52 protein-coding genes (1 of these 52 running past the window's edge) are annotated in these 56334 nt (G+C 74.3%); 27 read left to right on the top strand and 25 right to left on the bottom strand.

Annotated elements, in window-relative coordinates:
* Positions 1 to 2881 carry the 3' portion of a M12 family metallo-peptidase gene (locus Q0858_RS08895; RefSeq protein WP_299052891.1) on the top strand. It extends 302 nt beyond the left edge of the window, so the window shows 2881 of its 3183 coding nt (coding positions 303–3183); its start codon lies beyond the left edge, outside the window; the stop codon is at positions 2879 to 2881.
* Positions 2882 to 2896: 15 nt separating this feature from the next.
* Here Q0858_RS08895 and Q0858_RS08890 read toward each other — a convergent pair whose 3' ends face one another.
* The 4 genes from Q0858_RS08890 to typA all read right to left on the bottom strand — a co-directional run bounded on the left by Q0858_RS08890 (position 2897) and on the right by typA (position 8259).
* Complete coding sequence (locus Q0858_RS08890) at positions 2897 to 3283, bottom strand: hypothetical protein (protein WP_299052889.1); 387 nt, start codon at positions 3281 to 3283, stop codon at positions 2897 to 2899.
* Positions 3284 to 3952: 669 nt separating this feature from the next.
* Positions 3953 to 5548 (bottom strand): acyl-CoA synthetase, encoded by a 1596-nt coding sequence (locus tag Q0858_RS08885; protein WP_299052886.1) that lies wholly within the window; start codon positions 5546 to 5548, stop codon positions 3953 to 3955.
* 57 nt (positions 5549 to 5605) lie between these two features.
* Entirely contained in the window at positions 5606 to 6250 is a 645-nt protein-coding gene (locus Q0858_RS08880; protein WP_299052883.1) for a hypothetical protein, read from the bottom strand.
* 110 nt (positions 6251 to 6360) lie between these two features.
* Positions 6361 to 8259, bottom strand: coding sequence for a translational GTPase TypA (typA, locus tag Q0858_RS08875; RefSeq protein WP_299052880.1), 1899 nt, complete (start codon positions 8257 to 8259; stop codon positions 6361 to 6363).
* Positions 8260 to 8393: 134 nt separating this feature from the next.
* Here typA and Q0858_RS08870 point away from each other — a divergent pair, with 134 nt between their 5' ends.
* Complete coding sequence (locus Q0858_RS08870) at positions 8394 to 8687, top strand: Dabb family protein (RefSeq protein WP_299052877.1); 294 nt, start codon at positions 8394 to 8396, stop codon at positions 8685 to 8687.
* Between the two features lie 44 nt (positions 8688 to 8731).
* Positions 8732 to 10114, top strand: a complete 1383-nt coding sequence (locus tag Q0858_RS08865; protein ID WP_299052874.1) for a protealysin inhibitor emfourin — start codon at positions 8732 to 8734, stop codon at positions 10112 to 10114.
* Between the two features lie 25 nt (positions 10115 to 10139).
* On the opposite strand, the gene Q0858_RS08860 is transcribed toward Q0858_RS08865, so the two are convergent.
* The 3 genes from Q0858_RS08860 to Q0858_RS08850 all read right to left on the bottom strand — a co-directional run bounded on the left by Q0858_RS08860 (position 10140) and on the right by Q0858_RS08850 (position 12454).
* Positions 10140 to 10826 (bottom strand): hypothetical protein, encoded by a 687-nt coding sequence (locus tag Q0858_RS08860; protein WP_299052873.1) that lies wholly within the window; start codon positions 10824 to 10826, stop codon positions 10140 to 10142.
* A gap of 59 nt (positions 10827 to 10885) precedes the next feature.
* Positions 10886 to 11590 carry a hypothetical protein gene (locus Q0858_RS08855; protein WP_299052871.1) on the bottom strand — a complete coding sequence of 235 codons (705 nt, stop codon included), beginning with the start codon at positions 11588 to 11590 and terminating at the stop codon, positions 10886 to 10888.
* Positions 11591 to 11692: 102 nt separating this feature from the next.
* Positions 11693 to 12454 (bottom strand): SDR family oxidoreductase, encoded by a 762-nt coding sequence (locus Q0858_RS08850; protein WP_299052869.1) that lies wholly within the window; start codon positions 12452 to 12454, stop codon positions 11693 to 11695.
* A gap of 110 nt (positions 12455 to 12564) precedes the next feature.
* On the opposite strand from Q0858_RS08850, the gene mshA reads away from it, so the two are divergent.
* The 3 genes from mshA to Q0858_RS08835 are packed head-to-tail and all read left to right on the top strand — an operon-like array spanning position 12565 to position 15077.
* The gene (gene mshA, locus Q0858_RS08845) at positions 12565 to 13854 is read left to right on the top strand and encodes a D-inositol-3-phosphate glycosyltransferase (protein WP_299052867.1); all 1290 of its coding nucleotides are present in this window, start codon (positions 12565 to 12567) and stop codon (positions 13852 to 13854) included.
* Positions 13851 to 14390 (top strand): YbjN domain-containing protein, encoded by a 540-nt coding sequence (locus Q0858_RS08840; RefSeq protein WP_299052865.1) that lies wholly within the window; start codon positions 13851 to 13853, stop codon positions 14388 to 14390. Before mshA ends, Q0858_RS08840 begins: the two co-directional genes overlap by 4 nt.
* A gap of 27 nt (positions 14391 to 14417) precedes the next feature.
* Complete coding sequence (locus Q0858_RS08835) at positions 14418 to 15077, top strand: maleylpyruvate isomerase N-terminal domain-containing protein (protein WP_299052863.1); 660 nt, start codon at positions 14418 to 14420, stop codon at positions 15075 to 15077.
* Here the strand turns inward: Q0858_RS08835 and Q0858_RS08830 are convergent.
* From Q0858_RS08830 to Q0858_RS08820, 3 genes are all read right to left on the bottom strand, one after another.
* Positions 15060 to 16022 (bottom strand): DMT family transporter, encoded by a 963-nt coding sequence (locus Q0858_RS08830; RefSeq protein ID WP_299052861.1) that lies wholly within the window; start codon positions 16020 to 16022, stop codon positions 15060 to 15062. The two genes, Q0858_RS08835 and Q0858_RS08830, sit on opposite strands and share 18 nt — an antisense overlap.
* A 146-nt stretch (positions 16023 to 16168) precedes the next feature.
* Complete coding sequence (locus tag Q0858_RS08825; RefSeq protein ID WP_299052859.1) at positions 16169 to 16852, bottom strand: response regulator transcription factor; 684 nt, start codon at positions 16850 to 16852, stop codon at positions 16169 to 16171.
* Positions 16853 to 16901: 49 nt separating this feature from the next.
* The gene (locus Q0858_RS08820; RefSeq protein WP_299052858.1) at positions 16902 to 18020 is read right to left on the bottom strand and encodes an ATP-binding protein; all 1119 of its coding nucleotides are present in this window, start codon (positions 18018 to 18020) and stop codon (positions 16902 to 16904) included.
* Positions 18021 to 18163: 143 nt separating this feature from the next.
* Here Q0858_RS08820 and phoU point away from each other — a divergent pair, with 143 nt between their 5' ends.
* Positions 18164 to 18811 carry a phosphate signaling complex protein PhoU gene (phoU, locus tag Q0858_RS08815; RefSeq protein ID WP_299052856.1) on the top strand — a complete coding sequence of 216 codons (648 nt, stop codon included), beginning with the start codon at positions 18164 to 18166 and terminating at the stop codon, positions 18809 to 18811.
* 201 nt (positions 18812 to 19012) lie between these two features.
* Here phoU and Q0858_RS08810 read toward each other — a convergent pair whose 3' ends face one another.
* Genes Q0858_RS08810 through Q0858_RS08800 form a run of 3 tightly spaced genes read right to left on the bottom strand, consistent with a single transcriptional unit; the run spans position 19013 to position 21563 of the window.
* Positions 19013 to 19762 carry a phosphoglyceromutase gene (locus tag Q0858_RS08810; protein WP_299052854.1) on the bottom strand — a complete coding sequence of 250 codons (750 nt, stop codon included), beginning with the start codon at positions 19760 to 19762 and terminating at the stop codon, positions 19013 to 19015.
* Complete coding sequence (locus Q0858_RS08805; RefSeq protein WP_299052852.1) at positions 19759 to 20316, bottom strand: hypothetical protein; 558 nt, start codon at positions 20314 to 20316, stop codon at positions 19759 to 19761. Before Q0858_RS08805 ends, Q0858_RS08810 begins: the two co-directional genes overlap by 4 nt.
* Positions 20317 to 20360: 44 nt before the next feature.
* On the bottom strand, positions 20361 to 21563 hold the full coding sequence (locus Q0858_RS08800) for a UbiA family prenyltransferase (protein WP_299052850.1): 1203 nt from the start codon (positions 21561 to 21563) through the stop codon (positions 20361 to 20363).
* Between the two features lie 248 nt (positions 21564 to 21811).
* Between Q0858_RS08800 and Q0858_RS08795 the strand changes: the two genes are divergently transcribed.
* Positions 21812 to 22297 carry a CarD family transcriptional regulator gene (locus Q0858_RS08795; RefSeq protein ID WP_299052848.1) on the top strand — a complete coding sequence of 162 codons (486 nt, stop codon included), beginning with the start codon at positions 21812 to 21814 and terminating at the stop codon, positions 22295 to 22297.
* Between the two features lie 53 nt (positions 22298 to 22350).
* On the top strand, positions 22351 to 22953 hold the full coding sequence (locus Q0858_RS08790; RefSeq protein ID WP_299052846.1) for a 2-C-methyl-D-erythritol 4-phosphate cytidylyltransferase: 603 nt from the start codon (positions 22351 to 22353) through the stop codon (positions 22951 to 22953).
* Here the strand turns inward: Q0858_RS08790 and Q0858_RS08785 are convergent.
* From Q0858_RS08785 to Q0858_RS08760, 6 genes are read right to left on the bottom strand one after another with little or no spacing between them, the layout of a single operon-like run.
* Positions 22939 to 23655 (bottom strand): 2-C-methyl-D-erythritol 4-phosphate cytidylyltransferase, encoded by a 717-nt coding sequence (locus Q0858_RS08785; RefSeq protein ID WP_299052844.1) that lies wholly within the window; start codon positions 23653 to 23655, stop codon positions 22939 to 22941. The two genes, Q0858_RS08790 and Q0858_RS08785, sit on opposite strands and share 15 nt — an antisense overlap.
* A 20-nt stretch (positions 23656 to 23675) precedes the next feature.
* The gene (locus tag Q0858_RS08780; protein WP_299052842.1) at positions 23676 to 24539 is read right to left on the bottom strand and encodes a hypothetical protein; all 864 of its coding nucleotides are present in this window, start codon (positions 24537 to 24539) and stop codon (positions 23676 to 23678) included.
* Positions 24536 to 25096, bottom strand: a complete 561-nt coding sequence (locus Q0858_RS08775) for a sigma-70 family RNA polymerase sigma factor (RefSeq protein WP_299052840.1) — start codon at positions 25094 to 25096, stop codon at positions 24536 to 24538. The genes Q0858_RS08780 and Q0858_RS08775 overlap by 4 nt, the downstream gene beginning before the upstream one ends.
* Positions 25097 to 25147: 51 nt before the next feature.
* Positions 25148 to 26542 carry a DUF1116 domain-containing protein gene (locus tag Q0858_RS08770; protein ID WP_299052837.1) on the bottom strand — a complete coding sequence of 465 codons (1395 nt, stop codon included), beginning with the start codon at positions 26540 to 26542 and terminating at the stop codon, positions 25148 to 25150.
* On the bottom strand, positions 26539 to 28002 hold the full coding sequence (locus tag Q0858_RS08765; protein ID WP_299052835.1) for an FdrA family protein: 1464 nt from the start codon (positions 28000 to 28002) through the stop codon (positions 26539 to 26541). The genes Q0858_RS08770 and Q0858_RS08765 overlap by 4 nt, the downstream gene beginning before the upstream one ends.
* On the bottom strand, positions 27999 to 28685 hold the full coding sequence (locus tag Q0858_RS08760) for a DUF2877 domain-containing protein (RefSeq protein WP_299052834.1): 687 nt from the start codon (positions 28683 to 28685) through the stop codon (positions 27999 to 28001). Before Q0858_RS08760 ends, Q0858_RS08765 begins: the two co-directional genes overlap by 4 nt.
* Positions 28686 to 28791: 106 nt before the next feature.
* Here Q0858_RS08760 and Q0858_RS08755 point away from each other — a divergent pair, with 106 nt between their 5' ends.
* The 7 genes from Q0858_RS08755 (at position 28792) to Q0858_RS08725 (ending at position 37460) form a co-directional block, all read left to right on the top strand.
* Positions 28792 to 30084: a PucR family transcriptional regulator gene (locus Q0858_RS08755; RefSeq protein WP_299052832.1), complete on the top strand. Its 1293-nt coding sequence runs from the start codon at positions 28792 to 28794 to the stop codon at positions 30082 to 30084.
* A 254-nt stretch (positions 30085 to 30338) separates the two neighbouring features.
* Complete coding sequence (locus tag Q0858_RS08750; RefSeq protein ID WP_299052827.1) at positions 30339 to 31697, top strand: solute carrier family 23 protein; 1359 nt, start codon at positions 30339 to 30341, stop codon at positions 31695 to 31697.
* Positions 31694 to 32527 carry an FAD binding domain-containing protein gene (locus tag Q0858_RS08745; RefSeq protein WP_299052825.1) on the top strand — a complete coding sequence of 278 codons (834 nt, stop codon included), beginning with the start codon at positions 31694 to 31696 and terminating at the stop codon, positions 32525 to 32527. Before Q0858_RS08750 ends, Q0858_RS08745 begins: the two co-directional genes overlap by 4 nt.
* Positions 32524 to 33045, top strand: coding sequence for a (2Fe-2S)-binding protein (locus tag Q0858_RS08740; RefSeq protein WP_299052822.1), 522 nt, complete (start codon positions 32524 to 32526; stop codon positions 33043 to 33045). Before Q0858_RS08745 ends, Q0858_RS08740 begins: the two co-directional genes overlap by 4 nt.
* Complete coding sequence (gene cutA, locus Q0858_RS08735) at positions 33042 to 35420, top strand: aerobic carbon-monoxide dehydrogenase large subunit (protein WP_299052821.1); 2379 nt, start codon at positions 33042 to 33044, stop codon at positions 35418 to 35420. The genes Q0858_RS08740 and cutA overlap by 4 nt, the downstream gene beginning before the upstream one ends.
* Positions 35421 to 35433: 13 nt before the next feature.
* Positions 35434 to 36060 (top strand): carbon monoxide dehydrogenase subunit G, encoded by a 627-nt coding sequence (locus tag Q0858_RS08730; RefSeq protein ID WP_299052818.1) that lies wholly within the window; start codon positions 35434 to 35436, stop codon positions 36058 to 36060.
* Positions 36057 to 37460 (top strand): amidase family protein, encoded by a 1404-nt coding sequence (locus tag Q0858_RS08725; RefSeq protein ID WP_299052816.1) that lies wholly within the window; start codon positions 36057 to 36059, stop codon positions 37458 to 37460. Before Q0858_RS08730 ends, Q0858_RS08725 begins: the two co-directional genes overlap by 4 nt.
* Here Q0858_RS08725 and Q0858_RS08720 read toward each other — a convergent pair.
* Together Q0858_RS08720 and Q0858_RS08715 are read right to left on the bottom strand one after the other, a co-directional pair.
* Positions 37451 to 38029 carry a 2'-5' RNA ligase family protein gene (locus tag Q0858_RS08720; protein ID WP_299052813.1) on the bottom strand — a complete coding sequence of 193 codons (579 nt, stop codon included), beginning with the start codon at positions 38027 to 38029 and terminating at the stop codon, positions 37451 to 37453. The two genes, Q0858_RS08725 and Q0858_RS08720, sit on opposite strands and share 10 nt — an antisense overlap.
* Positions 38030 to 38043: 14 nt before the next feature.
* The gene (locus Q0858_RS08715) at positions 38044 to 38277 is read right to left on the bottom strand and encodes a superinfection immunity protein (protein WP_299052810.1); all 234 of its coding nucleotides are present in this window, start codon (positions 38275 to 38277) and stop codon (positions 38044 to 38046) included.
* Between the two features lie 195 nt (positions 38278 to 38472).
* Here Q0858_RS08715 and Q0858_RS08710 point away from each other — a divergent pair, with 195 nt between their 5' ends.
* The 3 genes from Q0858_RS08710 to Q0858_RS08700 are packed head-to-tail and all read left to right on the top strand — an operon-like array spanning position 38473 to position 43174.
* Positions 38473 to 40578, top strand: coding sequence for a hydantoinase/oxoprolinase family protein (locus Q0858_RS08710; protein WP_299052807.1), 2106 nt, complete (start codon positions 38473 to 38475; stop codon positions 40576 to 40578).
* Complete coding sequence (locus Q0858_RS08705) at positions 40575 to 42497, top strand: hydantoinase B/oxoprolinase family protein (RefSeq protein WP_299052804.1); 1923 nt, start codon at positions 40575 to 40577, stop codon at positions 42495 to 42497. The genes Q0858_RS08710 and Q0858_RS08705 overlap by 4 nt, the downstream gene beginning before the upstream one ends.
* Positions 42494 to 43174, top strand: a complete 681-nt coding sequence (locus Q0858_RS08700) for an NAD(P)H-binding protein (protein WP_299052801.1) — start codon at positions 42494 to 42496, stop codon at positions 43172 to 43174. The genes Q0858_RS08705 and Q0858_RS08700 overlap by 4 nt, the downstream gene beginning before the upstream one ends.
* 170 nt (positions 43175 to 43344) lie before the next feature.
* Here the strand turns inward: Q0858_RS08700 and Q0858_RS08695 are convergent, their stop codons facing one another.
* Positions 43345 to 44271 (bottom strand): SMP-30/gluconolactonase/LRE family protein, encoded by a 927-nt coding sequence (locus tag Q0858_RS08695; RefSeq protein WP_299052800.1) that lies wholly within the window; start codon positions 44269 to 44271, stop codon positions 43345 to 43347.
* A 62-nt stretch (positions 44272 to 44333) separates the two neighbouring features.
* Between Q0858_RS08695 and Q0858_RS08690 the strand changes: the two genes are divergently transcribed.
* The 4 genes from Q0858_RS08690 (at position 44334) to nirD (ending at position 47270) form a co-directional block, all read left to right on the top strand.
* Positions 44334 to 44669 carry a hypothetical protein gene (locus Q0858_RS08690; RefSeq protein WP_299052797.1) on the top strand — a complete coding sequence of 112 codons (336 nt, stop codon included), beginning with the start codon at positions 44334 to 44336 and terminating at the stop codon, positions 44667 to 44669.
* Between the two features lie 102 nt (positions 44670 to 44771).
* Entirely contained in the window at positions 44772 to 45707 is a 936-nt protein-coding gene (arcC, locus tag Q0858_RS08685) for a carbamate kinase (RefSeq protein ID WP_299052794.1), read from the top strand.
* A gap of 34 nt (positions 45708 to 45741) precedes the next feature.
* Positions 45742 to 46845, top strand: a complete 1104-nt coding sequence (locus tag Q0858_RS08680) for a ring-opening amidohydrolase (protein WP_299052792.1) — start codon at positions 45742 to 45744, stop codon at positions 46843 to 46845.
* A gap of 83 nt (positions 46846 to 46928) precedes the next feature.
* Positions 46929 to 47270, top strand: a complete 342-nt coding sequence (gene nirD, locus Q0858_RS08675) for a nitrite reductase small subunit NirD (RefSeq protein ID WP_299052789.1) — start codon at positions 46929 to 46931, stop codon at positions 47268 to 47270.
* Between the two features lie 58 nt (positions 47271 to 47328).
* Here nirD and Q0858_RS08670 read toward each other — a convergent pair whose 3' ends face one another.
* The gene (locus Q0858_RS08670; protein WP_299052788.1) at positions 47329 to 48243 is read right to left on the bottom strand and encodes an alpha/beta hydrolase; all 915 of its coding nucleotides are present in this window, start codon (positions 48241 to 48243) and stop codon (positions 47329 to 47331) included.
* 61 nt (positions 48244 to 48304) lie between these two features.
* A complete protein-coding gene (gene ispF / locus Q0858_RS08665; RefSeq protein WP_299052786.1) occupies positions 48305 to 48802 on the bottom strand; it encodes a 2-C-methyl-D-erythritol 2,4-cyclodiphosphate synthase in 498 nt (165 codons plus the stop codon).
* Between the two features lie 44 nt (positions 48803 to 48846).
* On the opposite strand from ispF, the gene Q0858_RS08660 reads away from it, so the two are divergent.
* Positions 48847 to 50421, top strand: a complete 1575-nt coding sequence (locus tag Q0858_RS08660; protein ID WP_299052783.1) for a molybdopterin-dependent oxidoreductase — start codon at positions 48847 to 48849, stop codon at positions 50419 to 50421.
* A gap of 169 nt (positions 50422 to 50590) precedes the next feature.
* Here Q0858_RS08660 and Q0858_RS08655 read toward each other — a convergent pair whose 3' ends face one another.
* Complete coding sequence (locus Q0858_RS08655) at positions 50591 to 51913, bottom strand: C39 family peptidase (protein ID WP_299052781.1); 1323 nt, start codon at positions 51911 to 51913, stop codon at positions 50591 to 50593.
* Positions 51914 to 52016: 103 nt separating this feature from the next.
* On the opposite strand from Q0858_RS08655, the gene cysS reads away from it, so the two are divergent.
* Genes cysS through Q0858_RS08640 form a run of 3 tightly spaced genes read left to right on the top strand, consistent with a single transcriptional unit; the run spans position 52017 to position 56010 of the window.
* Positions 52017 to 53408: a cysteine--tRNA ligase gene (gene cysS / locus Q0858_RS08650; protein ID WP_299052778.1), complete on the top strand. Its 1392-nt coding sequence runs from the start codon at positions 52017 to 52019 to the stop codon at positions 53406 to 53408.
* A complete protein-coding gene (gene rlmB / locus Q0858_RS08645; protein ID WP_299052776.1) occupies positions 53408 to 54391 on the top strand; it encodes a 23S rRNA (guanosine(2251)-2'-O)-methyltransferase RlmB in 984 nt (327 codons plus the stop codon). The genes cysS and rlmB overlap by 1 nt, the downstream gene beginning before the upstream one ends.
* Positions 54392 to 54423: 32 nt before the next feature.
* Positions 54424 to 56010 (top strand): metallophosphoesterase, encoded by a 1587-nt coding sequence (locus Q0858_RS08640; RefSeq protein WP_299052774.1) that lies wholly within the window; start codon positions 54424 to 54426, stop codon positions 56008 to 56010.
* The last annotated feature ends 324 nt before the right edge of the window (positions 56011 to 56334 follow it).

The raw sequence follows: 56334 nt of genomic DNA, 5'->3' as shown, positions 1-56334 counted from the left end.
GACGTTCTCGCTGCAGCGGACCCAGGTGATGGAGCCGGCGCTCGCGGCGGACCACCCCGAGATCGCGACGTACGCCGGCCGCGGCGTCGACGACCCGCGCCTCACCGTCGTCCTCGACGTGACCCCGATGGGCTTCCACGCCGCCGTCCGCTCACCGTCCGCCGGGCGCGCCTGGTTCGTCGACCCCGCCGTCAACGAGCGCGGCACCACCGAGCACCTCGCCTACTACGGCGCCGCCGTCGAGGAGCCCGCCCAGGGCCTCGTCGAGCCCGAGCCGATCCCCGAGGACTTCTCGCCCGACACCCGGCAGGTGGCGGCCGCTGCGGGCGGGGGCCCGGTCGACCAGCGCGTCTACCGCGTGGCCCTGATGAACGACCCGTCGTACGCGAAGTACTTCGGCACCGAGAACGTGCTCGCCGAGAAGGTCACGCTGATGAACCGCGTGAACCAGGTCTACAACGACGACCTCGCGATCACGATGGTCCTGGTCGAGGACTCCGAGAAGACCAACCTCGACACGCGGGCGAAGGCCATCGGCGCCGACGGCCCGTGCGGCAGCTCGCCCTGCTACCAGCCGCCCTCCGACGGCGTCTCCGGCGACCTCGCGGGCTGCGGGGTCGACCTGCTCACCAAGAACCGGGTCGTCCTCGGCCAGCTGATCGGCGCCGAGAACTACGACATCGGCCACGTCGTCCTCGGCAAGAACGGCGGCGGTGTCGCGTTCCTCGGCGTCGTCGGCGCCGAGCTCAAGGGCGGCGGCTGCACCGGCCTGCCCTTCCCCGAGGGCGACTTCTTCGCCATCGACTACGTCGCCCACGAGATGGGCCACCAGTTCGACGGCCCGCACACGTTCAACGGCACGCAGGGCGCCTGCGCGGGGGGCAACCGCACGGCGCGCACCTCGGTGGAGCCGGGCTCCGGCTCCTCGGTGATGGCCTACGCCGGCATCTGCGACACCGACGACCTCCAGCAGCACACCGACCCGTACTTCTCGCAGCGCACCATCACCAACGTCACCAACTACGTCGGCGGCGACCTGGACGACTCCATCGAGGTCCAGACGGTGTCCCTGCGCGGCTTCGACGAGCCGGGCGACCAGGTCACCCTCGCCTACGAGGGCCGTCGTACGACGATCACGCGGGGCGCCACCACGTACAACCGGGTGGCCGTCGACGCGGCGATCGAGGAGCTGACCGGCCGCACCGTCACCATCGCCCCCTGGGACTACGCCCCGCTGGGCGAGGCGCCCGGGCGGATCGACGACCGCGGCTTCCAGGTGATCTTCGCGGCCACCACCGCGACGGACGACCCGACGGCCGAGCGCGTCGACGTGCCGCAGCTGCGCATCCCCTCCGCCGGCCAGGGCTTCGTCGGCACGACGACCCAGGGCGGGCCCACCACCAACGGCGGCGAGGTCAACGCCGACGTCAACACGGCCCCCGAGGTCGTCGCGCCGGCCGACCGCACCCTGCCGGTGCGCACCCCGTTCGCGCTGACCGCCTCCGGTCGTGACGCCGACGGCGACACCGTCAGCTTCCTGTGGGAGCAGAACGACGTCGGCGCCCGCGCCGGCACGGCGCTGATCGACAACGCGAAGACGAACGGCCCGCTCTTCCGGGTGTTCGGGCAGGCGGCGGACGTGTCGCTGGAGGACTCCCTGGAGTCACCGTCGCCGGGCCAGAACATCGCCGACGGCACCCCGACCCGGGTGTTCCCGGACATGCGGCAGGTGCTCGCCGGCAACACGAACGCCGCCACCGGTGCGTGCCCGACCCCGGCCTCCGGCGTCGTCACCCCGCGGATCCGCGAGTGCTTCGCCGAGTTCCTGCCCACCGCGGCCTACCTCGGCGCGGGCAACCTCGAGGAGCCGAGCCGGGCGATGAACTTCCGCGTCACGGCCCGCGACGGGTTCGCCGGCGGCGGTGGCACCGCCCACGACGACGTGCGCCTCACCCTCGACCGGACCGCCGGCCCGTTCCAGGTCACCTCGCAGAAGGCGGGCTCGACGCTGCGCAGCGGCGACGACCGCCGGGTCACCTGGGCCGTCAACGGCACGGACGCCCTGGCCGCGCGGGTGCGTATCTCGCTGTCGACCGACGGCGGGAGGACGTTCCCGACGGTGCTGGCGCAGTCCACCGCGAACGACGGCGCCGCGCGGGTCGACGTGCCGGCGGACGCGACCGACGAGGCACGGATCAAGATCGAGGCGGTCCGGAACTACTTCTTCGCGGTCAACAGCGGCGACTTCACCATCGACGCCGGCCCCGAGGCACCGGAGACCACCATCACGAAGGGGCCGGCCGCCGGCGGGTTCCGCCTGCAGACCCGGGCGCGGATCCGCTTCGAGTCCTCGGACGTCGGCTCGTCGTACCAGTGCACCCTGGACGGCGAGGAGGTCTCCTGCGACGGCACCGACGGTGCGCTGCTGGAGGGCCTCGCGCCCGGCACCCACCGGTTCACCGTCGCCGCGGTCGACTCGGAGGGCAACGTCGACGCCACCCCGGCCGTGCGCCGCTGGGCGACGCCGTACCCGGTCGGTCAGCTGCAGCGCGCCGGTGGCTGGACGCGGTACAGCAACGACGACGCGTACCGCGGGGCCTTCCTGCGCACGCAGCGGTCCGGTGCGACGCTGACGCGCCGCGCCTCCGGGGTGCAGCGGGTCGGGCTCGTGATCGGGAAGTCGCCGAACGCCGGTCGCGTCGCCGTCCTCGTGGGCGGCCAGCGCGTCGCAGTCCGGAACCTGCAGGACGACCGCACCCGCGGCACGGTCCTCCTCACGCTGCCCCGCCTCGCGAGCGCCCGCTCGGGCGCCGTGACGGTGCGGACGCTGGACGGCGGCAAGCCGGTGCGCGTCGAGGGGCTGGGGATCCTCCAGCGCTGACGCGGGACCCCCGGGCTACTTCCAGTCGATGTTGCCCGGGAGCTGACGGAAGGTGGTGCCGGTCGGACCCTCGACCGGCGCCGCCTCCTTCCGCGGCCCGCGGCCGACGACGACCGCGGCCACCAGCAGGCCGAGCCCGACGACGGTGAGGAACTGCATGAGCAGCTGTGCGGCCGGGGCGTAGAAGAACTCGACCGCCCCCAGGCCGCCCTCGCCGAGCTGCACCACGGCGTTCGCGACCGCGAACCAGAGGGTCGGGACGAGCGAGACCAGGGCCGCGAGCAGGGCCACCACGGCCCACCGCTGGCCCAGTCGCGTCATCGCCAGCACGGCGAGGGCGACGAGGGCGAGGATCTGCAGCGCGGAGCCGGCGAGGAAGGCGTACTGGCCGAGGGTGTCCATGCGGTGCATCCTGCCCCCGGCAGGCCCCACCCAACCCCGGTCCGACGTCAGGCGGGCTGAGTCGGCAGAAGTGTGCGCCTCAGACGTGCCGGGTCGGGCTCTTCCGCTGGACGTGTGGGTCGCGTGGTCCGATCACGGTCGGGAGCCGTGGTCGCGGTACTCCGTGACGATATGCACCATCTGCGGGTCTGACGTCGTACGAGACGTCACGGAGTACCGCTGGTCCACAGCCGGCCGGGGTTCGGCTCGGTACTCCCCTGAGGAACTGTCGCTCCGAACCGTGCCGGACAGCAGGACCTCAGGGGACTAACCCTGCGGCTCACCTGGTCACGGTGGACAACGCCTCGCGACCCCGTCGACCACCGGCGCGCCACGCGCGTGGCGCCGCCGCCATCGGCGCGAGGACCCTCGCGGTCCCGTGCACGAACGCACACAGTTCGGCACCCGGCGGGCTCCCTCGCCGCCTCACGCCGCACCTGGCCGCGCCGGCGCACCCACCGCCGAGGCGAACTGTGTCCCTTCGTGCAGCCTCCAGCCGATCCGATCCGGCACAGCCCGCTCCAGCACGTGAACGCGCCACCCACACATCACGCAGAGGAGCCCGGGTCGGCAGAAGTGTGCGTCAGTCGGCGCCCGCCGGACGAACCTTTCTGCCACTCGGCGTCCGGTTCAGCCCTCCCCGGCGATGCCGGCGTGCTCGTCGCGCAGCTGGCGCTTGAGGATCTTCCCGGACGGGTTCTTCGGCAGGGAGTCGGCGACGACGACGTACTTCGGCGTCTTGTAGCCCGCCAGCACCGAGCGGGCGTGGGTGCTGACGGTCTCGGCGGTGACGTCCGCGCCGGCCTTGGGGACGACGACGGCGGTGACCGCCTCCACCCACCGGGGGTGGGAGACCCCGAAGACGGCGACCTCGGCGACGCCCTCGAGGGCGTAGATCGCCTCCTCGACCTCGCGGGAGGCGACGTTCTCACCGCCGGTCTTGATCATGTCCTTCTTGCGGTCCACGACGTAGAGCCGGCCGCCGTCGTCGAGGTAGCCGAGGTCGCCGGAGTGGAACCAGCCGCCGGCGAACGCCTCCGCGGTCTTCGCCTCGTCGCGGTAGTAGCCGAGCGTCGCGTGGGGGGAGCGGTGGACGATCTCGCCGATCTCGCCCTGAGGGACGTCCTCGCCGGCGTCGTCCACGATCCGCGTCTCCACGTTGAGCGCCGGCCGGCCCGCGGACCCGGCGTGCGACAGCTGCTCGTCGGGGCCGAGGAAGGTCGCCAACGGCGACATCTCGGTCTGGCCGTAGAGGTTGTAGAGCCGGACGTCGGGCAGCCGGGACGACATTTCCTTGAGGATCTCGACCGGCATCGGCGAGGCGCCGTAGTAGCCCTTCTCCAGCGACGACAGGTCGGTGGACTCGAAGGCGGGGCAGCGCAGCAGCGAGATCCACACCGTGGGCGGGGCGAAGAACTTGGTGACGCGGTGCTCGGCGATCGCGGCGAGGACCTGCTCGGGCTCCGGGGCGGGCAGCACGATGCTCGTCGCGCCCATCCAGACGTCCGGTCCGAGGAACACGTCGAGCTGCGCGCAGTGGTAGAGCGGCAGGGTGTGCAGCTCGACGTCGTCGGCGGAGTAGTCGGCCTCGAGCGCGCAGGAGACGTACTGCCACATCAGCGCCCGGCTGGTCATCACCGCGCCCTTGGGGCGCGACTCGGTGCCGGAGGTGTACATCAGCCGGACGGGGTCGTCGTCGGCCATGGCGACCGGCTCGGGGAGGCCGTCGTGGTCGAACCACGACTGCGCGTCGACCCAGGTGCCACCGGCCGACGACGGCGCGCCGCCGATCGCGGCGAGGAGCGTGGGGGAGGCGGTCTCCTGACGGGCCGTCGCGGCCTCGGCGACCTCGACGTGCTCGGTGTCGACGACGAGCGCGCGGGCCTCGGAGTGGTCGAGGATGAACGCCACCTCGCCGGCGCCCAGCATGAAGTTCAGCGGCACCAGCACCACACCGGCGCGGGCGCACGCGAAGTTCAGGACGACGTACGCCCACGAGTTGCGGGCCAGCAGGGCCAGCCGGTCGCCCTTGACGAGCCCCGCGGACTGGAGGGCCGCGGCGGTGCGGTCGATGCAGGCGTCGAGCTCGGCGTACGTCAGGGAGACGCCGTGGGTGGGGTCGACGACGGCCGGCTTGTCCGGCGTACGACGGGCCGAGCGGCGGGGCAGGTCGCCGAGGGCGTGCTGGCGGGCCAGGGCGACGGTGGGCGGTGCGACGTGGTCCATGTCACGGGAACCTAACCGTCGGACGGCCCGGATCCCAGGGGTCTGCCCACCGCGTGGTCAGGCGGTGCGCCGCACCCGCTCGGCGAGGCGCAGGGCGGCGTGCCGCACGATGAGCGCCTCCTCGGGGTCGCGCGCCGCGACCTCGGGCACCGTCCCGCTGAGCAGCGCGACCGGCCGCGCGAGCCACGCCCACGCGGCCCAGGGGTCCATGCGGGCCGTCAGCAGCGGCTCGAGCACCGGCCCCAGCTCGGGCCGCAGCTCCCCGTCGTCGGTGAGCTGGAAGGCGGGCACGATCGAGGTCGACCGGTGCGGGACGACGAGCAGCGCCCCCCGGTTGGCGGCCTTGTGGACGGCGAACCGGGTCGCGTCCTCCGACGTGCCGCGCAGCTCCCCGAGCGAGGCGTAGGAGTGCCACCCGTCGGCGAGGAGCCCGTCCCGCAGCCCGGCGCGGCGCCGCAGCTGCACCAACGTCACCGGGACGGCGTGCCCGGGGTCGTCGCCCTCCTGGTGGAGCAGCCCGTCGAGGTCGGCCAGCTGGTCGCCGCTCAGCGGCTCGCCGGTGACCGGGTCCGTCCACCGCGCGACGCCGCCGGCGTCCCGCTCGAACGTCGGCAACCCGGCGTCGGCGAGCTGCTCGTCCAGCCCCAGCCCCTCCAGCCACGCGGCCAGCCGCTCGGCGCGGTCGTCGTACGGCGGGGGCATGTCTCGCAACCTAGCGCGAGGTCCGGCGGCCCAGGACGACGACGGAGGCGATCACTGTCCCTCACGGACAGTGATCGCCTCCGTTGGTCGGAGCCAGGGCGAGCCGTCGCCTACTTGTTGGCCTTGCGGGCCCGCGAGGCGGTCTTGGCGCGGGTGTTGGCGTCGAGGTCCAGCTTGCGGATGCGGTTGGCGTCGGGGGTGACCTCGACGCACTCGTCCTCGCGGCAGAACTCGAGGCACTGCTCGAGCGACAGCTTCTTCGGCGGGATCAGCTTCTCGAAGTTGTCGGAGGTGGCGGACCGGATGTTGGTCTGCTGCTTCTCCTTGGTGATGTTGACGTCCATGTCGTCGGCGCGGGAGTTCTCGCCGACGATCATGCCCTCGTACACCTCGGTCGCGGGCTCGACGAACATCGTGCCGCGCTCCTGCAGCGACGTCATCGCGTACGCCGTCGCGGCGCCCTTGCGGTCGGCCACCAGGGAGCCGTTGTTGCGGCCGCGGATCTCGCCAGCCCAGGGCTCGTAGCCCTCGGAGATGTGGTGGGCGATGCCGGTGCCGCGGGTCTCGGTGAGGAACTCGGTCCGGAAGCCGATGAGGCCACGGGCGGGGACGATGAACTCCATCCGCACCCAGCCGGTGCCGTGGTTGGTCATCTGCTCCATGCGGCCCTTCCGGGCGGCGAGGAGCTCGGTGACGGTGCCGAGGTGCTCCTCGGGGGCGTCGATGGTGAGGCGCTCGAACGGCTCGTGGACCTTGCCGTTCACCTCCCTGGTGACGACCTGCGGCTTGCCGACGGTCATCTCGAAGCCCTCGCGGCGCATCTGCTCCACGAGGATCGCCAGCGCGAGCTCGCCGCGGCCCTGCACCTCCCACGCGTCGGGGCGGTCGGTCGGGAGGACCCGCAGGCTGACGTTGCCGACCAGCTCGGAGTCGAGGCGGTCCTTGACGAGGCGGGCGGTGACCTTGCTGCCCTTCACCCGGCCGACCAGCGGCGAGGTGTTGGTGCCGATGGTCATCGAGATCGCGGGCTCGTCGACGTGGATCAGCGGCAGCGCGACCGGGTTCTCCGGGTCGGCCAGCGTCTCGCCGATGGTGATGTCGGGGATGCCCGCGACGGCGCAGATGTCGCCGGGGCCGGCCTTCTCGCCGGGCTTGCGCTCGAGGCCCTCGGTGACGAGGAGCTCGGTGATGCGGAGGTTCTTGACGGTGCCGTCGCGGCGCATCCACGCCACCTGCTGGCCCTTGCGGAGCTCGCCCTGCTTGATGCGCAGCAGCGCGAGGCGGCCGAGGAACGGCGAGGCGTCGAGGTTGGTGACGTGCGCCTGCAGCGGCGCGCCCTCGTCGTACGTCGGGGCGGGGATGGTCTCGAGGATGGTGCGGAACAGCGGCTCGAGGTCGGGGCTGTCGGGCAGGCCGCCGTCCTCGGGCTGCTCGGTCGAGGCGCGACCGGCGCGGGCGGAGGCGTAGACGACCGGGAAGTCCAGCGCGGTCTGCGAGTGCGAGTCGTCCAGCAGGTCCATGAACAGCTCGTAGGTCTCGTCGACGACCTCCGCGATGCGGGAGTCGGAGCGGTCGACCTTGTTGACCACCAGCACGACCGGCATGTCGGCGTTGAGCGCCTTGCGCAGCACGAACCGGGTCTGGGGGAGCGGGCCCTCGCTGGCGTCGACCAGCAGCACGATGCCGTCGACCATCGACAGGCCGCGCTCGACCTCGCCACCGAAGTCGGCGTGGCCGGGGGTGTCGATGATGTTGATGGTCATGTCACCGTCAGCCATCTCCTGGGCCGACGGGCCCCGGTAGTGGACCGCGGTGTTCTTCGCGAGGATCGTGATCCCCTTCTCGCGCTCCAGGTCGCCGGAGTCCATGACCCGCTCGGCCACGCTCTCGGCCTGGTGCGCGGTGAAGGCGCCGGCCTGCTTGAGCATGGCGTCGACCAACGTCGTCTTGCCGTGGTCGACGTGGGCCACGATCGCGACGTTGCGCAGGTCGGGGCGGGTGATGCTCATCCGGGACGCTCTCCTTCGAGGGGGTACGAGGACCCGTCTGGGCCCCGTCCACCCTAGGTGGCAGACCCTGCCGGACCCCATTCCGCGACGCTCCGGCGACCTGGGCGTGAGCGGGGTCACGGCAGGATGGTGCCGTGATCCGCAACGTGGTGGTGGGTGTCGTGAGGGACGGCGTGGACGCCGAGCAGGTCGAGGCGGCGCTGCAGGCGCTGCGCGACCTGGAGCTGGACGGCGAGCCGCTGGGCATCGTCGCCGGGCAGGACCTGGGCCTGCGGGAGGGCAACGCGTCGTACTCGCTGACGGTCGACTTCGCCGACGAGGACGCCTACCGGCGCTACGACCTCGACGAGGAGCACAACCGCATCCGCCGCGAGCTTTTCGCGCCGATCTCGAGCGAGATCCGGCGCATCCAGTTCCGCCTGCCCTGAGCCGAGCCCTCGACACTGTCGGTCCTCGGGGCGAGGGTGGGTCCATGGTCACCCACGTCGCCCCGCACCGCCGCGGAGCCTGCTCGTTCGTCCCGCCGCAGCTGCTCCGGCAGCTCGCCGCGAACCGCCCCGAGGTCTCGGCGCGGCTCGAGGCGTCGCTCGTGGTCGACGACCGCATCCGCCTGCGTCGGCGCGAGACGCCGGTCGGGGAGGCGGTCCACGCCGCGATGCGCGTCGCCCCCGGGGCGGCGTGGACCGTGCACGACGCCGCCGGTGGCACCGAGCTGCCCGGTCGGCGGGCGCGTCGCGCCGGCGAGCCCGCGACGGGGGACGACGCCGTCGACGAGGCCGCCCGGGGCCTCGAGCAGAGCCTCGACCTGTTCCGGACGGCGTACGGCCGCGACTCCTTCGACGACCGCGGCGCCCCGGTGGTCGCGACCGTCCACTACGGCCAGGACTACGTCAACGCCTTCTGGGACGGCACCCAGCTCGTGTTCGGCGACGGCGACGGGGAGGTCTTCGGCCGCTTCACCCGCTCGCTCGACGTGGTCGCCCACGAGTTCTCCCACGCGGTCGTGCAGTACACCGCCGACCTCGTGTACGCCGACCAGTCGGGCGCGCTCAACGAGTCGGTCTGCGACGTCTTCGCCGCCTGCCTGGTGCAGCGTGAGCGCGGGGAGACCGCGGAGCAGGCGGACTGGCTGATCGGACGCGAGCTGTTCCTGCCCGGGGTCCAGGCGCGGGCGCTGCGCGACATGGCGAACCCGGGCACGGCGTACGACGACCCGGCGCTGGGCAAGGACCCGCAGGTCGGCCACATGGACGACTTCGTGGTGACCCAGGACGACAACGGCGGCGTCCACCTCAACTCCGGGATCCCCAACCGCGCGTTCCACCTCGCGGCGACGGCGATCGGCGGGAACAGCTGGGAGGGCGCGGGTGCGATCTGGTACGCCGCGCTCACCGGCGAGGTGGGGGCGCGCACGGACTTCGCCGGGTTCGCCGCCGCCACGATCGGCGCCGCCGGGGCGCAGGCGGACGCCGTCCGCGAGGCCTGGCGCCAGGTGGGCGTCAGCCCGGCCGGCGGCGCGGGCGGCGGCGGTGACGGCCGGGGTGACCGGCAGCGCGGGCCGCTCCGGGTCACCCGGTCCGGCGGGTTCGCCGGCATGGTCGAGCAGGGCGAGATCGACCTCGACGCCGCGGACGACCCCCGGGCCGGCGACGTGCTGGCGCTGTGGGACCGCATCGACCTGCCGGCCGCCCGGGCCCAGGCCCCGGCGCCGTCCTCGGTTGCCGACGGCTTCGTCTACGCCTTCACCGACCCGGCCGGCGAGCGCGTCGAGCTGCCGGAGCACGCGCTCACCGACGACCTCCGCAGCCTCGCCGGGCTGCTGCTGCCCGGTCGTCACCGCGACGGCGGCGTCTGAGCCACCGCCGCCGCGGCGCGATCCGTCAGAGGGAGCCGTAGGAGCAGCTCAGCGCGCCGTCGGCGGTGGTGCAGGCGGGGTCGGCGTACGTGCCGCCACCGCGGCGCTCGTCGGCGCCCGGGGAGTAACGCCCGGCGTACTTCGTGTTCAGGCGCGGCGCCGTCCGGGTGCGGTCCTCCGCGCGCCGGGAGATGCCGGTGGCGGTGAAGTCCGCACGGTCTCCGGTGCGGAGCCACTCGGTGGTGATCGTCAGGTCCAGCGAGCCGTCGCGGCCCGGCCCGACTCCCCAGGCCGCGCCGGCGACGGAGATGCGGCGCGGTCGGTCCCCCGCCAGGGAGACGACCCGCGGGGAGCGGGGACCGTTGTAGAAGGTGACGGCGAAGTCCCGGTCCCCGGGTCCGTCGACGATCGTCTTGACCTGCTGCATCGGGTCGTCGGCCGGGCTGTCGTCGAGGCCCACGCGACGGATCGTCGCCGCGATGCTGAGCAGCCGCTCGTTGCGCGGCAGTGGCATCTGGTAGCCGACCTTCCGCACGTCGGCGCGCGAGCGACGGTTCGGGTCCGTCCCCGTCGTGTCGTACGCCGGGTCGCTCACCGACGCGCTCGTGCGGGGCGGCGGGTTGTCGGCCGGAGCCGCGACGGCGGTGGTGGAGGCCGCGAGCAGCGAGCCCGCGACGAGGGTGGCGACGGCGACGAGCGGTGAGGTCCTCATACAGGTCCTGACGTCGTGAGCGGGTGAGAGGTTGCCCGGGCGGACGGGACGGCGTCGTGTCACCCGAGGCCACCGTTCGTCCAGGTGCAGCGGGTCCGGCCGTCGTCCAGCCTGGTGCAGCCGTCGGCGCCGCGAGTCATGGCCTGGCGACCGGTCGGGCCGGAGTACCGCGAGTTGAGCCGCTCCACGGTGCGGGCGGCGTCGGTGGCCTCACCGGAGATGCCCGTCGACGTCAGGTCGAGCCGGTCGGGGCCGCGCAGCCACTCGGTGGTGATCCCGAGGACCATCCCGCCCGGTCCGCCCCTGGCCCCGCCCGAGATGATGAAGGCGCCCTCCCAGTTCACCCTGCGCGGCTTGCCGGAGGGCGTGCCGAGGTAGACGACGCGGGGTGCGCGTTCGGTGTTGTAGACGGTGATCGCCCAGTCCCGCGCGCCCGGACCGTCGAGGATCGTCTTGACCTGCTGCGACGGCGCTCCGCCGATCGGCACCTCCGGTCGGGGCTCGTTGCCGAAGCCGAACCGCACGAAGTCTGCGCGGATCTGCAGGAGGCGGCCCTGGCGGGCCAGGGGCATCTTGTACGCGACCCCGGTGAGGTCCGCCCGGGGGTGGCGCCAGCGCGGGCCACCGGAGGCGTCACCCCTCGGGTCCTCAGCGCTGCCCTGCGTACGCGGCGGCCGGTCGGGCGCGTCGGCTGTCGCGGTCGGCCCGACGGCGAGCGCTCCGAGCAGCAGGGCGGTGGTGGCGAGCAGCGCGCGGTGTCGCATGGGATCCCCCGATCGTGGTGTGGGAGGAACCTCGCCGATCGCGGCCGCCGTGTCCAGGGGTCTGCAGGTCGGTGCAGACCCCTGGCGCGGGGTGGCGTGGGGTCAGGACTCCTCGCGGAACACCTTGTGCTGCGCGGCCTGGGCGCGGGGGCGGATGACCAGCTCGTCGACGTTGACGTGGGACGGCCGCGTGACCATCCAGGTGATCGCCTCGGCGACGTCGTCCGCGACGAGGGGCTCCTTGACGCCGGCGTACACCTTGTCGGCCTTCTCCTGGTCGCCGCCGAAGCGGACGAGGGAGAACTCGTCGGTCTGGACCATGCCGGGGGCGATCTCGGTGACGCGGACGGGCTGGTCCCACAGCTCGAGGCGCAGCGTCTCGGTGACGACCTGGGTGCCGTGCTTGGCCGCGGTGTAGCCGGCGCCGCCCTCGTAGGCGATGCGGCCGGCGGTGGACCCGACGTTGCAGATGATCCCAGCGCCGGTCGCCTTCAGCGCCGGCAGGAGGGCCTTGGTGACCTGCATGAGGCCGACGACGTTGACCTCGTACATCGCGCGCCACTGCTCGGCGTCCGCCTCGGCGACGGGGCTGGAGCCGAACGCGCCGCCCGCGTTGTTGACCAGCACGTCGAGGGAGTCGCCGACGGTCTCGGCGAGCGCGGCGACCTGCGTGGCGTCGGTGACGTCGCAGGTCACGGCCGTCCCGTCGATCTCGGCGGCGAGGTCAGCGATGCGGTCGGCCCGACGGGCGGCGCAGACGACGTGGAACCCGGCGGCGGCGAGGTGGCGGGCGGTGGCGGCGCCGATGCCGCTGCTGGCGCCCGTCACGACGGCCAGGGGACGGGAGGAGGAGGAGGTGGTCATGGGGCCGATTCTGCCTCGGGCGTGCGGGCAGGGAATCCTGGGCACGGGTCATCAGTTGTGCCAGGTCGGGCCGAGATCCCCTGCAGACGAGCCCGAAGGACGGAGGTCGGATGCGCTCGCACCCCCGGCGGGTCGCCATGATCAGCCTGCACACCTCGCCGCTGGACCAGCCCGGCACCGGCGACGCCGGCGGGATGAACGTCTACGTCATCGAGCTCGCCCGCCGCCTCGCGGCCCGCGGCACCGAGGTGGACGTCTTCACGCGCGCCACGTCCTCCCGACTGCCGGCGGTCGTCGACTGCGGGGACGGCGTCCGCGTGCGTCACGTCGTCGCCGGTCCGTTCGCCGGGCTCACGAAGACCGAGCTGCCCGCCCAGCTGTGCACCTTCGCCCGCGAGGTGCTCCGGGCGGAGGCCGCCGAGGAGGTCGGGCACTACGACGTCGTCCACAGCCACTACTGGCTGTCGGGCCAGGTCGGCGCCCTGGCGCGCGACCGCTGGCGGGTCCCCCTGGTCCACTCGATGCACACGATGGCGAAGGTGAAGAACGCCGCGCTGGCGGCGGGTGACGTCCCCGAGCCGGGCGTCCGCGTGCTGGGCGAGGAGCAGGTCGTCGCCGCCGCCGACATGCTCGTCGCGAACACCGACCAGGAGGCCAAGCAGCTCATCGAGTGCTACGACGCCGACCCGGGTCGCGTCGAGGTCGTCCACCCCGGCGTCGACCTCGGGGTGTTCCGCCCCGTGGGGCAGACGGCTGCCCGCGCGGCCCTCGGGCTCCCGCCGGACGCGCACGTCGTGCTGTTCGCCGGCCGCATCCAGGCGCTCAAGGGCCCCGAGGTGCTGCTGCGGGCCGTCGCGCGCCTGCTCGCCGACCGCCCCGACCTGGCCGGGCGGCTCGTCGTCCCGGTCGTCGGCGGACCGTCCGGCTCCGGCCTGGAGAAGCCCGAGGCCCTGGGCCGGCTGGCCGACGAGCTGGGCCTGTCCGACGTCGTCCGCTTCGTGCCGCCGATGGCGCAGACCGACCTGGCGCAGTGGTACGCCGCCGCCACCCTGGTCGCCGTGCCGTCGTACAACGAGTCGTTCGGGCTGGTCGCCGTCGAGGCGCAGGCCAGCGGGACCCCCGTCGTGGCGGCCGCCGTCGGCGGGCTGACCACCGCGGTCGCCCACGAGCGCAGCGGACTCCTCGTCGAGGGCCACGACGTCGGCGACTGGGCGCGTGCCATCGGACGGGTGCTCACCGAGGACGGGCTGCGCGAGCGGCTCGCCGCGGGCGCCGTCCGCTGGACCGCGGGGTTCGGCTGGGAGCAGACCGCCGAGCGGACACTCGAGGTCTACGCCCGCGCGGCCGAGGTCCGGCGTCGCGAGCTCGACGGCGGTCCCGCCACCCTGGTGGGCCGATGACCGTCCCCGAGGTAGAGGGCGACCTCCCCGACGAGGCCGCCGTGGCGGCCGTGCGCACCTGGCTCGCCGACAACGAGGTCGAGCACACCGAGATCCGACCCGGCGTCTTCTCGATCACCCTGCCCGGGGAGAAGAAGCTGCAGACCCCCGTGCGCCTCGACGTCGGCCGGCACGCGCTCGGCGTTCACGCCTTCGTCTGCCGCAACCCCGACGAGAACCACGCCCGCGTCCACCGCTGGCTGCTGGAGCGGAACCTCAAGACGTACGGCGTCGGCTTCGCGGTCGACCGCACCGGCGACATCTACCTCGACGGCCGGCTCCCGCTGCTCGCGACCGCGCCCGAGGAGCTCGACCGGCTGCTCGGCTCGGTGCTGGCGTGGGCCGACGAGTCGTTCAACTCGATCCTCGAGCTCGGGTTCGCCTCGTCGATCCGCAAGGAGTGGGAGTGGCGCCGCCTGCGCGGCGAGCCCACCCACAACCTCGAGGCGTTCCGCGGCTGGCTCGAGGCGGGCGAGGACCCGGACCCTCCCTCGTGAGGCAGCCGTGACCTCGCGGGCACGACGGTGAGCCCCGGCGTCCTCGCGGCGGCGTACGACGCGGTGACCGGGGTGCTCGACGGCCTCGCGCCCGTCGACTGGGACCGGCCCACCCGCGCGGAGGGCTGGACCGTCCGGGACCTCACGTTCCACCTCCTCCTCGACGCCCAGCGGGCCCTGGTCACCCTGGCGAGCCCGGGGGAACGGGCACCCGACCGGGACCGGTACGACTACTGGAGCGCGTTCCACCCCGCCAGCGGCGATGGCGGGGCGGCGCACGCCGACTTCGTCCGCCGGGCCGCCGCGGCGTACGGCGAGCGGGCACTGCTGGCGGTGTGGCGCGACACCGCCCCGGCCGCGGGCCACGCCGTGGCGGTCGCCGACCCGGCGGACCTCGTCGCCACGCAGGGCCACGTCCTGACGGTCGCCGACCTCGCCTCGACGCTGGTCCTGGAGGCCTCCGTGCACCACCTCGACCTCGTCCTCGACCTGCCGGACGCCGCCGGCCCGCCCGCCGCGGCGCTGGCCGAGACCCGCCACGTGCTCGACGTGCTGGCGCCAGCACCGTTCCCGGCCCCGTGGCCCGACGAGCGGGTGGCCCTGCTGGGCACGGGCCGCGTCCTGCCGGACGACGCCGAGCGCGCGGCGCTGGGCGACGCAGCGGACCGGCTACCCCTGCTCGGCTGAGGCCCGCGGTCGGTAGCGGGTGAGCAGCACCCCGGCGATGCAGAGCGCCCCGCCGACGAACGCGAGGGGCGGCGGGACCTCCCCGAGGGTCAGCCACGCCATCAGTGCCGTGATGAACGGGACGAGGAAGGTCAGCATCGCGAACGTGCCCGCCTCCGACGTGGACAGCGCGTACGCCCAGGTCGTGAAGGCCAGCGCCGACGGCACCAGCCCGAGGTAGAACCACCAGCCCAGGTCGACCGCGGAGGTGCTGCCGACGGCGCCGACCATCTCGGCCGTCCAGGGCAGGCAGGCCACCGTGCCGGCGACGTAGAACCAGAAGGTGACCTCGAGCGCGCCGAGGTCGCCCAGCAGCTTCTTCTGGGTCAGGACGCCGACGGCGAACCCGACCGCGGCCACCAGGACGAGGAGCACCCCGACCAGGTCACCGCTCGGACCGGCCGAGGAGGCCTGCGCGATGAGGACGACGCCGCCGAAGCCGACCGCCAGCCCGACGACCAGCCAGCGGGTGAGGCGCTCGCCGAGCAGGACGGTGGCCAGCAGGGCGACGATCAGCGGCCCGACCTGGACGATCAGCGCGGCCGTGCCGGCGTCCACCCGGAGCTCCCCGGCGTTCAGGGCGACGTTGTAGACCCCGATCCACGACACCCCGCCGAGGGCGATCAGCCCCCACGTCCGGCGCGGGGGGACCCGGATCCGTCGCTGCGAGACGAGCAGCAGCACCCCGAGGGCCACCGTCGCCACCACCAGCCGCCCCAGGGCCAGCGACCCGGGCGGGACCGACTCGCCCAGGTGCCGGATCCCCACGAACGCCGAGGCCCAGGCCAGCAGCGTGAACGCGACGGCCGCGAGCGGCAGCCAGCCCGGGGCGGATCGGCGTACGGCGGGGGCGGTGAGGGTCTCCTCGGGCGGGCAGCCGGGCTCGACCGGGGGAACGGTGGTCACGGCTCGACGCTAGGGCCCGCCCGCCGGGCCCGTCGCGCGGGTATCGGACGTCGTACGTCGAGATCCGGTCACCGCCACCGGTGGTCGAGGTGCGAGGAGCGCTGGCGACGAGCCTCGAGACCCGGTGGGGTCAGTGTGGCCTCGCGTCAGACGTCCAGCTTGTAGCCCAGTCCCCGGACGGTGACGAGGAACGAGGGGTCGCCGGGGTCCTTCTCCAGCTTGGCGCGCAGGCGCTTCACGTGGACGTCGAGGGTCTTGGTGTCGCCGACGTAGTCGGAGCCCCAGACGCGGTCGATCAGCTGGCCGCGGGTGAGCACCCGGCCGGGGTTGCGCAGGAACATCTCGAGCAGCTCGAACTCCTTGAGCGGGAGGCGCTGCTCGGAGCCGTCGACGGTGACGACGTGGCGCTCGACGTCCATCCGCACGGACCCGGCCTCCAGGGTCGCGCTGGCGGCCTCCGCGCCGACGTCTGCGCCGCGGCGCAGGACGGCCCGGATCCGGGCGACGAGCTCGCGGGGCGAGTACGGCTTGGTGACGTAGTCGTCGGCGCCGAGCTCGAGGCCGACCACCTTGTCGACCTCGTCGTCCTTCGCGCTGACCATGATCACCGGCACGCTGGAGGTCTGGCGGATGCGGCGGCAGACCTCGGTCCCGGGGATGCCGGGGAGCATGAGGTCCAGCAGCACGATGTCCGCACCGTTGCGGTCGAACTCGGTGAGCGCGTCGTCGCCGGTCGCGGCGATGGCGACCTCGTAGCCCTCCTTGCGGAGCATGTAGCCCAGCGCGTCGCTGTAGCTCTCCTCGTCCTCGACGACGAGCACCTTGGTCACGAGCGTCCCTCTCTGCTGCTTCTCATCGTGGTCACACCGTAGGCCCTGATCAGGACGCCCGCGGCAGGGTCAGCGTGAAGGTCGAGCCCTGGCCCTCGACGGACCAGACCCTCACGTCGCCGCCGTGGGTGGCGGCGACGTGCTTGACGATCGAGAGCCCGAGGCCGGTGCCGCCGGTGGAGCGGTGCCGGGCGGGGTCGACGCGGTAGAAGCGCTCGAAGATGCGGTCGATCTCGCCGGCCGGGATGCCGATGCCCTGGTCGGTGATCGACACGTCGACGGTGTCGTCGTCGGCGCGCGCGCTGACCAGCACCGAGGACCCCTCGCGGGAGTAGGCGACCGCGTTGGCGACCAGGTTGCCGACGGCGACGCTGATCTGCTCGGCGTTGCCGAGCACCTCCAGGCCCCCGTCGCCGCCGGCCACGAGGGAGATCCGCCGGGCGGCGGCGTCGATGGCGGACGTGTCGATCGCGGTGGCCACGACGTCGTCGACCGGGACCCGCGAGGGCATCTCCAGCGGCTCGTCGCCCTGCAGGCGGGAGAGCTCGATGATCTGCTGCACCAGGGTGCCGAGGCGCTCGGACTCGTGGCCCATGCGGCCGGCGAACCGCTTCACCGCCTCGGGGTCGTCGGCGGCGTCGGCGACGGCCTCGGCGAGCAGCCGGATGGCGCCGACCGGGGTCTTGAGCTCGTGGCTGACGTTGGCGACGAAGTCGCGTCGTACGGCCTCGACGCGGCGCTCGCGGGTGCGGTCCTCGACCAGCGCCAGGACCAGCCGCGACCCGAGCGGGGCGACGCGGGCGGTGACGTGGCGGTCCGGCGTACCGCCCGGGCGGGCCATCTGCATCTCGATCTCGCGGATCTGCCCGTCGCGGCGCACGGCGCGGACCAGGTCGGCGAGCTCCTCGGCGACCAGCTCGTTGCCGCGGACCAGCCCGAGTGCGTACGCCGGCGCCGACGCCTTGAGCACCGACTCGTTCTCGTCGACGACCACGGCGCTGCTCCGCAGGACGGACAGGACGGTGGCGACGCCGGTCGGGACGGCCGGCTCGGCGACCTCGGGACGGCGGGTCTGCTGCTTGTCGGAGAGGTGCCAGGCGAGCACGGTGGACCCGGCCACGATCGCACCGACGATCGCCGCCAGGAACGCCTGAGCGGTGGGGTCCACGGCCAGATCGTACGGACGACCCCGCCGGTCGCGGGTGCCGCCGGGCGGCCCCGGGTGCCACGGACCCAGATTTCACTGCCCGTTCACGGTCCGGATCGCCGCCGTCCAGAAGCGGCGCCGGACGCCTGCCTAGGGTGGTGGGCATGCGTGAGGCCTACTACGACGAGCTCGAAGGCGTGTTCGCCGACCTGACCGAGATCACCCGACTGGTCGAGGTCGCCGTGCAGACCGCCACCGAGGCGCTGCTCACCGGCGACGCCGAGACGGCCGAGCGCGTCATCACCGCCGACGCCGAGATCGACTCGCGGCGGGAGAAGGTCGAGAACGACGCGTTCAACCTGCTCTCCCTGCAGCAGCCGGTCGCCGGCGACCTGCGCCTGATCGTCGCCGCGCTGCGGATCGTCAGCGAGCTCGAGCGGATGGGCGACCTCGCCGAGCACGTCGCGAAGGTCGCGCGCCTGCGCGTGCCCGGCCTCGCCGTGCCGGAGGACCTGCGGCCCACCATCACCCGGATGGCCACGATCGCCCTCGAGATGGTCGGACGCCTGCGCGTCGTCATCGCCGACCGCGACGTCCAGGCCGCCGCCCGCCTCGCCGAGACCGACGAGGAGATGGACAAGCTCCGTCGCCTCAACTTCACCGAGCTGCTCCGCCAGGACTGGACCCACGGCGTCGAGGCCGCGGTCGACGTCGCCCTGCTCGGCCGCTACTACGAGCGCATCGCCGACCACGCCGTCGGCATCGCCAACCGCGTCGTCTTCGTCGTCACCGGCGACTTCCCCGTCGCCTGACGGTTCGGCCCCGCCCGACGGGCGTCGTACGGCGGGGCGCTGGGCGTCGTCCCAGGGGCCTCAGCAGCCTCTGGTTTCACCAGCCGGCTGGTGAAACCCCGACTGGGCTGACGAAACTTCGTCAGCCCAGGCGGGGTTTCGCGGGCTAGCCGGCGAAACCAGTGACAGGTGGGACCCCGCCCCGGAAACCGAGGCGAGCGGTCAGCGGCCCTGGTTGGCGACGGCCTCGGCGGCGGCTGCGGCGGCCTCGGGGTCGAGGTACTCGCCACCCGTCACGAGCGGGGCGAGGTCGTCGTCGAGGCGGTAGACCAGCGGCTGGCCGGTGGGGATGTTGAGGCCGGCGATGTCGTCGTCGCCGATGCCGTCGAGGTGCTTGACGATCGCGCGGAGGCTGTTGCCGTGGGCGGCGACGAGCACGGTGCGGCCCGGCTGCAGGTCGGCGGCGGCGTCGCCGTTCCACCACGGCATCAGGCGGACGATGACGTCGGCCAGGCACTCGGTGGCGGGCATCTCGTCGCCGAGGTCGGCGTACCGGGGGTCACCGGCCTGGCTGAACTCGTCGTCCGCGTCGATCGGCGGCGGCGGGACGTCGAAGCTGCGACGCCACTGCATGAACTGCTCCTCGCCGTACTCGGCGAGCGTCTGCTTCTTGTCCTTGCCCTGCAGGGCGCCGTAGTGACGCTCGTTGAGGCGCCAGGTGCGGCGCACCGGGATCCAGTGGCGGTCGGCCGCGTCGAGCGCCAGTGCGGAGGTGGTGATCGCGCGACGCAGGAGGGAGGTGTGGACGACGTCCGGCAGCAGGCCGGACTCCTTCATCAGGCGCCCGCCGGCGACGGCCTCGCCGCGGCCCTTCTCGGTGAGGTCGACGTCGACCCAGCCGGTGAAGAGGTTCTTGGCGTTCCAGTCGCTCTCGCCGTGGCGGAGCAGGATCAGCGTGCGGTCGGTGCTCACTCGCCCTCGCTCTCGCCGGGGAGGACCTCGTCGGCCGGGGTGTAGAGGTCCTCGGTGTCGTACTCGTCCCGCTCCGTGGGGACCGGTCCGTCGATGCCCTCGTAGTAGCCGGCGTTCGGCACCACGGAGACGTCGAAGGTGACCTCCTGGCCGGTGCTGTAGGCGATGTCGACGGAGAGGAAGTCGCCGATCTCGAAGTCACCGGTGACGGGGACGCCGCCCTCGTTCGCGAGCTGCACGAAGCCGCCCGGCGCGAGCTCGATCGGCTCGGCGAGCTCGGCGGTGATGTCGCCGCCGATGCCCGTCACCGCGGCGGTCTCGGAGGTCTCGTTGGAGAACCCGGCGACGAAGGTGCCCTCGCCGTTGCCGTCGGTCGACACGATCGCGGCGCCGAGCACGTCGACGGCCGCACTGCGGTCGAACGTGCCCTCCGCGGGCGTGTAGACGATGTTGGTGTTCTCGTCGAAGCCGCACGACGCGAGGGCCGGCAGGACGAGGGAGACCGCGCCGAGGACCGCGGCTCGCCGGAGCAGTGAACGCTGGGGCTGAGGCACGAGCGCAGCCTACCGGCGCGCGGACGCGTCCGGAGCAGGCGGCCTCATCGGTAGAGGCCCTGCTGCGAGGCCACGGTCAGCAGCGCGATGACCAGGACCGCGGCCAGGACCGCGGCGAGGCCGAGGAGGCGGGGCGCGCCCACCTTCAGCGCGATGCGCAGCGGCAGGTGGCGCAGGCCGTCGCGGTTGTCGTCGACCAGGCCCGGCAGGGACCGCAGCACGTGCACGGTGACGCCCAGCGCGGCCGCCAGGCCGACCAGCGCCGGGTTCGGCGCCAGGCCCTCGGGGCCGCCGATCGGGCCGGCGTACGACAGGACGGCGGGGTAGAGCGCGAACGAGGCCGCCCACGGCACCGGCGAGAACCAGCCGTGGCGCAGCGAGATGTTGCCGACCATGCCGATGGCCACGACGACGAGGTACGTCACCCCGGCGGTGACGCCGTTGGAGACGCCCAGGGGTACGAGGAGGAGGGCGGCGATCGCGAAGGCGTACCAGACCGTGCCCGGCTCCAGGCGTCCCTCGGCCAGGGGCTTGCGGCGCAGCCTCCGCGTCTCCCCGGCGTCGCGGTGGCGGGCGAGGACGACGGCGTCCCGGTCCCGGTCGACGAGGTCGTTGTGCCAGCCGAGCATCGTCTGGCCGACGAGGACCATCGCCGCGAGCAGGCCGACCTGCTCCGGCGGCCGGCCCGCGAGGGCGGCGGTGCCGGCGAACGCGGCCGCGGTCAGGACGGCCTGGCGCGGGTGCGCGGCGAGGAGGAGCAGCCACAGCGCGACGGGCCCGCGGGCCGGGACGACCGGGGCCGCGGTGGTCGGGGCCGCGTCGTCCGCCGCGCCCTGCTCCGCGGTCCCCGCCTTCTTCTGCTTCTGCGCCTGCTTGCGTGCCCTCTTCTCCGCGCGCTCGTCCTTGCCCGTGGCCGGGCTGGTGGCCGGGCTGGTGGCCGGGCTGTCGTCCGTGGTGTCGCGCGTCAGCACCGCGGTCGAACCGGTGGGGGTCACCTCGAGCTCGCGGTCGTCTCCGGTCGGGGTCTCGGTGGTCGGGGTCTCGGCCGGGGAGTCGGCGGGGGAGTCGGACGCGGCCTCGTCGGGCGTCGTCGCCCTCGGGTCCGGGCGGGCCCAGCGGCGGCGGCGCTCCTCGGCGCGACGCTGCTTCTCGGCCTTCCTCTCCGCCTTCGTGGCGGCGGCCGGGTCGGCCGCGGGCACACCCGCCCCGTCGCCGCCCGCGCCTCCGCGGTCACGCTCTGCACCCATGGGCGGCAGTATCCGCGCAACCGGCCCCCGGCGGGAGGGCAACCCCTGATCCGGACCCTTCCGGAGACGCCGTGGGACCCTGGAGAGGCGCCTCCGCGGAGCCGTCCCGCACCCGTTGCAGAGATTGTCGACAACACGGATCTCGCGGTCTGTCAAGACCCGGTTAGGCCTCTGACCTGCGGAAACGTTGAGGAAGCTCCGCTGGCGCCGTGTTATGATGGGGGTCCTTCGGAAGGGGAAACGTACATATGACATTCACCGTCGGCGAAACGGTTGTGTACCCCAATCACGGGGCTGCGGTCATCGAGGACATCGAGTTCCGCACCATCAAGGGGGAGGACAGGCAGTACCTGGTCCTCCGCATCGTCTCCCAGCAGGACCTCGTGGTGAGGGTCCCTGCGTGCAACCTGGACCTGGTCGGCGTGCGGGACGTCGTCGACAAGGAGGGCCTGGACCGCGTCTTCGACGTGCTGCGGGCCTCGCAGGTCGAGGAGCCGACCAACTGGTCGCGTCGTTACAAGGCCAACCTCGAGAAGCTGCACAGCGGCGACGTCATGAAGGTGGCCGAGGTCGTCCGTGACCTCTGGCGCCGTGAGCGCGACCGCGGCCTGTCCGCGGGCGAGAAGCGCATGCTGGCGAAGGCGCGCCAGATCCTCGTCTCCGAGCTCGCGCTCGCCGAGAGCACGAACGAGGACAAGGCGGAGGGCATCCTCGACGAGGTGCTGGCCTCCTGAGCGTCACCCACACGCACGAGCAGGGCCCCCGGGACGACCCCGGGGGCCCTGTCGTGTCGTGGGAGGAGGACGACGTCGAGCCGGCGCTCGGCGTCGTGCTCGACGAGGGCCGCGGCAGCCTCCCGTACGCCGTCGTCCACGGCGAGGCGCTCGTCTTCTGCGCCGCCGCCGCCCTGGAGGCGGCGGGGGTGCGGGCGGTCGACGCCGGCACCCCGTGGGAGCACGTCCGGGAGGCCGGCGCGGACCTGGTGCTCCACGACGCGCTCTGCCCCCTGGCCCCGCCGGCGTTCCTGGCCGAGTGCCTGGCCGTGGCCCGGCGCGACGACGTCGCGGTCGTCGCCGTCCGCCCGGTCACCGACACGGTCCGGACCTCCGGCCCGGGTGATCCGCCGCGGCTCGGCGAGCTGCTGGACCGCGAGGCCCTCGTGGCGGTGGCGTCGCCGGTGGTGCTGCCCGCCTCCGTCGTCGCGTCGTACGACGGGTGGCCGCCCGCCGACGTCGTCGCGCTCGTGGCGTCGCTGCGGGAGCGGACGACGCCCGTGCTGCTCGAGGCCCCGGCCGTCGCCCGGCGCGTGACGGGCCCCGACGACCTGCGCGTCCTCGAGGCCGTCTCGGCGGCCGACGCCGCCGCCGTCCCGGTCTCAGACGAGGCGTGAGGCGACGTCGAGGTCGCCGGGCCAGGTGATCTTGAGGTTCGCCGGGTCCCCGTCGACCGCGACGACCTCGACGTCGTCCGGGCCGTGGGCGGCGACCGTCCCGGCGGTGTCCGTGGCGCGGTGGCCGCTGGTCGCCGCGGCGTCGTAGGCCGCCAGCAGGGCGTCGGCCCGGAACGCCTGGGGGGTCTGCATGGCCACGAGCCCGTCCGGGACGGGCGAGCCGTCGACGCTGACGACGGCCGGGGCCGGGACCACCGGCACGGCGCCCCCGTGACGGCGGGCCGCGTCGAGGACGCGGGTGAGCAGGGCGCTGCCGGCCAGCGGTCGGGCGCCGTCGTGGATCGCGACCACGTCGACCGCGCCGGAGGCGACGTCGTCGGCGAGGACCGCCAGCGCGCGCTCCTCGGAGGCGTGTCGGGAGTCGCCGCCGACGACGACGTCGACCGAGGCGTCCGCGCCCAGGTGCGGGGTCAGGGCGTCGGCGACCGCTCCGGACTCGCCGTCCCGGACCACCACGACCACCCGGACCACCCCGCGGGTGGCGAGCGCGTCGAGGACCGAGCGGGTCAGGACCGGCACCCCGCCGAGGGGGAGCAGGACCTTGTTGACCTCGGCCCCGCTGCGGCTGCCCGACCCGGCGCCGAGCACGACGACGGCGGCGCCGGCGTCCGTCCCGGTGCCGTCGTGCAGGGCTGTCGTCATGGGCGGATCCTCGCAGGCCCTCAGCCGTCGACGGCCCCGAGGACCGTCCCGTCCCGCAGGGTCGCGGTGTAGGTCCAGGCGTCGGTCACCGAGGTGTCGCGGAACCCGTCCCCGCCGGTGGGCCACCAGGCCGCCCAGCGTCCGTCCTCGACCGAGGCCTCGACCTCGCGGCCGTCCGCGAGGTCGACCACGAGCCGCTCGACGTCGTCGCCGACCCGGCCCGAGGCGTAGCCGAAGACGCCGTCGTCGACCTCGCCGACCCCGGCGGTCTCCTCGCGGACGGCGTCGCCGCGCCGCGGGGCGGCCAGCGCGTCCTCGACCGGTCCGAGGCCGCCGAAGAACCCGCCCGCACCTGGGACGGGGTCGGCGACCACCTCGTCGGGCATCAGGCAGGTGGCCTCGAGCCTGCCGCCGTCCCGGGCGTCGACCCGGTACTGCACGTACGACCAGCCGCCCCGGGCCTCGGCGACCAGGGGCCGGGGCGCGGCCCCCGGCGACGCGGCGAGCTCCCCCTCGTCGGTCTGCAGGACGCTGCACGCCGTGACCGCGGCGTCGCGCTCGGCGCCGGTGAGCTCGACGGGGACCGGCGACCAGCCCGCGAACGCCTCGTCGCCGCCCACGACGAGCGGGACGGCGACGACGGCCGCCGCGACGGCAGCCACGACGCCGCCGGCGAGCAGCAGGCGCGGCGTACGGCGGCGCGGCCGGGGCGGGTCCGTGGGGGCCGCGGCGGTCGCCGGGTCGGTCGCCGGGTCGGTCGCGAGGATGCGCCCCAACAGGGCGTCGGCGCGGGCGCGTTCGGCGTCGGCGAGCCCCGCGCCGGACGGGGGACCCGCGGGGTCGAGGTCGGCCAGGCGCTCGAGGCTGTCGGTGCTGCGGGTCATGGCCGGGCTCCTTCGGGGAGGGTCGTGCGGGCGGGGTGGTCGAGGTGGCGTCGTAGCGCGCGGCGGGCGCGCGAGAGGCGCAGGCGGTACGCCGTGGCGGTGCAGCCGAGGACGCTCGCGGCCTGGGCGGAGGTCAGGCCGTCCCAGACGGACAGGGCGATGACCTCCTGCTCGGCCGGGTCGAGGCGGGCCCAGCCGCGTTGCAGGTCGAGGCGGGCGGCGACCTCGGCGGCGACCTCGGCGTCGTCCGAGGCCCCGAGGGGTACGCCGTCACCGATCCGCGTGGCGAGCGCGTCGCGGCGGCGGTCGCCGCGTCGGGCGTTGAGCAGCGTCGCGCGGACGACGCCGAACAGCCACGGCCTCGCGTCGGCGACGTCGACGGGGACGTCGTCCAGGCGCCGCCAGGCGACGAGGAAGGCGTCGGCGACGACGTCCTCCGCGTGGGAGGGGTGCACGCGGCGCTGGGCGAAGCGCAGCAGGTCGGGGTACGTCGCGGCGAAGACGGCACGGAACCGCGTCTCGCGCGACTCCGGCGTGCTCGGCGTCGGGTGGGTCATGTCCGGTACCTGTCCGCCTCCCCGCCGAGTGTGTCACCCGGGACGGAACGGCTAGCGGGCCGCCAGCTCCGCGAGCCGCGCCAGCGCGGCGGGGAAGATCTCCGCCGGCGGGGTGACGAGCCCGGCCCCGACCTGGCCGACACCGGCCACCGCGCCGGCCATGCCGGTGTTGATCTGCGGCAGGATCCCGGTCCGGCAGACCCGGGTGACGTCGATGCCGGTCGGGGTGCCCTGGAAGTCGAGGACCGGGACCGTCCAGCGCGGGTTCTCGGCGAGGGCGATCTCGTGCATCCGCCGGGTCGTGGCCAGCGCGTCGGGCACGGTGCCCCCGACGAGCCGCACGATCGCCGGGGCCGTGGCCATCGCGAACCCGCCGATGCCGGCGGTCTCGGTGATGGCGGAGTCGCCGATGTCGGGGTTCGCGTCGTCCGGGCCGTAGTCGCCGAGGAAGAGCCCGTCCGCGACCTGCGCGGGCCCGGTGAACCACTCGTCGCCGGTGCCGGCGACCTGGATGCCGAAGTCGGTGCCGTTGCGGGCCATCGCCACGACCATGGTGGAGCCGTCGATGCCGCGGGCGGCGTCGAGCGCCAGCTTGCAGGTCGGCATGGCGAGGTTGAGGAAGAAGTGGTCGTTGCCGCCGACGAACCGCAGGACGTCGGAGACGTCGCCCGCCTCGCCGGCGTGGACGAGGGCGGGTCCGAGGTCGCGCAGGGTCATCAGCGTGCCGGCGCGGTTGCGGTTGTGGGCCTCGTCGCCCATCTGCAGCATCTGGGTGAGGATGCCGGTGACGTCGACCGGACCCTCGGCGTCGCGCACCCGTCGTACGGCGGAGCGCAGGAGCGGCCCGAGGACGTCGCCCATCCACCGCAGGCGGGTGAGGACGTCGGGGCCGTAGGCGCCGTACCGCAGGACCTTGCCGAGCCCCTCGTTGAGGGTGCAGTGGGTACGACGCCCGGTCTCGAGGTCCTCGAGCACCCACATCCACATGCTCGGGGTGACGACGCCGGCCATCGGTCCGACGGCGCCGCGGTGGTGGCAGGGCTCGAGGCTGACGGAGCCGCCGTCGGCGAACAGCGCGGGGGCGTCCTCCGGGTCGTCGACGAGGCCCTCGAGCGCGGCGCCGCCCATGAGCGCGCCGCGCAGCGGGCCGGAGGCGCGCTCCCAGTCGATCGGCGGGCCCGCGTGGAGGAACTCGCCGCGCTCGAGGCCGAGGACCTCGGAGGCGGGGCCGACGTCCACGAGGTGGGCGGTGACGCCGAGGACGGCGTCGACGGCGCGGCGGTTGGCGTCCGCGCGGCGGGGGTCGAGAGCGACGCGGGCGAGGTCGGTCACCACGTCGGAGCCGGCCGCGGTCACCGGGGGGCGCCAGTCGACGCGCTCGGTGGCGACGGCCTGCGCCCCGAGGGCGTCGGCGAGCAGCTCGGTGCCGGTGGTGACGACCCTCATCGCGCGTTCTCCTCGACGGTCTGGCCGGCGATGCGCGCGGCCCGGCGGGCGGCGCCCGCGTTGGACAGGTGGACCTCGGCGCCGGCGTCCGCGAGCGCACGCACCTGGCCCGCGAGGCCCTGGGGGTCGCCGTCCGTGCCGACGACGGTGACGACGACGGGGACGTCGAGGCCCGCGAGCACCGGGGCCAGGGACGCGGCGGGGTCGGGCTCCGCGCCGTGGCCGAGGACGACGTCGAGCAGCAGCACCCCGACGGCCGGGTCGGCCGCGGCACGGACGACCTCCTCGGTGCGCAGGGTCGGGTCGATCATCGGGTGGGCGCGACCGGAGGTGTACTCGTCGTCGCCGAAGTCGGTGAACGTGTGGCCGCCGTCCGTGCCGAGCGCGTCCTCGACGACGAGGCGGGCCTCGGTGCAGAGCGTGCCGCCGACGAACAGGCCGCGGACGGCGCCGCCCCGCGCGGGGTCGCGGGGTCGGGTCGTGCCGACGACGGGCCAGTCCGGGACCTCCCGGCCGAGGTCGCCGAGGAGGCTCTCGGTGGCGGCGGTGAGGTCGGGGTGGCCGGCGCCGAGGAACGCGGTGGCGACGGGGGTGGCGAGACCCTCGGCCAGGGCGCGGACCTCGTCCGCGACCCCCGGGGCCGGGGGCTTGGAGACGAGCAGCACCCGCTCCACGCCGTCCGCGGCGTCGAGCCGGCGCAGGGCCTTACGGGTGGCCAGCCCGCCGACCTCCGCGGACAGGTCGCGGCCCCCGACGCCGTACGCGTGGGTGACGCCGACCCCGGCGTGGTCGAGGAGCGCGAGCACCTGCTGGGCGCCGGTCCCGGAGGCGGCGACGAGGCCGACGGGCCCGGGGGCGACGACGTTCGCGAAGCCCAGGCCGACGCCGTCGACGACGGCGGTGCCGCAGTCGGGCCCCATGACCAGGACCCCCCGCTCGGCGGCGAGACGCTTCAGCGCGACCTCGTCGGCGAGCGGGACGTTGTCGCTGAAGACCATGACGTCGTGCCCGGCCTCGATCGCGTCGACGGCCTCGACGACGGCGCTCGGGCCCGGGACGGAGACGAGGACGACCGCGCGCTCGCCGGGCGTGACCTCGCGCAGCGCGGCGGCGGTGGTGCGGTGGGCGGCCAGCTCGGTGGACGACGGCGCCCGGCGCCCGGCGTCGGCGAGCGCGGCGGCGACGCCCGCGAGGGCGGCCTCCAGGTCGCCGTCCTCGTCGAGGCGCAGCGCGACGACCATGTCGTTCGGCCCGGCGCCCTCGGGGACGGTGAAGCCCATGCCGGTGAGCACCTCGACGTTGAGGCCGGTGGCCATGGCGACCTGGGCGGACGCGACCCCACCGAGTCCCTGGACGGCGCGGCTGACCTGCAGCAGCGCCACGGAGTCGGCGTACGCGCCGGGGCGCAGCTCGACGTGGGTGCGGCCCGTCGTGACGGGGCCGGGGGAGGTGGTGGTCATGCCGCCGTTCCGTTCCGGTGGGGGCTCCGCGCGGGAGCGAGGTGGGCCAGGGCGGTGGTGGCGCCGTGGAGCAGGCCGCGGCCCGAGGAGTGGCCGACGGCGAGCAGCGCCTGCGTCGCCGCGTCCTGCGCGGGGGTGCCCGCGGCAGCGAGCCAGTCGACGAGCTGCGGCAGGGCCTCGCCGTGCATGGCGCAGTCGAGCAGCGTCGCCGACAGCAGGGTGGTGCGGCGGAAGAGCGCCCGCACCAGGCCGTCGACGTCCACGGTCGGGACGCCGGCGGCACGGTGGGTGACGATCCAGCCCGCGAGCACGTCGTCGTCGTACGGCGTGAGGCCGCCGCCGCGCCCGACGCGCAGCGACCGGGGGAGCGGGGCGGGGGTCTGGGCGCGGGAGTCGATCCGCGGCACCGAGACGTCGACGAGCCGGCCGATCCGCAGCGCCTGCCCGCCGACGTGGAGCTCGCCCCCGCGGACCGCGGCGGTCGGCGCGAGGTGGTCGAGCCGCGGCAGGTCGGAGCGCAGCCCGCACGGGACGGCGACGGCGTCCCGGGACAGCAGCCCGACGCAGCGGCCGGACACCTCGACGTACGTCGCGACCGGGCCGCGGTGCAGCACCGGGACGGGACCGTCGGGGGCGGCGCGCAGCAGGTCCCGGACGCGGGGAGGGGCGGCGACAGGGAGCATCCCGGCGACGCTAACGCGCAGCGATAGCCTCTGCCGATGTGAGGTTGTGCCGAAGGATCGACGACGGGTCGGCAGATCCTGCTGACGACGCCCCCAAGGCGCCCCGGTGAGCGGCGTGGACGGCAGCGAGGTGCCCGGACCCGAGGCCATCGCGCGGATCGACGCGCTGCACACGGCGCTGACCCAGATCGTCCTCGAGGGCGGTGACCTGGCGGGCATCGCCGCCGAGGTCAGCCGGGTGCTGGACATCGCGGTGATCGTCACCTCGTCCGACGGTCGGGAGCGGGCGGCGTCGGTGAGCGACCGGGTGCGCGACGTGCTCGCCGAGCACCAGCTGCTCGACCCGACCGGACGCGTGCGCGTCGAGCGGATCGGGCCGCGGGGCACGCCCGTGGTCGACGGGGAGGCGCGCCTGATGCTGGTGGGCGCCGGGGGCGCCGACCTCGCGCGGCTGGTCTGCGTGCGGACCACGAGGCCGTTCGGCCACGACGACGTGCAGTCGCTGGAGCGCGCCGCCGCGGTCGCGGCGCTGCTCATCACCCGGGAGGCCGCGGTGACCGCCGTCGAGAACAAGTACCAGGGCGACTTCCTGCGCGACCTGCTGCTGCGCCGCACGTCCGACGCGGCGTACGTCGCCGAGCACGCGGAGGGCTTCGGGTGGGACCTGCGCCGTCCCGTCGTCGTGGTCTCCGCGCAGCTGGACCGCCCGGACGACGACCCGCCGGTCTCGAGTGCGCGCCGCCGGCAGTGGCAGGAGCGGTTCGCCGCCGCGTGGCGCCAGGTGGCCGGCGCGGAGGGCGACGGCATCGCCAGCGTCGACTTCTCCTCCGAGGTGGTGACGCTGCTGCCGGTGGACGTCGTGGCGGGCGGCGCGGCGGCCGGTGACGGGGAGGCGCTGCCGGGCGAGGTCGTCGTGCGCCGGGCCGTCACGGCGGTGCGCGGCGACCGCGGGGGAGGGCGTCGTCCCTTCTCGGTCGGGGTCAGCCGGGTCGCGGAGACCGTCGACGACCTGCCCGAGGCCTACCTGCAGGCCCGGCGGGCGGTCGACGTCGGCCGGCGGGTGCAGGGCATCGGGGCGCTGGCGTTCTTCGACCGCCTCGGCCTGCACCGGCTCATCGCGCTGGTGCCGGACCACCGGGAGCTGGAGTCGTTCGTCACCGACGTCCTCGGGCCGCTGGCCGAGCGGACGGAGGAGGCCGCCGACCTGCGCGAGACCCTCCAGGTCCTCATCGACACCAACTTCAACGTCGCCGAGGCGGCGCGGAAGCAGTTCTTCCACTACAACACGATGCGCTACCGGGTCTCGAAGCTCGAGCGCATCCTCGGCCCCGTCGCCGGCGACCCCCACCTCCGCCTCGACGTCGCCGTCGCCCTCCGTGTCCTCGACGTGGTGGCGTAGCCGCCCAACGCCGGGTGAGGTGTGAGCGAAGCGAGCCTCGAAGCCCGGTGGGTCGACCGAGGTCCGTCTCGCTGGGTCTCGAGGCTCCTCGCCAGGGCTCGTCGCACCTCGACCAGCGATGCGAGGTCCCGCTGCAAGGAGTGACAACCGCTCCCTTCATCCTTCGGCAGACCCTGCCGTCGAGGGCATGAGATCTGGCTCACTACGTTGGCGGGAATCTCGGACTCCGAGGACGAGCGAAGGGCAGACGCGCGATGTCGATGTTCAAGTGGGACGTGGTCGACCCGGCCCCCGGCGAGGCGGTCGGACCGCGTCAGCGGCTGCCCTGGGGCAAGACCATCGGTCTGGGCGCCCAGCACGTGGTCGCGATGTTCGGGGCGACGTTCGTCTTCCCGCTCGTCATGGGCCTCGACGCGAACCTGGCCATCATGTTCAGCGGCATCTGCACCGTGCTGTTCCTGCTGATCTGCCAGAACAGGGTGCCGAGCTACCTCGGCACGTCGGCGGCGTTCGTCGGCGGCGTCGCGGCGATCCGGCTGCAGGGTGGAGACTCCGCCGACGTCACCGGCGCGATCATGGTCGCGGGCGTCGTCCTGGCCCTGGTCGGGGTGCTCGTGCACTTCGCCGGCGTCGGCCTCATCCACAAGGTCCTGCCGCCCGCGGTGACCGGTGCCGTGGTCATGCTGATCGGCTTCAACCTCGCGCCCGTCGTCGCCCAGACCTACTGGCCCCAGGACCAGTGGGTGGCGCTGCTGACCGCCACGTTCCTCGTCGCCGGCGCCGTGCTCCTGCCCGGCTTCTGGTCCCGCATCGCCGTCTTCCTGTCCCTGATCTTCGGCTACCTGCTGTCGTGGGCGTTCGACGGGATCTTCGGCCCGATCACCTCGGTGCTGCCGACCGGCCCCGACCCCGTCGAGCACGACCGCGTCGACCTCTCCGGCGTGGCCGCCGCCGACTGGATCGGCCTGCCCAGCGGCACCCTCGCGGACGGCGTCTCCGTGGTGCACGGCCCGAGCGTCTCGCTGACCTTCGTCCTGCTGGTGCTCCCCGGCGTGGTCGCGCTCATCGCCGAGAACCTCGGTCACGTGAAGGCCGTCGCTGACATGACCGGCGAGGACCTCGACCCCTACATGGGCCGCGCCATCGGCGCGGACGGCCTCGCCACTGCGTTCGCGAGCGCGTTCGGCGGCTCCCCGACGACGACGTACGCGGAGAACATCGGCGTCATGAGCGCCACCAAGGTCTACTCGACCGCGGCGTACTACGTCGCCGCGGCCGTCGCGATCCTGCTCGGCCTCTGCCCGAAGTTCGGCGCCATCGTCAACGCCACCCCCGGCGGCGTGCTCGGCGGCATCACCGTCGTCCTCTACGGGATGATCGGCCTGGTGGGCGCCAAGATCTGGGTCGAGAACAGGGTCGACTTCGGCAACCCCGTCAACCTCGTCGGCCTCGCCGCCGGGATCATCGTCGGCGTCGGCAACGTGACCCTGGTGATCACCGACGACTTCCAGCTGTCCGGCATCGCGTTCGGCACCCTGCTGGTCATCCTCTACTTCCACCTCGCCCGCACCGGGAAGTCCAGCACGTCCGGCGAGGTGACCAAGGCGCTATGAAGCCCGCCCCCTTCGCCTACCACCGCCCGCGCACGCTCGACGAGGCCGTCGCGCTGCTGGCCTCCGAGCCGGACGCGAAGGTGATGGCGGGTGGGCAGAGCCTGGTGCCGCTGCTCACGATGCGCCTGGCAGGGCCGGCGACGATCGTCGACGTCTCGGCGGTCGAGGGCCTCGACACCCTGGCCGTGGACGCCGAGGGGGTCCGGGTGGGCGCGATGGTGCGGCACGCCGACGTCCTCGCCAGCGCCGACGTCCGACGGGTGCAGCCGCTGGTGAGCGCCGCCCTGTCGCACGTGGCGCACCCGACGATCCGCAACCGCGGCACCACGGTGGGGTCGATCGTGCACGCCGACGCCGCGGCGGAGATGCCCGTCGTGCTCGCCGTCCTCGGCGGCAGCGTGGACGTCGTGGGCGGCTCGGGCCGCCGCACGATCGCGGCCGCCGACCTGTTCCTCGGCCTGCTGGAGTCCTCGCTGGCCCCCGACGAGGTCGCGACCTCCGCGTGGTTCCCGGCGCTCGCGGACGACGCCGGTGTCGGGTTCGCCGAGATCGCCCGCCGCCACGGCGACTACGCGATGGTCGGCGTCGCCGCCCACGTGGACGCCACCGCGGCCCGCGTCGGGTACCTGTCGGTGAACGACGTGCCGACCGTCGTCGACGTCACCGGGGTGGACCCGGCCGACGCCGGCGAGGCGGCGCTGGCCCACCTCGCCCCGGGGGGCGACGTCCACGCCTCCGCGGCGTACCGGGCCCAGCTCGTCCGCGTCCTCACCGCCCGCGTGCTGCGCGAGGCCCACGAGCACCGCCAGTCCAGACAGGGAGCCGCATGACCCTCTCGACCGACCAGCAGACCGGCGAGGACCTGTACGACGTCCGCCTGCGCGTCAACGGCGTCGTCCACGACCTGCGGGTCCCGGCGCGACGGCTGCTCAGCGACGCGCTGCGCCACGACCTGGGGATGACCGGCACCCACGTCGGCTGCGAGCACGGCGTCTGCGGCGCCTGCACCGTCCTCGTCGACGGCCGGCCCGCCCGCGCCTGCCTCATGTTCGCGGTGGCGGCCGTCGAGGTCGACATCACGACCGTCGAGGGGCTCACGCACCCCGACGGGTCGCTGGGCCCGGTGCAGCAGGCGTTCCGCGAGTGCCACGGCCTGCAGTGCGGCTTCTGCACCCCCGGCTTCCTCACCACGATCACCGCCGGGCTGGAGGAGAACCCCGACCCCAGCCACGAGGAGGCCCGGGAGATGATCGGCGGCAACCTCTGCCGCTGCACCGGCTACCAGAACATCGTCGCCGCCGTGGAGCGCGCGGCCGTGCTCCGGCGCGAGGGGCAGGAGCGCCCATGACCACCAAGCTCATGGGCCAGGGCGTCCAGCGCGTCGAGGACGACCGGCTGCTCCGCGGCCAGGGAGCGTACGCCGACGACCTCGACGTCGGGCCGGGCCTGCTGCACGCCGCCGTCGTCCGCTCGCCCCACGCGCACGCCCGGATCGTCGACATCGACGTCGACGCCGTCCTCGACGTCGAGGGCGTCCACGCCGTGTTCACCCACGACGACCTCACCGGCCCGATGGCCGACCCGCTGCCGCTGCTCATCCCGCACCCGGCGCTCACCCACGGCCGCACGCAGTACGCCCTGGCCAAGGACGAGGTGAACTACGTCGGCGAGGCCGTCGCGTTCATCGTCGCGACCGACCGCTACGTCGCCGAGGACGCCGTCGGCAAGGTGAGGGTGACGTACGACGTCCTGCCGGCCGTCGTCGGCATCGACGCCGCCCGGCGCGCCGACCGCCTGGTCCACGACGACGTGCCCGGCAACCTCGGGGCCCGCCTCGAGCAGCAGACCGGCGACGCGCCCGCCGCCGTCGCGGCCGCCCCGCACCGGCTCAGCCTCGACCTCGACATCGAGCGCAGCGCCTGCATGCCGCTGGAGGGCCGCGGCACCGTGGCCCGCTGGGAGCCGGCGCTGGACCGGCTGCAGGTGTGGACCTCCACCCAGTCCTCCACCGGCGTCCGCGCCGCCGTGGCGGTCAAGCTCGGCCTGGACCTCGGCCAGGTCGACGTCATCACCCCCGACGTCGGCGGCGGCTTCGGCGTGAAGATCAACCACCCGTGGCCCGAGGAGCTCCTCGTCCCGTACGCCGCCCGTGCGCTCGGGCGGCCGGTGAAGTTCACCGAGGACCGCCGCGAGCACTTCATCTCCTCCGCCCACGAGCGCGCCCAGGTCCAGCACGTCGAGGTCGGCTTCGACGACGAGGGCCGCCTGCTCGGGCTCGACGTCGAGTTCTGGCACGACCACGGCGCGTACACGCCGTACGGGCTGATCGTCCCGATCATCACCTCGACCCAGCTGCTCGGGCCGTACAAGCCGGGCGCCTACCGGGTCGTCTTCCACTCGCTCTACACGAACACCGTCATCGTCACGCCGTACCGCGGCGCCGGGCGTCCGCAGGGCTGCTACGCGATGGAGCGCACGATGGACGCGATCGCGGCGTACCTCGGGAAGGACCGCACCGAGGTCCGCCGGGTCAACCTGATCCAGCCCGACGAGTTCCCCTACGAGCACCACCTGGTCTTCCAGGACGGCCGCCCGCTGACGTACGACTCCGGCAACTACCCGGAGATGCTCGACAAGATCAAGGCGCTCGTCGACTGGGACTCGTTCCCCGCGAGGAAGGCCGCGGCGGCCGCCGAGGGACGGAAGCTCGGCATCGGCCTCGCCTGCTACGTCGAGGGCACCGGCGTGGGTCCGTACGAGGGCGCGCACGTGCACGTCGAGACCACCGGCAAGGTGAAGGTCGCGACCGGGCTGACCAGCCAGGGGCAGGGCCACCAGACCGTCTTCGCGCAGCTCGTCGCCGACGAGCTCGGCTGTCGCTTCTCCGACGTCGAGGTGGTCACGGGCGACACCCGCCGGATGCCGTACGCCGTCGGCACGTTCGCCTCCCGCGCCGCGGTGATGAGCGGGTCGGCGATCCACCTCGCCGCCAGGCGGGCGCGGGAGAAGGCGCTGCGGATCGCCGCCGACGCCCTCGAGGCGTCCGAGGACGACCTGCAGATCGTCGACGGGGTCGTGTCCGTGAAGGGCGCCCCGGAGGTGAGCCTCGACCTCGGGACGATCTCGGTGCTGTCGAACCCGCTGCGCTACGCCTTCGACGAGGCCTCGAAGCGGGCGACCCAGTTCCAGGTCGGCGACCCGGGCAAGCCGCCGGTCGCCGAGGACGACGAGCCGGGGCTCGAGGGCCGCGACTTCTACTCGCCCGAGCGGGCGACGTTCGCGTCCGGCATGCACGCCGTGATCGTCGAGACCGACCCGGACACCGCGGAGATCCGGATCGTCCAGTACGCCGTCGTCCACGACTGCGGCACGCTGATCAACCCGATGATCGTCGAGGGCCAGATCCACGGCGGCGTCGCGCAGGGCGTGGGCGGGGCGCTCTACGAGCGGATGGCGTACGACGAGTCCGGGCAGCTGCTGAACGCGTCGTTCATGGACTTCCTCATGCCCTACGTCAGCGAGGTCCCCGACGGCATCGACGTCGACCACCTCGAGACCCCCTCGCCGCTCAACCCGCTCGGCATCAAGGGCGCCGGCGAGGCCGGGGTCATCCCGTCCGCCGCCGTCTTCGCCGCCGCCATCGAGGACGCCGAGGGCTTCCCGATCACCGCCATGCCCATCTCGCCGTCGGAGCTCTTCGAGCTGCGACTGGCGCAGTCCTGAGGAGCACCGCCGCATGAAGATCTCCGGCGCGAACGACGTCGCCCACCCGCCGCAGGTGGTGTGGGACGCGATCCTCGACCCGCGGGTCCTGGTCGCGGCCATCCCCGGCTGCTCGCGGCTGGAGTCGACGGGCGAGCACGCCTACGACATGACCGTCACCGCCGGCGTCGCCGCGATCAAGGGCACGTACGACGGGTCGTGCGCGCTGTCCGAGCTCGCGCCCCACGACTCGCTCACCATGCGGCTGACCGGCGCCGGTGCGCCCGGCACGGTCGACGCGACCGTCGCCGTCCGCTTCGAGGACCTCGGCGGCCGCACCCGCATCGCGTACGACGCCGACGCGACCGTCGGCGGCATGGTCGGCGGGGTGGGGCAGCGGATGCTCTCCAGCGTCTCGAAGCGGATGGCCGGGGAGTTCTTCGGCAACGTCGCGAAGGCCATCGAGACGCCTCCGACCGACGTGGTCGTGAAGGAGGTGGTCGAGCAGGAGGGTGCGCCCGCGGCTGCCGCCTCCGGCCCGGTGTACGGCGCCCCGGCCGCGGCGTCGTCCCCCACCGACTTCCTCCGCGGCGTCGCGGTCGGCGCCGGCCTGGTCGCGCTGGGCGTCGTCCTCGGCGGGGTCTTCGGGCGCCGCTCGTGACGCGGCAGGCGGACCTGACCCCCGACTCCACCGCCCGCGCCCAGGCGGCCGCCGTCCGGGCGAAGCAGATCAGCGCCCGGGAGCTGCTCGACCTCCACCTGGACCGGATCGGGGCGCGCAACCCCGAGCTGAACGCGATCGTGTCCCTCGACCCCGAGCGCGCCCGCGAGGGCGCGGCCGCGGCCGACGAGGCCCTCGCCTCGGGCGCGGAGGTGGGACCGCTGCACGGGCTGCCGTTCGCGTTCAAGGACACCCACGAGGTCGCCGGGTGGCGCACGACGTACGGCTCCGTGCTGTACGCCGACCACGTCCCCGCCGCCGACGAGCTGATCGTCGAGCGGGTACGGCGGGCCGGCGTCGTGGTGGTCGGGAAGACGAACGTGCCGGAGTTCGCCGCGGGCTCCCACACCTTCAACCGGGTCTTCGGGACCACGCTGAACCCGCACGACACCTCCCGTTCCGCCGGTGGCTCGAGCGGGGGCGCGGCCAGCGCGCTGGCGTCGGGGATGGTCCCGCTCGCGGACGGCTCCGACATGGGCGGCTCGCTGCGCAACCCGGCGTCGTTCTGTGGTGTCGTGGGGCTGCGCCCGACGCTCGGCCGGGTGCCGCAGTGGCCCGCCGCGAACCACTGGGAGACCACGTCGACCGGCGGGCCGATGGGCCGCACCGTCGACGACGTCGCGCTGCTGCTGTCGGTGATGGCCGGGCCGGACGCCCGCGCCCCGCAGGCCCTCGGTGACGCCGGGTCGTCGTACGCGCCGCCGCTGTCGGGCTCGCTGTCCGGGCTGCGGATCGCGGTCACCCCGGACCTCGGTGGGGCCTTCGCCTGCGACCGGGAGGTCGCCTCGATCGTGACCTCGTCGGCCGACACCCTCGTCGCCGCGGGCGCCGAGGTCTCCGGCGACGTCCCCGACCTCCGGGAGGGGGAGGACGTCTTCCGGACCCTGCGGGCCTGGCACTTCCAGGCGACGTTCGCCGAGCGCCTCGCGGCCCACCCGGACGCGTTCAAGGCCTCGCTGGCCGACAACATCCGGGCGGGGGAGTCGCTGACCGGCGCCGACGTCGCCCGCGCGTACGCCGGCCGCACGACGCTGGCCCACCGCATGCGGGCGTTCTTCGTGGACCACGACCTGCTGGTCCTGCCGGCCTCGCAGGTGCCGCCGTTCCCGGCGGAGGTGGAGTACCCGACCGCCATCAACGGCGAGCCGACGGAGAGCTACCTGGACTGGATGCGGGCGGCGTACCTCATCACCGTCACCGGCTGCCCCGCCATCTCGGTGCCCTACGGCCGCACCGCCGACGGCCTCCCCGTCGGTCTCCAGCTCGTCGCCGCCCACGGCCGCGACCGGTTCCTGCTCGAGTGCGCGGCGGCGCTGGAGACCCTGGCGGCTCAGTCCTGACGTCCTGACCCGGATCCCGGCCGATCCAGGGTCGAAACGTCAGGAACCAGCACGGTCAGCTCCTGCGCGCGGGCGTCCCAGTGACGCAGCGTGGTGCCCTCACCGGAGAGCACGCCGAGCGGGAGGACGTCGAGGGCCCGGGCGACCTGGTCGGGCTCGAGTCCGACGGCGAGGGTGACGTGCGGCGTCCACGCGCCCGGCGCGGTGTGCGCGGCCGGCGGCCACGGCTCGCGGTCGGACGCCGCGTCGACCAGGCCGACCACCTCGGCGTGCAGCGCCAGCAGCGCGTCGTCCGCGGTGACCGCCCGGGCGAGGACGAGCCCCCGCCGGGTCGGCAGCACCAGCAGGCCCGTCAGCGTCAGCGGGACCGGCAGCCGCGCCGCGGCCCGGCGTACGGCGTCGGGCGGGGGCAGGCGTCGCCGTTGCGCGAGCGTGACGTGCGGGGCGTTCGACACCCCCGGGTGCTCAGCGAGGCTCGGCAACCCGGCGTCGGCCAGCAACAGCCACTGCCGACGGATCTCCGCGTCGAGCGCGTCGTCCAGACCGAGGTCGATCGACGAGGCGGCCACCGGCCGTCGTACGGCTAGAAGCGGCCGGCCGGCTTGTGGGCGCTGAACGACATGACGAGCGCGATGACCCAGCCGATGATGGTCCAGCCGGCCAGCAGGTTGATCCAGAAGATCGTCCAGTGGTTCGACTTCCCGCGCAGCGCGGCGACGGCCCACGGCAGCATGTATCCGCCGGTCAGCAGGGCGACGAGCACCGCGACGAACGCGCTGACGGGCCGGTTGCGCTGGTCTGTCACGAAGTTGCTCATGGCGCCGAGCGTAGCGAGCGGGCGGTGGTGGGGCGGAGGTCGGCCGAGCTGCGGCTCACCGGGTCTCGTGGCTCCTCGCCAGAGCTCGTCGCACCTCGACCTCCGGATGCGCTGGCAGAGGTTGGCAGGGATCGCCGGTCTGGTCGGCAACCTCTGACATAGGCCCCGGCCCGCCCGGCTAGTTGGATCGTGGCCATGGCGCGACGCATCAGGATCGGGATCGACACGGGCGGGACGTTCACCGACGTCGTGGCCCTGGACGAGGCGAGCGGGGAGCTGGTCACCACCAAGACGCCGTCGACACCGAGCAACCCGGCGGACGGGTTCATGGCCGGCATCGAGAAGGTCCTGGGCATCCTCGGGCTCCCGCCCGGTGACGGCAGCCCGATCGCCGCGGTCAGCCACGGCACCACCGTCGCGACCAACCAGCTCCTCGAGGGCAAGGTCGACCGGCTCGGCTTCCTCACCACCGAGGGGTACGGCGCGATGCTCGAGATCGCGCGGCAGTCGGTGCCGGACGGCTACGGGAACTCGTACTTCTGGGTGAAGCCGCCGCGGATCGTGCCCCGCGACCTGGTCCGGGAGGTCGGCGGCCGCCTCGACCACACCGGTGCCGAGGTGCGTCCGTTCGACGAGGCCGGGGCGCGGCGTACGGCGCGCTGGTTCCGCGACCAGGGCATCGACACCCTCGGCGTCTGCTTCCTGCACTCCTACGCCAACGACGCCCACGAGGAGGCGATGCGGGCGGTCCTCGCCGAGGAGCACCCGGACGCCGTGGTGTCGGTGAGCAGCGAGGTGCTGCGGGAGTACCGCGAGTACGAGCGCGCCATGACCACCCTCGTCGACGCCGCCGTGAAGCCGCGCCTGAGCCGCTACGTCCGCACCATCTCCAAGCGCCTCGGGAGCTATGCGGGGCGGGCCGTCCCCTTCTACGTGATGAAGTCCAACGGCGGCGTGCTCAGCGCGGAGGAGGTCGTGCACCAGCCGATCACCACCGTCCTGTCCGGCCCCGCCGCCGGCGCGCTCGGCGCCGCGCTGATCGCCCGCACGGCGGGGTTCGACAAGGTCCTCACCTCGGACGGCGGCGGGACGTCGACCGACGTCTCCGTCGTCGTGGACGGTGACCCGACGCTCACCACCGAGGGCTCGGTGGGCGCGTTCCCGTCGAAGATCCCGATGATCGACGTGGTCACCGTCGGGGCGGGCGGCGGCTCGATCGCCTGGCTCAGCCCCGAGGGCACGCTCAAGGTGGGCCCGCACTCGGCCGGCGCCGACCCCGGTCCGCTCTGCTACGGCAAGGGCGGCGCCGACGTCACGATCACCGACGCCCACGTCGCCCTCGGCCGGATCCCTCCCCACCTGCTCGGCGGCGAGATCGGTCTGGACGTCGACGCCGCCCGCACCGGCCTCGACAAGCTCGCCGGCGACCTGGGGATCACCCCGGAGGCCGCCGCGACCGGCGTCCTCGAGATCTCCGCGTGGAATCAGGCCAACGCCCTGCGGGAGGTCACCGTCAAGCGAGGCCTCGACGTCCGCGACTTCACCCTCGTCACCTTCGGCGGGTCCGGGTCGCTGCTGCTGTGCCGCCTCATGGACGTCCTCCGCCTCCCCACCGTCCTGGTCCCGCCCGACCCCGGCAACGTCTCGGCCTTCGGGCTGCTGACCGTCGACGTCCGCAACGACGTCGTCCAGACCCACGTGGCGCTCGCCGACGACCTCGACGCGACGACGCTGGCCACGGCGTACGCGGGGCTGGTCGCCCGCGCCGACGAGGCGCTCGAGAAGGAGGGGTTCGCCCCCGACGTCCGGGTGCACCAGTGCACCGCGGACCTGCGCTACTTCGGCCAGGCCTTCGAGGTCCGGGTGCCGGTCCCGCTGCCCGACGAGCTCGACGAGGCCGCGCTCGCCGGGGTCGCCGACGCGTTCCACGCCGCCCACCGGGGCCTGTACGGCTACGACTTCGCCCACGACCCGAGCCAGCAGGTCGAGTGGGTCAACCTGCGGGTCTCCGGCATCGGGCCGATCCAGCGGCCCGAGATCGCGTCGTACGACCTCGCGCCGGGTGAGCCCGTCGAGACCGGGCGCCGTCCGGTCTGCTTCGAGGCCGCCGACGGGTACGTCGACACCCCGGTCCTCTGGCGCACCGACCTCACCCCCGGCACGACCGTGGTGGGCCCCGCGATCATCGAGGAGTTCGGCTCGACCGTGCCGCTGCACCCCGGCTTCACCGCCCGGGTGGACGCCTTCAAGAACCTGGTCATCGAACGACAGAGCATCGAGCGAGAGGGCGCACCCGCATGAGCCGCCGCGCACCGACCCAGTTCCCGTTCGGGTTCCTCACCGACGACCACGGCGCGAGCGCCGACCCGGTGCTGACCGAGATCGTCCAGGGCAGCCTGGCCGCGGTCGAGCGGGAGGTCGAGACCGCGATCGCGCGGACCAGCCGCAGCCCGATGATCCGCGACGCCCACGACTTCCGCGCCGGCATCCACGACCGGCTGCTGCGCAAGCTCACCGGCCGCTCGTACTCCGCGCTCGTCCACCCCGTCGCCCGCGACTTCCCGATCGCCGAGATGCGCGAGGGGGACGTCTTCTTCCACAACGACGTCTACCGCTCCGAGGGCGGCATCGGGCACCTGCCGGACCTCTGCGTGACGGTCCCCGTCTTCAGCGGCGCGGAGGGGGAGCGGAGGGTCGTCGCGTTCGTGCAGGCCTTCGGCCACCACGACGACATCGGCGGCGCCGTCCCCGGCTCCATGCCGTCCGGTGCGACCAGCGTCTTCTCCGAGGGTCTGATGGTGCCCCCGATCCGGCTGTGGGACGCCGGCGTCCCCAACCGGGCCGCGCTGACGATCATGACCCGCAACTCCCGGATGCCGGAGTCGCTCGCCGCCGACCTCGACGCCGAGTGCTCCGCCTGCCTCATGGGCGCGCGCCGCCTCGGTGAGCTGTTCGACCGGTACGGCACCGACGCCGTCGAGGCCTGCTTCGACGCGATCATCGACGGCTCCACCCGCACCTACCGGCGCGAGATCCTGTCCAAGATCCCCGTCGGGTCCTGGACCTGGGAGGACTACGCCGAGCACGACGGCGTCGACGAGCCCCAGCTGCACACCCAGCGGATCACGCTCACCCGCACGCCGGACGACGACCCGGGCGGTGAGCGGCTGGTCCTCGACTTCGACGGCACGTCGCCGCAGGCGAAGGGGCCGATCAACCACTGCGGCGACTACAGCGACGGCGTCTTCCTCGCGAAGTGGCTCGCGCCCATCCTGCGCAACCTCGCGGACACCCCGGAGCGCATGGCCGAGCTCGACGTCAACGAGGGCGTCGTCCCGCTGCTCGAGCTGCGGTTCCCCGAGCCCGGGACGCTGCTGACGCCGGTCTTCCCGGCGCCGACCAACGCCCGCACCTTCGTCATCCTCCGCCTGCTCGGCGTCCTCGCCGGCGTCGTCGCGAAGGCGGTCGACGGGAGGATGCCGGCCGACCAGGAGACGATCCGCTACACCGGCGTGTACGGCGAGGACCACGACGGTCGGCCGTACCTCATGCGCGAGGTCCTGGGCGGCGGCTCCGGCGGGCGCTACTACGCCGACGGCGAGGACACCATCCACGTCGTCCCCGACTCGCGGAACCTGCCGACCGAGTTCACCGAGGCCCGCTTCCCCTTCCGCGTCGAGGCGCTGAGGCTGGCGAAGGACTCCGGCGGCGCCGGGCAGTTCCGCGGCGGCCTCGGCTACGAGAAGCACGTCCGGATGCTCAAGGACGGCCACTTCATGTCCATCGCCGACCGCTCGATCCTCGCCTGCTGGGGCGTCAAGGGTGGCCTGGCCGGGTCGCCGTTCGAGGTCGTGATCGACCCGGGCGGACCCGCCGAGCGGGAGGTCGACGCCCTCGCCGACGCCGAGCCCGTGAAGGCCGGGGAGGTCATCCGGATCCGCACCACCGGCGGGGGCGGCTGGGGCGACCCGCTGCAGCGCGACCCGGCGTCCGTCGTCCGTGACGTGGTGTGGCAGAAGGTCTCGCCCGAGGCCGCGCTGGCGTCGTACGGCGTCGTGCTGACCGGGTCGTCCGAGGGGGGCGACCTCGCGTACGACGCCGACGCGACCGCCGCCGAGCGCGCCGGTCGCGCGGGGCCGGGCGAGGCGTTCTTCGATCGCGGGCCGGGCTACGCGCGCCTCGCGGCGGGGGCGACGCACGCCGCCGTCGACGTCTTGTGAGGATCGCCGTCCTCGCGGGCCGGGGCAAGACCGGCCGGGCGGTCGGCGCCGCGTTGGAGCGTCGCGGCGCGGAGGTCGTCGCGCTCGGCCGGTCGGCGGTCCTCGCCGAGGACGCCGCGGGCTGCGACGCGGCGTACGTCGTCACGCCGAACCTGCACCCCGCCGAGCCGCGGTACGTCGCCGCGGCGCTCGACGGCCTGCGGGCCGCGGGCGTGCGCCGCGTCGCCTACCACTCGGTGGCGTCGCCGTACGCGCCGGCGATGCCGCACCACGTCGGCAAGGCGGCCGCCGAGGACCTCGTCCGCCGCTCCGGCCTCGCGTGGACCGTGCTGCAGCCCGGCGCCTACGCCCAGAACCTCGACCTGACCGCCGACGTGGTCGTGCCGTACGACGTCCACGCGGTCTTCGGCTTCGCCGACCTCGCCGAGGTGGGGGAGGCGGCCGCGGTGGTGCTGACCGAGGACGGCCACGTCGGCGCGACGTACGAGCTGGCCTCGCGGGTCGCGACCGTCGCCGAGCTCGCCGGGGAGGCCGGGGTCACCGCCCGCCGCGGCGAGCCCGACCTGTCCGCCCTCGAGCCGCGCGAGGCCTCGTGGCTGCGCGCGATGTTCGCGTACTACGACACCCACGGCCTCCCCGTCGGCACCCGCGTCCTCGACGGGCTCCTCGGCCGCTGACGCGAGGGGTGGGGCGGGTGGGGTCGTTGCCTCCGGCCGACTTCCCAGGGTAGGCAGTGACGTCGTCACCTACCGCGCGAAATTCGGTGCGGGAAGTGCCGGGTTCACCACTCACCCTGGGAAGTCGGCCCCGGGTGACGGTCCGCCCGACCCGGGCCCACGCGGATGACTCAGGGACGCCCGCCGTGCGGGACGTCGACGGTGACGGCCCGGATCTCGCCCTCGCGGGCGGCGCTGCGGGCGTGCTCGTCGAAGTCGGGGGCGCAGCAGAGGAACAGGGTGCGGCCGTCGGCGCCGCCGAGCATGCAGGCGTAGACGCCGGTGCCGGGGGAGACGCTGTCGACGACCTCGCCGCCCTCCCGGACGCGGATCGCCCGGCCGCCGACGGCGTCCGCGACCCAGAGGCAGCCCTCGGCGTCGAGGCCGCAGCCGTCCGGGGCGACGGCGAGCTGGCCGATCGCCGCCCCCACCGCGCGCTCGGTCGGCACGGGGCCAAACACCGCCCAGTCGCGGCGCGGCCCGAGGGTGCCGTCGGCGCCGATGTCGAAGGCGCTGACGCGGTTGCCGAAGGTCTCGTCCACCAGCAGCGTCGCGCCGTCGTCGGTGATCACGCTGCCGTTGGGGAACCACAGGTCCTCGGCCACGGAGGTGACGGTCCCGTCGGGGTCGACGCGCAGCAGGCCGGTGGTCGCCAGGTCGGCGCCGCCCATGAGGTCGAACCCGAAGTCGCCGAGCCAGCAGCGGCCGTCGGCGTCGACGACCATGTCGTTGGGGTGGCCGCCGACGTGACCCGACACGTCGGCGTGGACGACGACCGACCCGTCGTGCTCGCGCCGCATCACCGCGGCGTCCCGCATCGACACGAAGACGGCCCGACCGTCGGGCAGCCACCCGATCCCGGACGGCTGGCCGGGCACCTCGATCTCGGTGCGCAGGTCGGAGCCGTCCTCCCGCACGGAGTAGTAGGCGTGGGTGTAGAAGTCCGCGAACCACAGTCGCCCCGCGCCGTCGTCCTCGTCGGGGCGCCACCGCGGACACTCCGTGAAGGACATGCCGCTCACGACGGTGCGGACGGGACGGTCGGCGGTCTGCGTCATCTCCGCATCCTGGCAGCGCCGGGCCGGGTGTGACAGGGCCCCGGCCAGGGAAGACTCCGGCCATGAGCACCCCGACGGGCGTCATCCCGTACGTCGAGTTCCACCAGGGCCCGAAGCGCATCCTCACCGTCCACCTCGAGGTGACCGCGGTGCTCGGGGGGACCCCCCTGCGGGCGCGCGTCGCGCCCGGCCTGTTCGTCGACGGCAGGCAGTACCTCGTCTACTGGGGCCAGGTCCACGTCGAGGTGCCGGCCGACCGTGCGGTCCACATCGGGGTCGGCGTGCAGGACGGCCTGCAGGGGGCCAGCATCCTGCTGCCCCCGGGCGAGGGTCCGGCGCACCTGCGCTACGAGGTCGGTCACGGGGGCGCGTCCCTCGTGCCGGCGCCCCCGGGCTGACCGGTCGCCTCGGCGGCGTTGGCACAACCTGACGACGGATCGGCCTCCTCGTCGTCAGCCACCACGACGACCCGACGTGTCCGGGATCACTAGGTTCGGCGCATGCGGGTCTTGGTGGCACTCGGCGGCAACGCCATGACGGGCCCCGACGGCAGCGCGCGCCCGGAGGACCAGGTCGCCGCCGCCACCCGCGCGACCGAGTCCGTCGCCGCGCTCGTGGCGGCCGGGGTGGACGTCGTCCTCACCCACGGCAACGGCCCGCAGGTCGGCAACCTGCTGGTCAAGAACGCCCTCGCCGCGCACGTCGTCCCGCCGGTCCCGCTGGACTGGTGCGGCGCCCAGACCCAGGCCACCCTCGGCTTCGTCCTGACCTGCGCCCTCGAGGCCGCCCTCGCCCGCCACGCCGTACGACGCCCGGTCGCCGCCCTCGTCACCCGCACCCTCGTCGACGGCGACGACCCCGGGTTCGGACGTCCGACCAAGCCGGTGGGCCGCTACCTGCCCGCCGACCAGGCGCGGGCGCTCGTCGAGCACGGCGAGACCTGGGAGGACCGCGGCGAGAAGGGGTGGCGCCGCGTCGTCGCCTCGCCGGAGCCGCTCGAGGTGCTCGACGCCCCGGCCGCGGCCGCGCTGATCGACGCCGGGTACGTCGTCGTCGCCAACGGCGGCGGCGGGATCCCCGTCGTCCGCGGCGAGGACGGGTCCGTCACCGGCGTCGAGGCCGTCATCGACAAGGACCTCGGCGCCGCCCTGCTCGGTCGCACCGTGGGCGCCGACGTCCTCGTGATCGGCACCGACGTCCCGTACGCCGTCCTCGGCTACGGCACCCCCGACGCCCGCGACCTGCACACCGTCACCGTCGCCGAGCTGCGCGACCACGCCGCGGCCGGCGAGTTCGCCGCCGGGTCGATGGGCCCGAAGGTCGAGGCCGCCTGCCGCTTCGTCGAGGCCGGCGGCAGCCGCGCCGTCATCACCGACCTCGACCACCTCGTGGACGCCGCCCACGGCGAGGCCGGGACGGTCGTCGTCCGCGCCTGACCTGCACGACCTGACGAACCAACGAGAGGAACCCATGCCCGACGCCATCGAAGTACGCAAGGTCCCCATCCACTCCGTCGCCGACGCCAGCGAGATGGCGAAGCTCATCGACGACGGCACGCTCCACGCCGACCGCGTGATCGCGATCATCGGCAAGACGGAGGGCAACGGCGGCGTCAACGACTACACCCGGATCATCGCCGACCGCGCGTTCCGCGAGGTGCTGGTCGAGAAGGGCGCCCCGGCCGAGCAGGTCAAGGACGTCCCGATCGTGTGGTCCGGCGGCACCGACGGCGTCATCAGCCCCCACGCCACCATCTTCGCGACCGTGCCGCCCGAGGACGTCACCCCGAGCGACGACAAGCGCCTGTCGGTCGGATACGCCATGAGCGAGGTCCTCCTGCCGGAGGACATCGGCCGCTCCGGGATGATCACCAAGGTCGCCGCCGCCGTGGAGGTCGCGATGGAGCGCGCGGGCATCACCGACGTCGCCGACGTCCACTACGTGCAGACCAAGACGCCGCTGCTGACGCTGTCGACGATCGCCGACGCCAAGTCGCGCGGCGAGACCGTCTTCACCGAGGACACGCTGCACTCGATGGACGTCTCCAACGGCGGCACGGCCCTGGGCATCGCCGTCGCGCTCGGCGAGATCGAGATGCCCGACGACTCCGAGGTCCTCAAGGACCGGGGCCTCTTCTCCAGCGTCGCCTCCTGCTCCTCGGGCGTCGAGCTCGACCGCGCCCAGGTCGTCGTGGTCGGCAACGCCCACGGTGTCGGTGGCCGCTACCGCATCGGCCACTCCGTCATGGACGACGCCCTCGACGCCGACGGCATCTGGGACGCCATCCGCGACGCTGGCCTCGACCTGCCCGAGCGCCCGCGCACCGCGGACCTCGACGGCAGGCTGGTGAACGTCTTCCTCAAGTGCGAGACGTCGTCCGACGGCAAGGTCCGTGGGCGCCGCAACGCGATGCTCGACGACTCCGACGTGCACTGGCACCGCCAGATCAAGGCGGCCGTCGGTGGCGTCACCGCCGCGGTCACCGGCGACCCGGCCGTCTTCGTGTCGGTCTCCGCGGCCCATCAGGGCCCGGAGGGCGGCGGACCGGTCGCCGCGATCGTCGACCTGGGCTGAGCCCGGACGGTTGTTGCGTCCCTGTTACACGACGAAACGCCTCGGTCACCTCCGCGCGGCCGCGCGGCCCTAGCGTCGCGGGGGTGACCGAGTGGCAGCCGGTGTGCCGGCTCGAGGACCTGCACCTCGGGTGCGGCGCGGTCGCGCTCGCCCACGGGCAGGCGCTAGCGCTGTTCCGGACGTCCGCCGACGAGGTGTACGCCGTCGGCAACCACGACCCGTTCGACCACGCGGCGACGATGAACCGGGGCGTGGTCGGCGTCCGCGACGGCGTCCCGTTCGTCGGCTCACCCCGCCACGGCCACGCCTTCGACCTGCGCACCGGCCGCTGCCTGGACGACGACCACGCCGCGGTCCCGGCGTACCCGGTGCAGGTGGTCGACGGCGTCGTCCACGTCGGACGGCGCCGGGTGGACGCCGCCTGAGGGCTGCGCAGACGTGCCGACTCGAGGCCCGTCAGGTGCGCAGACGTGCCGACTCGGCTCAGGGGCGCGCCAGCGCCCCGTCCACCAGCTCGCCGAGCAGGTCGCTCACGACGCGGGGGCGCTCCAGGGGGAGCATGTGGCCGGCGCCGGGCACGACCAGCAGCCGGGAACCGGGGCTGGCCTCGGCGATCGCGCGGGCGAAGCGCCGGGGCGTCAGCCGGTCCGCCGAGCCGACGACGACGGTGACCGCGGCGCCGGCGTACGCCGCGCAGGCCGCGCCCCGGTCGTGGCGCATGAGGTCGCGGTAGAAGCCCTCCATGGTCGCCGGCGGGCAGTTGATGATCTGGTCGACGACCAGCCCGACGTCGCGGGGCGGCTTGAGGTCGCCGAAGAGGTAGCGGCGGACGACGGCCCGCTCGGTGAGCGGCGTCCGGCGGCGCTTGGAGCGCGACAGCAGCCGAGCCCGGGAGGCGAGCAGGCGGGGGATCTGCGCGCGGACCCGCTCGCCGCCGGTCCCGGGCAGCCCGAGCGTGATGGCGTCGAGCCCGCCGCAGGCGGTCGCGCAGAACAGGACGCCGACGGTGCGGGCCACGAGGTCGGGCCGCTGCTCGGCCAGGGCCATCAGCGTCATCCCGCCGATGGAGTGGCCGGCGAGCACGAGCGGGCCGGTGGGCGCGAAGGCGTCGAGGAGGTCGCCGAGGTCACGGCCCAGGTTCGCGATCGTGCAGGCCCCCACCGGGGCGGCGTCGGAGGCTCCGTGGCCCCGCGCGTCCCAGGTGAGGACGCGGACGCGGCCGCCGTACGCCGCGAGGAGGTCGTGGACCTGGTGGTGCCAGTCCTCCCGGTCGGCGGTCCAGCAGTGGGCGAGGACGACGGTCAGCGGCGCGTCGGCGGGCCCGTCCACGCGGACGGCGAGCCGGAGGCCGTCGTGGGTCCGCAGCTCGTGCGGCGCGGGGATCGCGGTGTTCGGCACGGGGGTGACTGTGACACACCGTCGCACTCACCACACCGTGGCCGTCGCCACACGGGCACCCTCACCAGACGGTGGCGGTGGCGATCGCGGCGACCCCCTCCCCGCGGCCGGTGAGGCCGAGGCCGTCGGTGGTGGTGGCGGACACCGCGACGGTGCCGCCGGTCGCCGCGGCGAGGGCGGACTGCGCCTCGTCCCGTCGTCCGGACAGGCGCGGGCGCTCCCCGATGACCTGCACGGCGACGTGGCCGATCGTGAAGCCCGCCTCGCGGACCAGGCGGGCGGTCTCCTCGAGCAGCGCCGTCCCGGCCGCGCCGGCCCACTCCGGTCGGGAGGTCCCGAAGCGGGAGCCCAGGTCGCCGAGCCCCGCGGCGGAGAGGAGCGCGTCGCACGCGGCGTGCGCGGCGACGTCGCCGTCGGAGTGCCCGGCGAGGCCGCGCGGCTCGTCGGGCCACGCGAGGCCGGCGAGGTGCATCGGGACGCCCTCGGCGAGCCGGTGGACGTCGGTGCCGATCCCGGTGCGCGGGGGGCGGGAGGTGCTGTCGGATCCGGCGGCGCTCACACCGAGATGATGCCCGTGACGGTGCGTGGGTGAGAATCACACCCATGCGTTCTCCGCGCGGCGCCTGGTCGCTCGCCGGGCTGCTCGGCGGCCTGGCGGGTCTGGCGACCTCGCACCTGGTGGCCGCGGTGCTCCACGTCCGCTCCACACCGGTCGTGGCCGTCGCGGAGCTCGCGGTCCGCCTGACACCCACCGGGCTGATCGAGTGGGGCATCGAGGCGTTCGGCGTCTTCGACAAGGTCGCGCTGGTCATCGTCATCCTGGTGACCCTCACCGCGGTCTTCGCCTGGGCCGGCCGGCTCGGTCGCCGCTCGTGGTGGCTGACCGCGGTCCCGTACGGCGTCCTCGCCGGCATCGGGGGCGTCGCCGTCCTGCTGGTCCCCGGGGCGAACGCCTCGGTCGACCTGCTCCCGGTCCTCACCGGTCTGCTGACCTGGCTGGTGGTGACCTCGCTGCTCTGCGTGCCGCTGCGCGTGCAGGACGAGCGGGCCGCGGGCTCGGGCCGGGCGGCCACGGAGGACGGCGAGGAGGAGCCCACCGGGCTGCGCGGCGACACGCGGCGCCACCTGCTGGTGCGGATGGGCGCGGTGGGGGCGTTCGCCGTCCTCGCGGGCCTCGGCGGGGAGGTCCTCGCCCGCCGTCGGCAGGGCGTGGAGCGCGCCCGCCAGCTGCTCGGCCTGCAGGTCACCCGCCCGACCGTGCCCGCCGCCGCCCGGATCGGCGTCGACGGCGTCACCTCCTGGGAGACGCCGAACCCGTCCTTCTACGTCATCCACACGGCCTTCGCCGTCCCGACCATCGACCCGGCCGACTGGCGCCTGCGCATCCACGGGATGGTCGACCGCGAGGTCGTCCTCGACTTCGACGACCTGTTCTCCGGCAGCCTGACCGAGCGGTGGACGACGCTGAACTGCGTCTCCAACGAGGTCGGAGGCGACCTCATCGGCAACGCCTGGTGGAGCGGGATGCTCACCGCCGACGTGCTCGCTCTCGCCGGGGTGCAGGAGGGGGCGGACGCCGTCCTGCAGACCTCCGAGGACGGCTGGACGTGCGGCACCCCCCTCGAGGCCCTCACCGACGACCGCAAGGCGATGCTCGCCGTCGCGATGAACGGCGTCCCCCTGCCGGTGGAGCACGGCTTCCCGGTGCGCACGCTGGTGCCCGGCCTGTACGGCTACGTCTCGGCCTGCAAGTGGGTCGTGGACTGGGAGGTCACCCGCTTCGACCGCTTCTCGGCGTACTGGACCGAGAACGGCTGGTCCGAGCAGGGGCCGGTGAAGATCGGCTCCCGGGTCGACGTCCCCCGCTCGGGCGACGAGCTCCCCGCCGGCGACGTCATCGCCGCGGGCATGGCGTGGTTCCAGCACACCGGCATCGGCGGTGTCGAGGTCTCCCTCGACGGCGGAGCCTGGACCGCGGGCGAGGTGGCCGACTCCCGGCGCATCGACTCCTGGTTCCAGTGGCGCGCCGTGCTCCCCGACGTCCCCGCGGGCGACCACGTGCTGCGCGTCCGCGCCCTCGACCCCGACGGCGCCCCCCAGACCGGGGTCGTCGCCGACACCGTCCCCGACGGCGCCACCGGCTGGCACGAGGTCGACTTCACGGTCACGGAGGACTGAGGGCGTTCCCGCGCCACGCGCAGCGCCGGAGGTCGAGGTGCGCACGGAACAGCCGCTGGTTGAGGTGCGAACGGAGTGAGCCTCGAAACCCGGTGCAGGGTCGGTCGGTCCGTCACCGGGTTTCGAGGCTCGTCGCTGGCGCTCCTCGCACCTCAACCAGCGAGGGGGCTCACCAGTTGCGGGTGGAGCCCGCCACGCGCTTCGGGAGGGGCTGGCCGTCGCGGATCACGTAGACCAGGCCGCCGGAGGTGGGGATCCAGACGTTCTCGAACTGGGCCCGGTCGTACACGCGTCGGACGCCGTCGCGGCTCGAGGCGGCGGGGTCGTTGACGACCACGTCGCCGGTGCGGGTGAAGCCGACGATCACCAGCAGGTGGCCGTTGGACGACGAGATCGGGGCGCCGCTCAGCTGGCCCGCGTCGAAGCGGATCGAGGCCACCAGCGGGATCCCGGCGGCGATGAACCGCTCCGCCTCGCGGAGGCTCCGCAGGCGGGTGACGAAGGCGTCGGACACGTGCTGGGTCGCGTACGCCGTGTTGAACGGCCAGTTGCCGGCGCCGTCGTACCCGTGGTCGTAGCTCATCCGGGCGGCGTGGTCGACGAAGCCGGCGGTGTGGCCGGGGCCGGTCCAGGCGTACTCGGCCTCGCTGGGCAGGGCGTCGTAGTGGTCGAGCACCATCGAGACCGACGTGGGGCTGCACCACGCCTCGCCGCCGCCGCCCCACTGCGGGGAGTGGCCGCGGTGGACCATCTGGGAGTAGCGGGGGACGTCCAGGACCTTCCCGCGGGCCGGGCCCGTGCGTGACGTCGCGACCCGGGAGTCGTCCGGCAGGCGGCTGACCATCGCGCCGACCGTGTCGACCGACGGGACGCCCGTCGTCGATCCGTCGCGCTTGAACAGGGTCACCCGCAGCTGCCAGGAGTGCAGGCCGGCCGCGGTGGTCGCCTGCAGGGTGTCGACGTTGACGCGGGCCAGGTCGTCGTCCTGGCCGGAGATCGTGGTGCGCTCGCGGGCCTCGCCGGAGGTCCACTCGCCGAGGGTGTCCCAGGACGACTCGCGCCCGGCCGAGCGGCCGCGGGCTTCCACGCGGATCCAGCTGTCGCCGGGGGTGCGGGCGTCCCAGGAGGCGACCATCTCGGTGAGGCCGTAGCCGGGCCAGGTCCAGGGGGAGGTCCAGGTGCCGGCCTGGTAGCGCCGGTCGCCGACCTGACGGACGGGGGCCTTCGAGCGCAGCCTCAGCGCGCCCTTCGAGACGTAGGTGTCCTCCCGTGCGCCCTGGGCGAGCTGCTTGCCGCTGGCCCACTCCCGGTAGGTGATCAGGCGGCCGGCGGGCTCGGCCTGGGCGCGGGCGGCGGTGGGGGCCGCGGACGCCGGGGCGCCCGAGCTGGCTGAGGCGGCCGGGACGACGGCGGTGGGCAGGGTCAGCGCGGTGGCGGCCAGGGCAGGGCCGAGGAGGGCCGAGACGCCTCGCGCCGTGGGGAAGGACGGCATGGCACCAGGCTAGAGCGCGAGTCACTCCAGTCACTGCAGTCACACGTTCGGGCGTGGCGGGAGGCGTGCGGGGGGCGCACCGCACGGCCAATAGACTCGGGGGATGCCACTGCGACTGCACGACACCGCGACCAGGGAGGTCCGCGACTTCGTGCCCCTGCGCCCGGGGCACGCAGGGATCTACCTCTGCGGCCTCACCGTGCAGTCCGCGCCGCACGTCGGCCACGTGCGCAGCGGCGTCTGCTTCGACGTCCTGCGGCGCTGGCTGGAGGTCCGTGGCCACGAGGTCACGTTCATCCGCAACGTGACCGACATCGACGACAAGATCCTCGCCAAGGGCGAGGAGCAGGGCCTGGCCTGGTGGGCGCTGACGGCGGTCACCAAGCGGCAGCTCGACGAGGCCTACGCGCTGCTCAACGTGGCGCCCCCGACGTACGAGCCCGCCGCGACGGCGCACGTCCCGGAGATGCTCGAGCTCATCGGCGAGCTGATCGACCGCGGCCACGCCTACCCGGCCGCCGACGGCTCGGGCGACGTCTACTTCGACGTCGCCTCCTGGCCGGCGTACGGCGAGCTGACCCGCCAGCGCGTCGACGACATGGAGGCCGCCGAGGACGCCGACCCGCGGGGCAAGCGCGACCCCCGCGACTTCGCGCTCTGGAAGGGTGCGAAGGACTCCGAGCCGCGCACCGCGTCGTGGCCGAGCCCCTGGGGCCGTGGCCGCCCCGGCTGGCACATCGAGTGCTCCGCGATGGCGGGCAAGTACCTCGGCGACGCCTTCGACATCCACGGCGGTGGCGTCGACCTGCGCTTCCCGCACCACGAGAACGAGCAGGCCCAGTCCCGCGCCGCCGGCCAGGACTTCGCGTCGTACTGGATGCACAACGCCTGGATCACCACCTCCGGCGAGAAGATGAGCAAGTCGCTCGGCAACTCGCTGCTGGTCCCGAACGTGCTCGAGCGGGTCCGCGGGGTCGAGCTGCGCTACTACCTGGTCGCGTCGCACTACCGCTCGCACGTCGAGTTCTCCTTCGAGGCGCTCGACGAGGCCGCCGCGGCGTACCGGCGGGTCGAGGGCTTCCTCGAGCGCGCCGGTGGCACGCCGGCGGGTGACCTGCCCGACGCCCTGCCCGACGCCTTCGCCATCGCGATGGACGACGACCTCGGCACGCCCGCGGCCGTCGCCGTCCTCCACGACACGGTCCGCGCCGGCAACTCCGCGCTCGCCGCGGGCGGTGACGCGGCCGCCGAGGCCACCGCCGTCCGCGCGATGCTCGGCGTGCTCGGCGTCGACCCCGACGACCCCGCCTGGGGCGGGCGCAGCGACGACCGCCTCACCGGCGTCGTCGACGCCCTGGTCGCTGGCCTCCTCGAGGAGCGTGCACGAGCCCGCGCCGACAAGGACTGGGCCCGCGCCGACGACATCCGCGACCGCCTCAAGGCCGCCGGCGTCGAGATCACCGACACCCCCGACGGCCCCACCTGGAGCACCTGATGCCCGGAAACTCCCAGCGCCGCGGCGCGATCCGCAAGACCTCGAAGGGCCCCACCGCGGGCTCGGGGGGCCGCGTCCGCCGTGGCCTCGAGGGCCGGGGACCGACGCCCAAGGCGAAGGACCGGCCGTACCACAAGTCGTACGAGAGCGGCTCCGCGTCGAGCGGTGGCGGCAAGGGCGGCGGCAAGGCCGGACCCGGCAAGGGTGCGCGTCGCCCGCCGGGCAAGGGCAAGCGGGCCGGCGACGAGGCCGAGTGGGTCGCCGGTCGCAACCCGGTGGTCGAGGCGCTGCGCGCCGGCCTGCCGCTCACCGCGCTGTTCGTCGCGGAGGGCGCCGAGCGTGACGGCCGGATGCGGGAGGCGTTCGCCCTCGCCGCGGACCGCGGGCTGATGCTCACCTCCGCCTCCAAGGCCGACCTCGACCGGCTGACCGGCGGCGCGGTCCACCAGGGCCTCGCCGCCCGGCTGCCCGCCTTCGAGTACGCCCACCCCGACGACCTCCTGGACCGCGCGGCGGAGGCCGGGGAGCCGGCCCTGATCGTGGCGCTCGACTCCGTCACCGACCCGCGCAACCTCGGCGCCGTCATCCGCTCCGCCGCCGCGTTCGGTGCCCACGGCGTGCTCGTGCCCGAGCGTCGCGCGGCCGGCATGACCGCGTCCGCGTGGAAGACCTCGGCCGGCACGGCCGCCCGCGTGCCGGTGGCCCGGGCGACCAACCTGGTCCGCCAGCTCAAGGCGTACGCCGACGCCGGCTGCATGGTCGTCGGCCTCGCCGGGGACGGCGACGTCTCCCTGCCCGGCCTGGAGCTCGCCGACGGGCCGCTGGTGCTCGTCGTCGGCGCCGAGGACGACGGCCTCGCGCGCCTCACCCGTGAGACCTGCGACCAGATCGTGTCCATCCCGATGGCACCGGGGATCGAGTCCCTCAACGCCGGCGTGGCCGCCGGTGTCGCCCTCTACGAGATCGCCCGGACGCGCGGGTGAGCGAGGCGTCGGGCGGACGTTCGACCCGACGGGTGGCGCTCAAGGTCCTGTTCCTGACCCTGGTGTGGGCCGTCGTGGCGGTGCCGGTCGCCGTCACCGCCTTCCTCGGGGGCAGCCGTGAGGTCGAGCTGGCGAGCCACGACGTGACGGTCAGCCCGACCCGCGAGCCCTGGGTGACCGTCCACAGCGGACCGGTGCTGCCCGACGTACGCCTGCCGTCGCCGCAGCCCCTCGGCGTCGACATCACGCTCGGCAAGACCGAGGCGTCGACCACCCAGGAGCTCGTCGACCGCTACGCCTTCATCGCCAGCCAGCCCCAGGGCCAGGTCGAGATCGTGCGCGGCGCGGTCGTCGACATGGCCGTCGCCGCCGGGCTCCGCGGGGCGGTGGCCGGCACGCTCCCGGTGCTGGTGTGGGTGCTCGTGGGCCGTGCGCGCCGCGTCGAGCTGCTCCGACGCACCCGCACCCCCGGCGGGCTCGTGGTGGTCTCCGGGGTGGCCCTGGCGGTCCTGCTGGTCTGGCAGCCGTGGTCGGGCGTCCCCGAGGAGCTCACCGACGACGAGCGGTGGGAGGGCCTGCAGGAGTTCGTCGGCGACGCCGTGACCGTGCCCGACGGGGTCGGGGCGGTGCAGGTCCGCGCCGACGTCACGACGGTCCAGACCCGGGGGCTGATCCAGGGCGCGGTCGACACCTACGAGCAGGCCCAGGACTGGTACGACGAGGCGCGCGACGCCGCCACCGACCTCGCCGACGACCTGCGGCAGCCCGAGGAGGACGAGACGGTCGTCGTCCTCGTCTCGGACCGGCACGACAACATCGGCATGGACCCCGTCGCCCGCGCGATCGCCGACGCGGGCGGGGCGACCGCCGTGTACGACGCCGGCGACGACACCTCCTCGGGCAAGTCCTGGGAGGCGTTCAGCCTGGACTCCCTCGACGCCGCCTTCTCCGACCTCGACCGGTGGTCGGTCACCGGCAACCACGACGCGGGCGCGTTCGTGCCCCGCTACCTCGCGGAGAAGGGCTGGGACGTCCTCGACGGCGAGGCCGTCGACGGACCCGGTGGTGCCCGCCTGCTGGGCGTGCCCGACCCCCGGGCGAGCAGCTTCACCCCCGACCGGTCGGCGGTCGGCGCCTCCTTCGACGAGATCCGCCAGGACCTCGCCGACGACCTGTGCGCGCTCGACGCCGACGACGAGCGGGTCGACACGCTGCTGGTCCACGACGCGAACCTCGGCAACGCCGCCCTCGCCCGCGGCTGCGTCGACCTGGTGCTCGGCGGCCACGTCCACTCCCGCATCGGTCCCGAGGCGTACGAGGGCTCGAACGGCGAGCGCGGCGTCCGCTTCACCACCGGCACGACCGGCGGGGCGGCGTACTCGATCGCCGTGGGCAGCAAGCCCCGTCGCGAGGCGATGGTGACCCTGCTGACCTACCGCGACGGCGCCGCCGTGGGCCTGCAGTGGGTGACCCTGCAGACCACCGGCGACTTCACGGCGGGGGAGTACGTCGAGCTCGCGGACGTCGAGATCGCCGAGGACCCCCTGTCCGGGGTCCCCGCCGAGCCGACCGAGGAGGAGCCCCAGCTGGGGCCCGAGGACGCCGAGCCCACGACCTGAGCGCGCCCCCGTCGCTGGTCGAGCAGCCCGCGAGCGCAGCGAGCGCGCCCCTACCGCTGGTCGAGCAGCCTGCGAGCGCAGCGAGTGCGCCCCCACCGGTGGTCGAGCAGCCCGCGAGCGCAGCGAGCGCGCGTCGTCGAGACCCGGTGGGGCGCCCGGCGGCGGTGGTCTCGACGACGCGGACTCGCTGGCGCGAGTCTGCTGCTCGACCGGCTTGAACGCGGACCCGCTGGCGCGAGTCTGCTGCTCGACCGACTGAAGGAGCCCCGGTGGTCGAGCAGCCCGCGAGCGCAGCGAGCGCGCGTCGTCGAGACCCGGTGAGGC

It is taken from the genome of uncultured Nocardioides sp., from assembly GCF_947489365.1.
Taxonomy (GTDB): domain Bacteria; phylum Actinomycetota; class Actinomycetes; order Propionibacteriales; family Nocardioidaceae; genus Nocardioides.
This window is presented reverse-complemented; position numbering and strand designations above follow the sequence as displayed.

Bases quoted from the DNA above. Each gene is read 5' to 3' on its own strand.
- Q0858_RS08745 (WP_299052825.1), top strand. From the start codon at position 31,694: ATGAAGCCCGCCCCCTTCGCCTACCACCGCCCGCGCACGCTCGACGAG.
- Q0858_RS08800 (WP_299052850.1), bottom strand. From the start codon at position 21,563: ATGGGTGCAGAGCGTGACCGCGGAGGCGCGGGCGGCGACGGGGCGGGT.
- rlmB (WP_299052776.1), top strand. From the start codon at position 53,408: ATGCCCGGAAACTCCCAGCGCCGCGGCGCGATCCGCAAGACCTCGAAG.
- Q0858_RS08695 (WP_299052800.1), bottom strand. From the start codon at position 44,271: ATGACGCAGACCGCCGACCGTCCCGTCCGCACCGTCGTGAGCGGCATG.
- typA (WP_299052880.1), bottom strand. From the start codon at position 8,259: ATGAGCATCACCCGCCCCGACCTGCGCAACGTCGCGATCGTGGCCCAC.
- cutA (WP_299052821.1), top strand. From the start codon at position 33,042: ATGACCACCAAGCTCATGGGCCAGGGCGTCCAGCGCGTCGAGGACGAC.
- Q0858_RS08795 (WP_299052848.1), top strand. From the start codon at position 21,812: ATGACATTCACCGTCGGCGAAACGGTTGTGTACCCCAATCACGGGGCT.
- Q0858_RS08655 (WP_299052781.1), bottom strand. From the start codon at position 51,913: ATGCCGTCCTTCCCCACGGCGCGAGGCGTCTCGGCCCTCCTCGGCCCT.
- Q0858_RS08860 (WP_299052873.1), bottom strand. From the start codon at position 10,826: ATGAGGACCTCACCGCTCGTCGCCGTCGCCACCCTCGTCGCGGGCTCG.
- mshA (WP_299052867.1), top strand. From the start codon at position 12,565: ATGCGCTCGCACCCCCGGCGGGTCGCCATGATCAGCCTGCACACCTCG.
- Q0858_RS08705 (WP_299052804.1), top strand. From the start codon at position 40,575: ATGAGCCGCCGCGCACCGACCCAGTTCCCGTTCGGGTTCCTCACCGAC.
- cysS (WP_299052778.1), top strand. From the start codon at position 52,017: ATGCCACTGCGACTGCACGACACCGCGACCAGGGAGGTCCGCGACTTC.
- Q0858_RS08740 (WP_299052822.1), top strand. From the start codon at position 32,524: ATGACCCTCTCGACCGACCAGCAGACCGGCGAGGACCTGTACGACGTC.
- Q0858_RS08760 (WP_299052834.1), bottom strand. From the start codon at position 28,685: ATGCTCCCTGTCGCCGCCCCTCCCCGCGTCCGGGACCTGCTGCGCGCC.
- Q0858_RS08660 (WP_299052783.1), top strand. From the start codon at position 48,847: ATGCGTTCTCCGCGCGGCGCCTGGTCGCTCGCCGGGCTGCTCGGCGGC.
- Q0858_RS08765 (WP_299052835.1), bottom strand. From the start codon at position 28,002: ATGACCACCACCTCCCCCGGCCCCGTCACGACGGGCCGCACCCACGTC.
- Q0858_RS08730 (WP_299052818.1), top strand. From the start codon at position 35,434: ATGAAGATCTCCGGCGCGAACGACGTCGCCCACCCGCCGCAGGTGGTG.
- Q0858_RS08780 (WP_299052842.1), bottom strand. From the start codon at position 24,539: ATGACCCGCAGCACCGACAGCCTCGAGCGCCTGGCCGACCTCGACCCC.
- Q0858_RS08890 (WP_299052889.1), bottom strand. From the start codon at position 3,283: ATGGACACCCTCGGCCAGTACGCCTTCCTCGCCGGCTCCGCGCTGCAG.
- Q0858_RS08785 (WP_299052844.1), bottom strand. From the start codon at position 23,655: ATGACGACAGCCCTGCACGACGGCACCGGGACGGACGCCGGCGCCGCC.
- Q0858_RS08710 (WP_299052807.1), top strand. From the start codon at position 38,473: ATGGCGCGACGCATCAGGATCGGGATCGACACGGGCGGGACGTTCACC.
- arcC (WP_299052794.1), top strand. From the start codon at position 44,772: ATGCGGGTCTTGGTGGCACTCGGCGGCAACGCCATGACGGGCCCCGAC.
- Q0858_RS08750 (WP_299052827.1), top strand. From the start codon at position 30,339: ATGTCGATGTTCAAGTGGGACGTGGTCGACCCGGCCCCCGGCGAGGCG.
- Q0858_RS08885 (WP_299052886.1), bottom strand. From the start codon at position 5,548: ATGGACCACGTCGCACCGCCCACCGTCGCCCTGGCCCGCCAGCACGCC.
- Q0858_RS08865 (WP_299052874.1), top strand. From the start codon at position 8,732: ATGGTCACCCACGTCGCCCCGCACCGCCGCGGAGCCTGCTCGTTCGTC.
- Q0858_RS08855 (WP_299052871.1), bottom strand. From the start codon at position 11,590: ATGCGACACCGCGCGCTGCTCGCCACCACCGCCCTGCTGCTCGGAGCG.
- Q0858_RS08690 (WP_299052797.1), top strand. From the start codon at position 44,334: ATGAGCACCCCGACGGGCGTCATCCCGTACGTCGAGTTCCACCAGGGC.
- Q0858_RS08880 (WP_299052883.1), bottom strand. From the start codon at position 6,250: ATGCCCCCGCCGTACGACGACCGCGCCGAGCGGCTGGCCGCGTGGCTG.
- Q0858_RS08850 (WP_299052869.1), bottom strand. From the start codon at position 12,454: ATGACCACCTCCTCCTCCTCCCGTCCCCTGGCCGTCGTGACGGGCGCC.
- Q0858_RS08680 (WP_299052792.1), top strand. From the start codon at position 45,742: ATGCCCGACGCCATCGAAGTACGCAAGGTCCCCATCCACTCCGTCGCC.
- phoU (WP_299052856.1), top strand. From the start codon at position 18,164: ATGCGTGAGGCCTACTACGACGAGCTCGAAGGCGTGTTCGCCGACCTG.
- Q0858_RS08715 (WP_299052810.1), bottom strand. From the start codon at position 38,277: ATGAGCAACTTCGTGACAGACCAGCGCAACCGGCCCGTCAGCGCGTTC.
- Q0858_RS08775 (WP_299052840.1), bottom strand. From the start codon at position 25,096: ATGACCCACCCGACGCCGAGCACGCCGGAGTCGCGCGAGACGCGGTTC.
- Q0858_RS08840 (WP_299052865.1), top strand. From the start codon at position 13,851: ATGACCGTCCCCGAGGTAGAGGGCGACCTCCCCGACGAGGCCGCCGTG.
- Q0858_RS08770 (WP_299052837.1), bottom strand. From the start codon at position 26,542: ATGAGGGTCGTCACCACCGGCACCGAGCTGCTCGCCGACGCCCTCGGG.